Source organism: Kosakonia beeri, assembly GCF_054165705.1.
Window position 1 is genome coordinate 4,024,729 of the sequence record NZ_CM135106.1, and the last position, 57,671, is coordinate 4,082,399.

Annotated in this window: 51 protein-coding genes (2 of these 51 only partly in view); 24 read left to right on the top strand and 27 right to left on the bottom strand. The window is 54.0% G+C overall.

Features of this window, described 5'->3' with window-relative positions; genetic code table 11:
- Positions 1–1,919: the 5' portion of an ATP-dependent helicase HrpB gene (gene hrpB, locus ACUY4S_RS19060; protein WP_458021826.1), read on the bottom strand. Its footprint begins 511 nt before the window's first position; 1,919 of the gene's 2,430 nt are visible here — the first part of the coding sequence; it begins with the start codon at positions 1,917–1,919; the stop codon falls past the left edge of the window.
- A 72-nt stretch (positions 1,920–1,991) separates the two neighbouring features.
- Between hrpB and thpR the strand changes: the two genes are divergently transcribed.
- From thpR to panD, 9 genes are all read left to right on the top strand, one after another.
- Positions 1,992–2,522: an RNA 2',3'-cyclic phosphodiesterase gene (thpR, locus tag ACUY4S_RS19065; RefSeq protein ID WP_312687361.1), complete on the top strand. Its 531-nt coding sequence runs from the start codon at positions 1,992–1,994 to the stop codon at positions 2,520–2,522.
- A 15-nt stretch (positions 2,523–2,537) separates the two neighbouring features.
- The gene (gene sfsA / locus ACUY4S_RS19070; protein WP_312687359.1) at positions 2,538–3,242 is read left to right on the top strand and encodes a DNA/RNA nuclease SfsA; all 705 of its coding nucleotides are present in this window, start codon (positions 2,538–2,540) and stop codon (positions 3,240–3,242) included.
- A 174-nt stretch (positions 3,243–3,416) separates the two neighbouring features.
- Positions 3,417–3,872 carry an RNA polymerase-binding protein DksA gene (gene dksA, locus ACUY4S_RS19075; protein WP_007373199.1) on the top strand — a complete coding sequence of 152 codons (456 nt, stop codon included), beginning with the start codon at positions 3,417–3,419 and terminating at the stop codon, positions 3,870–3,872.
- An 87-nt stretch (positions 3,873–3,959) separates the two neighbouring features.
- Positions 3,960–4,856 carry a tRNA glutamyl-Q(34) synthetase GluQRS gene (gene gluQRS / locus ACUY4S_RS19080; protein WP_312687357.1) on the top strand — a complete coding sequence of 299 codons (897 nt, stop codon included), beginning with the start codon at positions 3,960–3,962 and terminating at the stop codon, positions 4,854–4,856.
- A gap of 56 nt (positions 4,857–4,912) precedes the next feature.
- A complete protein-coding gene (pcnB, locus tag ACUY4S_RS19085; protein WP_312687475.1) occupies positions 4,913–6,310 on the top strand; it encodes a polynucleotide adenylyltransferase PcnB in 1,398 nt (465 codons plus the stop codon).
- Positions 6,307–6,786 carry a 2-amino-4-hydroxy-6-hydroxymethyldihydropteridine diphosphokinase gene (gene folK, locus ACUY4S_RS19090; RefSeq protein WP_458021825.1) on the top strand — a complete coding sequence of 160 codons (480 nt, stop codon included), beginning with the start codon at positions 6,307–6,309 and terminating at the stop codon, positions 6,784–6,786. The genes pcnB and folK overlap by 4 nt, the downstream gene beginning before the upstream one ends.
- A 109-nt stretch (positions 6,787–6,895) precedes the next feature.
- Positions 6,896–7,687: a 3-methyl-2-oxobutanoate hydroxymethyltransferase gene (gene panB / locus ACUY4S_RS19095; RefSeq protein WP_312687352.1), complete on the top strand. Its 792-nt coding sequence runs from the start codon at positions 6,896–6,898 to the stop codon at positions 7,685–7,687.
- Between the two features lie 11 nt (positions 7,688–7,698).
- Entirely contained in the window at positions 7,699–8,562 is an 864-nt protein-coding gene (gene panC / locus ACUY4S_RS19100; protein WP_312687350.1) for a pantoate--beta-alanine ligase, read from the top strand.
- Positions 8,563–8,664: 102 nt separating this feature from the next.
- The gene (gene panD / locus ACUY4S_RS19105) at positions 8,665–9,045 is read left to right on the top strand and encodes an aspartate 1-decarboxylase (protein WP_312687348.1); all 381 of its coding nucleotides are present in this window, start codon (positions 8,665–8,667) and stop codon (positions 9,043–9,045) included.
- Positions 9,046–9,049: 4 nt separating this feature from the next.
- Here panD and ACUY4S_RS19110 read toward each other — a convergent pair whose 3' ends face one another.
- The 3 genes from ACUY4S_RS19110 to ACUY4S_RS19120 all read right to left on the bottom strand — a co-directional run bounded on the left by ACUY4S_RS19110 (position 9,050) and on the right by ACUY4S_RS19120 (position 12,124).
- A complete protein-coding gene (locus ACUY4S_RS19110; protein WP_312687345.1) occupies positions 9,050–10,297 on the bottom strand; it encodes a polysaccharide deacetylase family protein in 1,248 nt (415 codons plus the stop codon).
- Positions 10,298–10,430: 133 nt separating this feature from the next.
- The gene (locus ACUY4S_RS19115; RefSeq protein WP_312687343.1) at positions 10,431–11,201 is read right to left on the bottom strand and encodes an ABC transporter permease; all 771 of its coding nucleotides are present in this window, start codon (positions 11,199–11,201) and stop codon (positions 10,431–10,433) included.
- Positions 11,198–12,124, bottom strand: coding sequence for an ABC transporter ATP-binding protein (locus ACUY4S_RS19120; protein ID WP_312687341.1), 927 nt, complete (start codon positions 12,122–12,124; stop codon positions 11,198–11,200). The genes ACUY4S_RS19115 and ACUY4S_RS19120 overlap by 4 nt, the downstream gene beginning before the upstream one ends.
- Before the next feature lie 107 nt (positions 12,125–12,231).
- Here ACUY4S_RS19120 and can point away from each other — a divergent pair, with 107 nt between their 5' ends.
- The gene (gene can, locus ACUY4S_RS19125) at positions 12,232–12,894 is read left to right on the top strand and encodes a carbonate dehydratase (RefSeq protein WP_312687339.1); all 663 of its coding nucleotides are present in this window, start codon (positions 12,232–12,234) and stop codon (positions 12,892–12,894) included.
- A gap of 27 nt (positions 12,895–12,921) precedes the next feature.
- Here the strand turns inward: can and hpt are convergent, their stop codons facing one another.
- A complete protein-coding gene (gene hpt / locus ACUY4S_RS19130) occupies positions 12,922–13,458 on the bottom strand; it encodes a hypoxanthine phosphoribosyltransferase (protein ID WP_312687337.1) in 537 nt (178 codons plus the stop codon).
- 206 nt (positions 13,459–13,664) lie between these two features.
- Here hpt and ACUY4S_RS19135 point away from each other — a divergent pair, with 206 nt between their 5' ends.
- Positions 13,665–16,055 (top strand): glucose/quinate/shikimate family membrane-bound PQQ-dependent dehydrogenase, encoded by a 2,391-nt coding sequence (locus ACUY4S_RS19135; protein WP_458021824.1) that lies wholly within the window; start codon positions 13,665–13,667, stop codon positions 16,053–16,055.
- Positions 16,056–16,096: 41 nt separating this feature from the next.
- Here the strand turns inward: ACUY4S_RS19135 and cueO are convergent, their stop codons facing one another.
- On the bottom strand, positions 16,097–17,677 hold the full coding sequence (gene cueO, locus ACUY4S_RS19140; protein WP_312687335.1) for a multicopper oxidase CueO: 1,581 nt from the start codon (positions 17,675–17,677) through the stop codon (positions 16,097–16,099).
- Between the two features lie 144 nt (positions 17,678–17,821).
- On the opposite strand from cueO, the gene ACUY4S_RS19145 reads away from it, so the two are divergent.
- The 3 genes from ACUY4S_RS19145 (at position 17,822) to speD (ending at position 19,984) form a co-directional block, all read left to right on the top strand.
- Positions 17,822–18,169, top strand: a complete 348-nt coding sequence (locus ACUY4S_RS19145) for a YacC family pilotin-like protein (protein WP_312687333.1) — start codon at positions 17,822–17,824, stop codon at positions 18,167–18,169.
- Between the two features lie 148 nt (positions 18,170–18,317).
- Positions 18,318–19,175 (top strand): polyamine aminopropyltransferase, encoded by an 858-nt coding sequence (gene speE / locus ACUY4S_RS19150; RefSeq protein ID WP_312687330.1) that lies wholly within the window; start codon positions 18,318–18,320, stop codon positions 19,173–19,175.
- A gap of 14 nt (positions 19,176–19,189) precedes the next feature.
- The gene (gene speD, locus ACUY4S_RS19155) at positions 19,190–19,984 is read left to right on the top strand and encodes an adenosylmethionine decarboxylase (RefSeq protein WP_312687328.1); all 795 of its coding nucleotides are present in this window, start codon (positions 19,190–19,192) and stop codon (positions 19,982–19,984) included.
- 28 nt (positions 19,985–20,012) lie between these two features.
- Here the strand turns inward: speD and yacL are convergent, their stop codons facing one another.
- The 7 genes from yacL to pdhR all read right to left on the bottom strand — a co-directional run bounded on the left by yacL (position 20,013) and on the right by pdhR (position 32,248).
- Positions 20,013–20,375, bottom strand: coding sequence for a protein YacL (gene yacL / locus ACUY4S_RS19160; RefSeq protein ID WP_312687326.1), 363 nt, complete (start codon positions 20,373–20,375; stop codon positions 20,013–20,015).
- Positions 20,376–20,644: 269 nt separating this feature from the next.
- Positions 20,645–23,242 (bottom strand): bifunctional aconitate hydratase 2/2-methylisocitrate dehydratase, encoded by a 2,598-nt coding sequence (gene acnB / locus ACUY4S_RS19165; protein WP_312687324.1) that lies wholly within the window; start codon positions 23,240–23,242, stop codon positions 20,645–20,647.
- 267 nt (positions 23,243–23,509) lie between these two features.
- Positions 23,510–24,937, bottom strand: coding sequence for a hypothetical protein (locus tag ACUY4S_RS19170; protein ID WP_458021823.1), 1,428 nt, complete (start codon positions 24,935–24,937; stop codon positions 23,510–23,512).
- Positions 24,938–25,095: 158 nt separating this feature from the next.
- Positions 25,096–26,520 (bottom strand): dihydrolipoyl dehydrogenase, encoded by a 1,425-nt coding sequence (gene lpdA / locus ACUY4S_RS19175; RefSeq protein WP_312687473.1) that lies wholly within the window; start codon positions 26,518–26,520, stop codon positions 25,096–25,098.
- Between the two features lie 203 nt (positions 26,521–26,723).
- The gene (aceF, locus tag ACUY4S_RS19180) at positions 26,724–28,631 is read right to left on the bottom strand and encodes a pyruvate dehydrogenase complex dihydrolipoyllysine-residue acetyltransferase (RefSeq protein ID WP_458021822.1); all 1,908 of its coding nucleotides are present in this window, start codon (positions 28,629–28,631) and stop codon (positions 26,724–26,726) included.
- A gap of 14 nt (positions 28,632–28,645) precedes the next feature.
- Positions 28,646–31,309: a pyruvate dehydrogenase (acetyl-transferring), homodimeric type gene (gene aceE, locus ACUY4S_RS19185; protein ID WP_312687318.1), complete on the bottom strand. Its 2,664-nt coding sequence runs from the start codon at positions 31,307–31,309 to the stop codon at positions 28,646–28,648.
- Between the two features lie 174 nt (positions 31,310–31,483).
- Positions 31,484–32,248, bottom strand: a complete 765-nt coding sequence (pdhR, locus tag ACUY4S_RS19190; RefSeq protein WP_312687316.1) for a pyruvate dehydrogenase complex transcriptional repressor PdhR — start codon at positions 32,246–32,248, stop codon at positions 31,484–31,486.
- A gap of 534 nt (positions 32,249–32,782) precedes the next feature.
- Between pdhR and aroP the strand changes: the two genes are divergently transcribed.
- From aroP to ACUY4S_RS19205, 3 genes are all read left to right on the top strand, one after another.
- Positions 32,783–34,156, top strand: coding sequence for an aromatic amino acid transporter AroP (gene aroP, locus ACUY4S_RS19195; protein ID WP_312687314.1), 1,374 nt, complete (start codon positions 32,783–32,785; stop codon positions 34,154–34,156).
- A 170-nt stretch (positions 34,157–34,326) separates the two neighbouring features.
- Positions 34,327–35,730, top strand: coding sequence for a glycoside-pentoside-hexuronide (GPH):cation symporter (locus ACUY4S_RS19200; protein WP_458021821.1), 1,404 nt, complete (start codon positions 34,327–34,329; stop codon positions 35,728–35,730).
- Positions 35,730–36,680, top strand: coding sequence for a glycoside hydrolase family 43 protein (locus ACUY4S_RS19205; protein WP_312687311.1), 951 nt, complete (start codon positions 35,730–35,732; stop codon positions 36,678–36,680). Before ACUY4S_RS19200 ends, ACUY4S_RS19205 begins: the two co-directional genes overlap by 1 nt.
- A gap of 16 nt (positions 36,681–36,696) precedes the next feature.
- Here ACUY4S_RS19205 and ampE read toward each other — a convergent pair whose 3' ends face one another.
- Both ampE and ampD read right to left on the bottom strand, forming a co-directional pair.
- Positions 36,697–37,551 carry a beta-lactamase regulator AmpE gene (gene ampE / locus ACUY4S_RS19210; protein ID WP_312687309.1) on the bottom strand — a complete coding sequence of 285 codons (855 nt, stop codon included), beginning with the start codon at positions 37,549–37,551 and terminating at the stop codon, positions 36,697–36,699.
- Positions 37,548–38,111 (bottom strand): 1,6-anhydro-N-acetylmuramyl-L-alanine amidase AmpD, encoded by a 564-nt coding sequence (ampD, locus tag ACUY4S_RS19215; protein ID WP_458021820.1) that lies wholly within the window; start codon positions 38,109–38,111, stop codon positions 37,548–37,550. Before ampD ends, ampE begins: the two co-directional genes overlap by 4 nt.
- Before the next feature lie 130 nt (positions 38,112–38,241).
- On the opposite strand from ampD, the gene nadC reads away from it, so the two are divergent.
- The 4 genes from nadC (at position 38,242) to hofC (ending at position 42,338) form a co-directional block, all read left to right on the top strand.
- Complete coding sequence (gene nadC, locus ACUY4S_RS19220) at positions 38,242–39,135, top strand: carboxylating nicotinate-nucleotide diphosphorylase (protein WP_458021819.1); 894 nt, start codon at positions 38,242–38,244, stop codon at positions 39,133–39,135.
- A gap of 178 nt (positions 39,136–39,313) precedes the next feature.
- Complete coding sequence (gene ppdD, locus ACUY4S_RS19225; protein ID WP_312687304.1) at positions 39,314–39,751, top strand: prepilin peptidase-dependent pilin; 438 nt, start codon at positions 39,314–39,316, stop codon at positions 39,749–39,751.
- A gap of 9 nt (positions 39,752–39,760) precedes the next feature.
- The gene (gene gspE / locus ACUY4S_RS19230; RefSeq protein ID WP_312687302.1) at positions 39,761–41,146 is read left to right on the top strand and encodes a type II secretion system protein GspE; all 1,386 of its coding nucleotides are present in this window, start codon (positions 39,761–39,763) and stop codon (positions 41,144–41,146) included.
- Positions 41,136–42,338 carry a protein transport protein HofC gene (hofC, locus tag ACUY4S_RS19235; protein WP_458021818.1) on the top strand — a complete coding sequence of 401 codons (1,203 nt, stop codon included), beginning with the start codon at positions 41,136–41,138 and terminating at the stop codon, positions 42,336–42,338. Before gspE ends, hofC begins: the two co-directional genes overlap by 11 nt.
- Before the next feature lie 28 nt (positions 42,339–42,366).
- On the opposite strand, the gene ACUY4S_RS19240 is transcribed toward hofC, so the two are convergent.
- Positions 42,367–43,410 carry a GMP reductase gene (locus tag ACUY4S_RS19240; RefSeq protein ID WP_312687299.1) on the bottom strand — a complete coding sequence of 348 codons (1,044 nt, stop codon included), beginning with the start codon at positions 43,408–43,410 and terminating at the stop codon, positions 42,367–42,369.
- A 321-nt stretch (positions 43,411–43,731) separates the two neighbouring features.
- Here ACUY4S_RS19240 and coaE point away from each other — a divergent pair, with 321 nt between their 5' ends.
- From coaE to yacG, 3 genes are read left to right on the top strand one after another with little or no spacing between them, the layout of a single operon-like run.
- Positions 43,732–44,352: a dephospho-CoA kinase gene (coaE, locus tag ACUY4S_RS19245; RefSeq protein ID WP_458021846.1), complete on the top strand. Its 621-nt coding sequence runs from the start codon at positions 43,732–43,734 to the stop codon at positions 44,350–44,352.
- A complete protein-coding gene (gene zapD, locus ACUY4S_RS19250; RefSeq protein WP_312687295.1) occupies positions 44,352–45,095 on the top strand; it encodes a cell division protein ZapD in 744 nt (247 codons plus the stop codon). The genes coaE and zapD overlap by 1 nt, the downstream gene beginning before the upstream one ends.
- 9 nt (positions 45,096–45,104) lie before the next feature.
- Positions 45,105–45,299: a DNA gyrase inhibitor YacG gene (gene yacG / locus ACUY4S_RS19255; protein WP_312687293.1), complete on the top strand. Its 195-nt coding sequence runs from the start codon at positions 45,105–45,107 to the stop codon at positions 45,297–45,299.
- Between the two features lie 42 nt (positions 45,300–45,341).
- Here yacG and mutT read toward each other — a convergent pair whose 3' ends face one another.
- From mutT to ftsW, 11 genes are all read right to left on the bottom strand, one after another.
- The gene (gene mutT, locus ACUY4S_RS19260; RefSeq protein WP_458021817.1) at positions 45,342–45,731 is read right to left on the bottom strand and encodes an 8-oxo-dGTP diphosphatase MutT; all 390 of its coding nucleotides are present in this window, start codon (positions 45,729–45,731) and stop codon (positions 45,342–45,344) included.
- A 59-nt stretch (positions 45,732–45,790) separates the two neighbouring features.
- Complete coding sequence (secA, locus tag ACUY4S_RS19265; protein WP_312687290.1) at positions 45,791–48,496, bottom strand: preprotein translocase subunit SecA; 2,706 nt, start codon at positions 48,494–48,496, stop codon at positions 45,791–45,793.
- Positions 48,497–48,554: 58 nt separating this feature from the next.
- The gene (secM, locus tag ACUY4S_RS19270; protein WP_312687289.1) at positions 48,555–49,061 is read right to left on the bottom strand and encodes a secA translation cis-regulator SecM; all 507 of its coding nucleotides are present in this window, start codon (positions 49,059–49,061) and stop codon (positions 48,555–48,557) included.
- Between the two features lie 269 nt (positions 49,062–49,330).
- Positions 49,331–50,248 (bottom strand): UDP-3-O-acyl-N-acetylglucosamine deacetylase, encoded by a 918-nt coding sequence (gene lpxC, locus ACUY4S_RS19275; protein ID WP_263098053.1) that lies wholly within the window; start codon positions 50,246–50,248, stop codon positions 49,331–49,333.
- A gap of 100 nt (positions 50,249–50,348) precedes the next feature.
- Complete coding sequence (gene ftsZ, locus ACUY4S_RS19280; RefSeq protein WP_312687285.1) at positions 50,349–51,497, bottom strand: cell division protein FtsZ; 1,149 nt, start codon at positions 51,495–51,497, stop codon at positions 50,349–50,351.
- Positions 51,498–51,614: 117 nt separating this feature from the next.
- Positions 51,615–52,871, bottom strand: coding sequence for a cell division protein FtsA (gene ftsA / locus ACUY4S_RS19285; RefSeq protein WP_312687283.1), 1,257 nt, complete (start codon positions 52,869–52,871; stop codon positions 51,615–51,617).
- Positions 52,868–53,719 (bottom strand): cell division protein FtsQ, encoded by an 852-nt coding sequence (ftsQ, locus tag ACUY4S_RS19290; RefSeq protein ID WP_458021816.1) that lies wholly within the window; start codon positions 53,717–53,719, stop codon positions 52,868–52,870. The genes ftsA and ftsQ overlap by 4 nt, the downstream gene beginning before the upstream one ends.
- A gap of 1 nt (position 53,720) precedes the next feature.
- Complete coding sequence (locus ACUY4S_RS19295; RefSeq protein ID WP_458021815.1) at positions 53,721–54,641, bottom strand: D-alanine--D-alanine ligase; 921 nt, start codon at positions 54,639–54,641, stop codon at positions 53,721–53,723.
- Entirely contained in the window at positions 54,634–56,106 is a 1,473-nt protein-coding gene (murC, locus tag ACUY4S_RS19300) for a UDP-N-acetylmuramate--L-alanine ligase (protein ID WP_312687277.1), read from the bottom strand. The genes ACUY4S_RS19295 and murC overlap by 8 nt, the downstream gene beginning before the upstream one ends.
- Before the next feature lie 57 nt (positions 56,107–56,163).
- Entirely contained in the window at positions 56,164–57,231 is a 1,068-nt protein-coding gene (murG, locus tag ACUY4S_RS19305) for an undecaprenyldiphospho-muramoylpentapeptide beta-N-acetylglucosaminyltransferase (protein WP_458021814.1), read from the bottom strand.
- A protein-coding gene (ftsW, locus tag ACUY4S_RS19310) for a cell division protein FtsW (protein ID WP_312687274.1) crosses the window boundary here: on the bottom strand, positions 57,228–57,671 show its 3' portion. 801 nt of this gene lie beyond the right edge of the window; 444 of the gene's 1,245 nt are visible here — the last part of the coding sequence; the start codon falls outside the window, past its right edge — the gene reads right to left on this strand; it ends in the stop codon at positions 57,228–57,230. Before ftsW ends, murG begins: the two co-directional genes overlap by 4 nt.

Sequence of the window (57,671 nt, forward strand, 5' to 3'; positions counted from 1 at the left end):
GCACAGTGTAACCGCAAACGCAGCTGTTCCGCTTCTGGCGTCCAGTTCAGCACAAGTAGCCCTTTGTCACGAATGCCATTGAGCATCGCCTGATGTAACTCGTCTTCTGACGGTTTTGCCAGCGGCTGCACTTTTACCGTTAGCTGGCCAATCTGGCTGCGGCGCCAGGCTTTTAACGTGCCTTGTGCCTCGTCCCACTCAACGGTGTCCGACTGCTGTAACAACTGCGGGCACTCATCGATCAGCGCATCAATCTCCAGCGGCAACGCCAGCAAAATACGTGCGTCCGGCGATTGACTTCCCTGCAATAACAGCGGGGCGATCAGCCACTCGTGGCGGCTTAGCGCATCATCGGCATCCAGCGTAGCCCCCATCCCGTTCGCGAGTTGATAACGCCCTTCCTGGCCCCGCCTGCGGGCAATACGATCGGCAAACGCACGCGCCAGAAGCCTGGCCAGCGCACGGTTGTCCGGCTCGCCGGTGGTGCTTTTCAAACGACGCGCAAGCTGGCGGGCGCGCTGCTGCCAGTTCGCTTGATGGCGGGAAAAAGCGAAACGTAAATCACTGTTTCCGGCGCGCGGCGGCTCTTCAAGAATGGCCACCAGCTTCGCTGCTGTCGCAATCTCATCATCACTCCGGGCGCAAGCCAGCATCGCTGCAAGACGGGGATCGGTGCCCAGCGCCGCCATTTTGCGGCCAAACGCCGTTAAACGTTCTGCCTCCTGCGCCTGTAACTGCCCCAGGAGTTTGCGCGCCGCTGCCATGTTGACTGCCGGGGGCTGATCCAGCCAGCGCAACTGGGCAGGATCCTGGCATCCCCACTGTAATAATTCCATCAACAGCCCGGATAAATCGCTATGCAGGATTTCGGGGCTGCTTTGCGCGGCGGCCCGTTCGGCTTGCTCTTTCCCCAGCAAGTGCAAGCAGATCCCGGGTTCAAGTCGGCCCGCACGACCCGCGCGCTGCGTCATTGACGCGACACTGATTCGCTGGGTAATAAGGCGGGTTAAACCGCTACGCGCATCAAAACGGGCTACCCGCTCAAGGGCGCTATCGACCACCAGACGGATCCCTTCGATAGTAAGGCTGGTTTCGGCAATATTGGTCGCCAGCACCACTTTTCTTTGCCCCGCCGAGGGCGGCAGTATCGCTTTACGCTGCTCATGTAACGGCAGCGCGCCATAGAGCGGGCAGAGCATGACATCGCTTCCCACCCGGGAAACCAGTTGCTCCTGTACCCGCTGGATTTCACCCACGCCGGGCAGAAACAACAGCAACGAACCTGCTTCGTTGCGCAGTAATTCCGCCGCCATTTGTGCCACGGCTTCGTCAAAACGCAACTGTACGGGCAGCGCCTGGTAGCGCTGCTCAACCGGGTACGCTCGCCCCTGCGAAACGATCACTGGCGCGTCCGGCAACAGAGCCTGTAAGCGTTCGTTATCCAGGGTTGCTGACATCACCAGCAGTTTGAGATCGTCCCGCAGCCCTTGCTGCACATCCAGCAACAATGCCAGCGCAAGATCGGCCTGCAAGCTGCGCTCATGAAACTCATCCAGGATCACCAGTCCCACGCCAGCCAGTTCAGGATCCTGCTGGATCAGACGGGTGAGAATGCCTTCGGTCACCACTTCCAGACGGGTCTGTGGCCCAACACAGGTTTCGGCGCGCATACGGTAGCCGACGGTCTCGCCGGGTTTCTCGTTAAGCTGTTCCGCGAGACGCTGCGCCACGTTGCGTGCTGCCAGCCGACGAGGCTCCAGCAGAAGGATACGCCCTTCAATATTCCCCTGTTGCAGCAACTGCAGCGGTAGCCATGTGGATTTTCCGGCTCCGGTAGGCGCGCTCAGCAATACCTGGGGAGCGCTTTGCAGCGCAGAGAGAATGTCGGGCAAAACGGCGGCGACCGGCAATAAGGACACAAAAGCTCCAGAGGGTTAACATACGATGGCGCAGTAGTATACCATCGCCGCAAACCATTACCGAGTGACGCTATGTCTGAAGCCAAACGGCTGTTTTTTGCCATCGAACTGCCTGCCGATATCCAGTCGCAGATTGTAACCTGGCGCGCGCAGCACTTTTTGCCGGAGGCAGGCAGGCCGATCGCGGCCGCCAACCTGCACCTGACGCTGGCTTTTCTTGGCGAGATCAGCCGCGCAAAGCAGCAAGCGCTGGAAACGCTTGCCGCACGCATTCGCCAGCCGGGGTTTACGCTCACGCTGGACGATGCCGGGCAGTGGCTGCGCTCGCGTGTGGTATGGATCGGTACGCGCCAGACGCCGCGAGGTTTGCTGCAGCTGGCGGATATGTTGCGCGCGCAGGCCGCACGCAACGGTTGCTACCAAAGCCCACAGCCGTTTCACCCGCACATTACGCTACTGCGCGATGCCAGCCATGCCGTCTCCCTTCCTCCGCCGGGCTTTCGTTGGTCATTTCCGGTGAATGAATTTGTGCTGTATGAATCGCAATTTATTAACGGACGCACCCGCTACACGCCGCTTAATCGCTGGTCATTAAAAACATAACAATAAGGATTTCCGATGCTGTTTTTTCCACCGCTTAAATCCGCCACGCTGATTCAACGCTATAAACGATTCCTTGCCGATGTCATGACGCCGCAAGGCGAAACGCTGACGCTTCACTGCCCAAATACTGGCGCAATGACCGGTTGCGCGACGCCCGGTGATACGGTGTGGTATTCCACTTCAGAAAATCCTAAACGCAAATATGCGCATACCTGGGAATTGACTCAAACCCAAAAAGGCGCATTTATTTGTGTCAATACGTTGCGAGCAAATACGCTGGCCAAAGAAGCAATACTCGGCGGAATAGTACCGGAACTGGCTGGCTACAGCGTGCTGAAAAGCGAAGTTAAATATGGTGCGGAACGTAGCAGAATTGATTTCCTGTTACAGGCGGATGATCGCCCCAACTGCTATATTGAAGTGAAATCGGTCACGCTCGCCGAGCAGCAAGCAGGTTATTTCCCGGATGCGGTCACGCTCCGTGGTCAGAAGCATCTGCGGGAATTAATGAGCGTGGCGGCAAACGGCGATCGCGCTGTAATCCTGTTTGCCGTCTTGCATTCATCCGTTGAACATTTTTCTCCAGCGCGCCATATTGATGAGGAATACGCACGTTTATTGAATGACGCACAACGTCAGGGGGTCGAAATTCTCGCTTATAAAGCGGAACTTTCTGCCGATAACATCACTCTGAGTTTGCCGGTGCCTTTCACCGTATAGAGGCAAGCGTTTGACTATTAAATGTTCTGGTCGCGTGCGCAAATACGCTTTTCTTCACAGGGTTGTCAAGTGTTAGGTATAGAAATTTGCCATCCTGAAAAGCATCTGCTATTTATAGCGGCCTGATTTTTCCCCCAACACGGGGATCGATAGTGCGTGTTAAGGAGAAGCAACATGCAAGAAGGGCAAAACCGTAAAACATCGTCCCTGAGTATTCTCGCCATCGCTGGGGTGGAGCCGTATCAAGAGAAACCGGGCGAAGAGTATATGAACGAAGCCCAGCTGGCGCACTTCAAGCGTATTCTTGAAGCATGGCGTAATCAACTCAGGGATGAAGTCGATCGCACCGTCACACATATGCAAGACGAAGCTGCAAACTTCCCTGATCCGGTTGATCGTGCCGCTCAGGAAGAAGAGTTCAGCCTCGAACTGCGTAACCGTGATCGCGAGCGCAAGTTGATCAAAAAGATCGAGAAGACGCTGAAAAAAGTGGAAGACGAAGATTTCGGCTTCTGCGAATCCTGCGGCGTGGAAATTGGTATCCGCCGTCTGGAAGCGCGTCCGACTGCCGATCTGTGCATCGACTGCAAAACGCTGGCGGAAATCCGCGAAAAACAGATGGCGGGTTGATAACCCGTTATCACTGATAGCGCGCCGCGCAAGGGCGGCTGCGCCTTATACGGCGGGATTTATTCCCGCCCTATATTTCCTGTCGATATGCCTGAATCACACTATATTGGGCGCTTTGCGCCGTCTCCATCCGGTGAACTGCATTTCGGTTCGCTGATTGCCGCTCTCGGCAGCTATCTGCAAGCGCGCGCCGCACAAGGCGTCTGGCTTGTCCGCATTGAAGATATCGATCCTCCCCGCGAAGTGCCCGGCGCGGCCAACACCATTCTTCGCCAGCTTGAGCACTACGGCCTGCACTGGGACGGTGACGTACTGTGGCAATCGCAACGCCACGATGCCTACCGCGAGGCGCTTGCCGCCTTGCAGCGCAAAGGATTAAGTTATTTCTGCACCTGTACGCGTGCACGGATCCAGAGTGTCGGAGGCATCTACGATGGTTATTGCCGTACCCGACACAACGGGCCAGAAAACGCCGCCGTGCGGCTGGTGCAGCAACATCCCGTGCTGCACTTTGAGGATAAATTGCGCGGGCGCATTACTGCCGATGAAAAACTGGCGCGCGAAGACTTTATTATTCATCGCCGTGACGGGTTGTTTGCTTACAATCTGGCGGTGGTGGTCGATGATCATTTTCAGGGCGTGAGCGAAATCGTCCGCGGCGCCGATCTGATTGAACCGACCGTGCGGCAAATTTCGCTTTATCAGCAGCTTGGCTGGCAGGTGCCGGGGTACATTCATTTACCGCTGGCGCTCAACGAGCAAGGGAATAAACTCTCCAAGCAAAACCATGCCCCAGCCTTGCCTGGGGGCGATCCGCGTCCCATAATAATCAGGGCTTTACAATTCCTGAACCAGGATGTAACAAAAGAATGGCAGGATCTCAGCATTGATGCCTTGCTGAAAAAGGCAGTGGCCAATTGGACGCTTTCCCGCGTTCCGGGAACAGCGGTTGCGAATACGGCATTCTCAAATGCCTCGCGCTGAGCTATGATTAGCCGCTATTTTTTTGTCCTGACGTTTGACACTTACCGAGGTGTACTATTTTTACCCGAGTCGCTAATTTTTGCCGCAAGGTGCTGAGCCGCGAAGAGAGCATGGTCGTTGAGGCTATGGCCCAACCACAGATGACGGTTATTCCGCGTGAGCAGCACGCTATTTCCCGCAAAGATATCAGTGAAAATGCGCTCAAGGTGCTCTATCGTCTGAATAAAGCGGGCTACGACGCTTACCTGGTAGGCGGCGGCGTGCGTGACTTATTGCTGGGCAAAAAACCAAAAGATTTTGACGTCACCACCAACGCCACGCCGGATCAGGTGCGCAAACTGTTCCGCAACTGCCGTCTGGTTGGTCGCCGTTTCCGCCTGGCGCATGTCATGTTCGGGCCGGAAATCATTGAAGTCGCCACCTTCCGTGGGCACCACGACGATCAACAAACCGATCGCACCATCTCCCAACGCGGGCAGAACGGAATGTTGCTGCGCGATAATATCTTCGGCTCCATTGAAGAAGATGCCCAGCGCCGTGACTTCACCATCAACAGCCTTTATTACAGCGTCGCCGACTTTACCGTGCGCGATTACGTGGGCGGCATGCGCGATCTGGAAGAAGGCGTCATTCGCCTGATCGGCAACCCGGAAACCCGCTACCGCGAAGATCCGGTACGCATGCTGCGCGCCGTGCGTTTCGCGGCCAAGCTGGGAATGCGTATCAGCGATGAAACCGCCGAGCCTATCCCGCGTCTTGCAACGTTAATTAACGATGTTCCGCCGGCTCGTCTGTTCGAAGAGTCGCTGAAATTGCTGCAGGCAGGCTACGGTTACGATACCTGCCAGTTACTGCGTGAATATGGTCTGTTCCAGCCCCTGTTCCCGACCATCACCCGTTATTTCACCGAAAACGGTGATAGCCCGATGGAACGCATTATTGAGCAGGTGCTGAAAAACACCGATAACCGCATCCACAATGATATGCGCGTTAACCCGGCGTTCCTGTTTGCCGCGATGTTCTGGTATCCGCTGTTGGAGAATGCGCAGCGTATCGCTCAGGAAGGCGGGCTGGCCTATTACGACGCCTTCGCGCTGGCAATGAATGATGTGCTGGATGAGGCCTGCCGTTCGCTGGCGATCCCTAAACGTATCACCACGTTGATCCGGGATATCTGGCAGCTGCAGTTGCGGATGTCGCGTCGCCAGGGCAAGCGAGCCTGGAAACTGATGGAACATCCGAAATTCCGCGCCGCCTATGATCTAATGGCGCTCCGCGCCGATGCGGAACGCAACGGCGAATTACAGCGACTGGTGAAATGGTGGGGTGAATTCCAGGTTTCTGCGCCTCCCACCCAAAAAGATATGCTGGATAACCTGGGCGATGAACCGGCCGAACGCCGTCGTCACCGTCGTCCACGCAAACGTGCGCCGCGCCGTGAGGGCAGTGCATGACCCTTGCGTATATCGCGCTGGGCAGCAATCTGGCTTCACCGCTTGATCAGGTGAATGCCGCGATCGTCGCGATTGGAGAGATCCCGCAGAGTCATATTGTGGCGGTCTCTTCGTTATACCGTACTCCCCCACTCGGCCCGCCGGATCAACCGGACTACCTCAACGCGGCTGTCGCGCTGGAAACCGAACTCGCGCCAGAAGCGCTCCTCGACCACACACAACGTATTGAGTTACAGCAGGGCCGCGTGCGCAAAGCTGAACGCTGGGGGCCGCGCACGCTCGATCTCGATATTATGCTGCTTGGCGAGTTATCACTCAATACGGCGCGCCTGACAGTGCCACATTACGACATGAAAAACCGGGGCTTTATGCTGTGGCCGTTATTTGAAATCGCCCCAGATCTGCACTTCCCGGACGGCGCCTCCTTGCAGGCGATCCTGACGCAACTCAACGCGCCAAAACCCGACGTCTGGTAATACCCGCCATTCTTTCCACCCGCGTCTCACGGGTTGTCTAAAATCATTGCCCGCCTGAGTGGTGCTGTTAAAATGCGCCAGAATTCGTTCTGGACTATCAGGAAACGCTATGAAACCGACCACCCTCTCCTGGCTACACAAGTGCAAGCAGGAAAAGAAACGCTTCGCCACCATCACCGCTTACGACTACAGCTTCGCGAAACTGTTCGCTGAAGAAGGCATTAATGTACTGCTGGTGGGCGACTCGCTGGGAATGACGGTGCAAGGTCATGATTCCACCCTTCCGGTTACGGTGGCGGATATTGCCTACCATACTCAGGCAGTGCGCCGCGGTGCGCCGGCCTGCCTGTTACTCGCCGACCTGCCGTTTATGGCTTATGCCACGCCAGAGCAGGCGTTCGAAAATTCCGCCGTTGTCATGCGCGCAGGCGCTAATATGGTCAAAATTGAAGGCGGCGCCTGGCTGGTGCCGACGGTAAAAATGCTCACTGAGCGCGCCGTTCCGGTGTGCGGTCATTTAGGCTTAACGCCACAATCGGTGAACATTTTCGGCGGCTATAAAGTACAGGGACGCGGCGATGCGGCTCAGGTCCTGTTTGATGATGCGCTGGCGCTGGAAGCCGCAGGCGCGCAATTGCTGGTACTGGAGTGTGTACCAGTTGAGCTGGCGCAGCGTATTACCGAAGCGCTGAGCATTCCGGTGATCGGCATTGGCGCAGGTAACGTCACCGATGGTCAGATTCTGGTAATGCATGACGCCTTTGGCATTACCGGCGGGCATATTCCCAAATTTGCGAAAAATTTCCTGAATGAAGCAGGCGACATGCGCGCCGCCGTTAGGCAGTATGTTGCTGACGTCGAGTCCGGCGCTTACCCGGGCGAAGAACACAGTTTCCATTAAGGAGTCCTGTTGTGTTGATTATTGAAACCCTCCCGCTGCTCCGTCAGCATATCCGCAGACTGCGCCAGGAAGGTAAACGCATTGCGCTGGTGCCCACCATGGGTAACCTGCACGATGGCCACATGAAACTGGTTGATGAAGCCAAAGCCCGCGCCGACGCGGTAGTGGTCAGTATTTTTGTCAACCCGATGCAGTTTGACCGCCCGGATGATCTGGCACGCTACCCGCGCACCTTGCAGGAAGACTGCGAAAAGCTTAACAAACGCAAAGTGGACTTCGTCTTTGCGCCCGCCCCGGCGGATATCTACCCGCAGGGTACCGATACGCAAACCTATGTGGATGTTCCGGGTATCTCTACCATGCTGGAAGGCGCAAGCCGTCCGGGCCATTTCCGTGGCGTGTCGACCATTGTCAGCAAGCTGTTTAACCTGGTGCAGCCAGACATCGCCTGTTTTGGTGAAAAGGATTACCAGCAGCTGCAACTGATCCGCAAAATGGTTGCTGATATGGGCTACGACATTGAAATTGTCGGCGTTCCTACGGTGCGTGCAAAAGATGGCCTGGCGCTGAGTTCGCGTAACGGCTATCTCACCGCAGAACAGCGCAAAATCGCCCCGGCATTGAGCAAAGTGATGAACGCTATCGCCGGGAAACTGCTGGCAGGCGAGCGCAACGAAGAAGAACTGGTAGCGATTGCGGAACAGGAAATTAACGATGCCGGTTTACGGGCGGATGATATTCAAATCCGCGATGCCGACACGTTACTGGCGCTGTCAGAGAGCAGCCAGCGCGCCGTGATTTTGATGGCGGCATGGCTCGGCCAGGCGCGCCTTATTGACAATAAAGTGGTTGAACTCCCCCGTCTTGCGGGGTAAATAGATGGGCAATATGCCGCGCGATAAGTGTGGCGTTACCGTACGGGGGATTAGCAGGGAGCGGCTCCCCTTTTACAGGTTAATTATCACGGGATTTAACTTATGATTCGCACAATGCTGCAAGGCAAGCTCCACCGCGTCAAAGTGACTCAGGCCGACCTGCATTACGAAGGCTCCTGCGCCATTGACCAGGATTTCCTTGAGGCGGCTGGTATTCTGGAATACGAAGCCATTGATATTTATAACGTGACCAACGGTAAACGTTTCTCCACCTACGCGATTGCCGGTGAGCGCGGTTCAAAAATCATTTCGGTCAACGGTGCAGCAGCGCATTGCGCTGACGTTGGCGATATCCTGATTATCGCCAGCTATGTCACTATGCCGGATGAAGCTGCCCGTAACTGGCAGCCGAAAGTGGCCTATTTTGATGGTGACAATGAAATGAAACGCACGGCCAAAGCCGTGCCGGTTCAGGTTGCCTGATGCCCTACCCCTGCGGCTGGTTACTGATCAGCCGCGACATCACTTCCAGCGAGTCCGTTCTTAACACATAGAGTCGCTTCAGTAAGAAGGGATTATCTCCCGGTTTCACCTTTCCGCGTACCGTGGTCACGGCCAGATGGAACCCCGCGTCATTCGCCGCTTTTACCGCTTTATCGTCATACACGCCGAACGGATATGCCAGATAGAGTACATGCGGATTAAACTGCGCCAGCGCGCGGCGCGAGCGTTTAAAGTCGAACAAAATATTGTGGTAGTTGCGGCTGAGCAGAATCGGATGCATCGTCGTTTCGTCAACACGGTGCAGGAAATGCGTATGCGACTGCACATCGAATACGTCACGGATACTGTTCAGTTCCGAAACGCTCATAAACTGCAGTGATTTGGGATCCCACGGCTGCGGCTTCAGCTTAATACGCGACGAGATGATAAAAGCTGTGGCTTTAAAACCATACTGCCGCAGTATGGGCCAGGCATAGCGGCTGACTGACTTCAGGCCATCATCAAAGGTGATCACCACCGACCGTGCGGGCAGATTCATGCGGTTGCGCACATAGCCTTCCAGCTGATACATCGACAAGGTGGTATAGCCCTGGTCGCGCAGCCAGGCCATCTGGTTAGTAAATGCGCGCACCGAAGTCGTGGTTGAAGTGTGCCGAAAACGGGTGTTTTCTTCATCGCGCAGAATATGGTGATACGTCAGCACCGGGATGCCGTTATCTTCCTGCGCGTCCAGGCTGCTCACCCACGCCAGACGGTTGCCAATGCGGATCTGAAACCAGGTCTGATTGAGACGATCTTTCAATTTATCGATAATCGGATAGCGCAGATTTTCCACCAGCGTACCAAACCGCTCGCTGGTGATATCCGGCGCGTTGTAGAGCGGAGTGGGTTGCCACGTAATGAGATTCTGGTTACTCAACGGCTTGTTCAAATCACCGAGGCTGTCTTCCACACGCTGGTTACCCGAAACGCTTTCCAGATGGCCTTTATCGATAAATCCGCTGCCAAAGCCAAAGCGGAATGCATAGTAATCTTCCGCACCTGGCACCACGGCGATAATTTGCCCGGCACGAATATGCCCGACAGTAATCACTTTATCCCCCACCTGCGCCCAGATATCGGCATCTTCAGTGGTTTGCATATAACGCGCGGGAATGCGTTGCTCACTGATAATGCTGGCAGTAGCGCCGCAGCTTATCAGCAAAAGCAGAATGGCAATAAAACGAGACATGAGACGGACCGGGTTAAGAGACTGCGCTAAGTGTAACAAAATTTGACTGAACGAATGACCGTGAAAAGTACAAAAAATGGTCTAACTCGGCGGATTGGCTCTCCTGCCGTGAGGAGAGCCAGCCCGACACAGCTTAGCTGCGCAATCCGCGACCGCGTTGGATCAGATACCAGCACAGCACATAGAAGGCGATGATAAACACCACCAGCACGCCGACGGTAGTAAACAGCGGAACATCCGTAATGCCAAGGAAGCCAAAGCGGAAACCGCTGATCATATAGACAATCGGGTTCAGGTGCGAAAGCGCCTGCCAGAAGGGCGGTAACAGCGTTAACGAATAGAAGACACCCCCGAGGTAAGTCAGCGGTGTCAGTACAAAAGTGGGGATCAGGCTGATGTCATCAAAGGTTTTGGCAAACACCGCATTCAACAAACCAGCGAGGGAAAACAGCACCGCTGTCAGCAGTAACGTCAGCCCGACAAACAACCATGAATGCACCTGAAACGGCACAAAAAATAGCGAAACCGCCGTAACCAGCACACCGACACAAACGCCGCGCGCCACGCCACCGCCGACATAGCCGGCAATAATTACGTGCGTAGGCACCGGGGCAACCAGCAACTCTTCAATGTTGCGCTGAAATTTGGCGCTAAAGAACGAGGAGGCCACGTTGGCATAAGCGTTAGTAATCACCGCCATCATGATCAGGCCCGGCACAATAAACTGCATATAAGTGAAGCCATGCATTTCGCCAATGCGCGAACCAATCAGGTTGCCGAAAATAATAAAGTACAGCGTCATGGTGATCACTGGCGGCACCAGCGTTTGCACCCAGATACGCATAAAGCGCTGGATCTCTTTATGCCAGATACTTTTCAGCGCCACCCAAAAAAGTTGCATCATGCGCGTTCTCCTTCTTTTTCATGCACCAGCGTGACGAACAGCTCTTCCAGACGGTTGGCTTTATTACGCATGCTCAATACCTGTACACCCTGGGCACTCAGCTGACTGAAAACACTATTAACCCCCTGCTCGCGCAAAACTTCCACTTCAAGGGTTGCGGTGTCTACCAGCCGATATTGATACCCTTCCAGTTTCGGCAGCGGGCTTTTCGGCGCCAAATCAAGAATAAACGTCTCTGATTTCAACTTCGAAAGCAGCGCTTTCATGGAGGTATTTTCAATCAGTTCACCGCGCTGGATGATGCCAATGTTGCGGCACAGCATCTCGGCTTCTTCCAGGTAGTGGGTGGTCAGAATAATGGTGGTGCCTTTATCGTTCAGATCTTTCAAAAAGCCCCACATTGAGCGGCGTAACTCAATGTCTACGCCCGCAGTTGGCTCATCGAGGATCAGCAGCTTCGGCTCATGCATCAGCGCGCGGGCAATCATCAAACGGCGCTTCATGCCACCGGATAACATGCGCGCACGTTCGTTGCGTTTTTCCCACAGATCGAGCTGATTCAGGTATTTTTCACTGCGTACCAGCGCATCTTTACGATCGACGCCGTAGTAACCCGCCTGGTTAACCACAATCTGTTGTACGGTTTCAAACGGGTTAAAATTGAATTCCTGCGGCACCAGCCCCAGTTGGCGCTTGGCGTTTACCACGTCTTTTTCCAGGTCGTAGCCAAAGACGTTAACGCGCCCGGACGATTTATTTACCAGCGAGCTGATAATGCCGATGGTGGTCGATTTTCCTGCGCCATTCGGCCCGAGAAGGGCATAGAAATCCCCCGCTTCTACTTGTAAATCAATACCCCGCAGCGCCTGGACGCCGCCCGGATAGGTTTTTTTAAGCTGCTCAAGCTCCAGTGCAATGGTCATGAATTATCACTTACCTGTTTTCTTACACTCGATGTGTGGTTTAAAAAGAGTTGGAGTTGACCTATATTAGCGCAACGCACTTATTTGGTTACAGGTCGTTAACTTCCATGAAAGACATAGATACACTCATCAGCAACAATGCACTATGGTCAAAAATGCTGGTGGAAGAAGATCCCGGATTTTTCGAAACACTGGCGCAAGCACAGAAGCCGCGCTTTCTCTGGATTGGATGCTCTGACTCCCGCGTTCCTGCTGAACGCCTGACCGGCCTTGAGCCTGGTGAACTGTTTGTTCACCGCAATGTTGCCAACCTGGTTATCCATACCGATCTCAACTGCCTTTCCGTTGTTCAGTACGCTGTCGATGTGCTGGAAGTTGAACACATCATCATTTGCGGCCACTACGGCTGCGGCGGTGTGCAGGCGGCGGTGGAAAACCCGGAACTGGGGCTTATCAACAACTGGCTGCTGCACATTCGCGATATCTGGTTTAAACATAGCTCGCTGCTCGGCGCAATGCCTGAAGAACGCCGTCTCGATACGCTGTGCGAACTGAACGTGATGGAACAGGTGTACAACCTGGGTCACTCCACGATCATGCAATCTGCCTGGAAACGCGGTCAGAAAGTGACCATTCACGGCTGGGCCTACGGTATACACGATGGCCTGCTGCGTGACCTGGATGTGACGGCCACCAACCGCGAAACACTGGAGCAACGTTACCGCAAAGGGATCTGCAACCTCAGCCAAAAGCACATCAACCACAAATAACAATCGGGGCCATCGGCCCCGATTTTTTTATTCGTCCAGCATCACAACCTTGCCGACATAAGGCAAATGGCGATAGCGCTGGGCATAATCAATGCCGTAACCCACCACAAACTCATCCGGAATCGAAAAACCGACAAACTCGACAGGCACGTCCACTTCGCGGCGGGAAGGTTTATCGAGCAAAGTGCAGATCGCCAGTGATTTCGGCGCACGCAGGCTGAGGATTTCGCGCACTTTAGACAGCGTATTACCGGAATCGATAATGTCTTCAACAATCAGCACGTCTTTGCCACGAATGTCTTCATCCAGATCTTTGAGGATTTTCACGTCACGGGTGGTAGACATACCGCTGCCGTAGCTGGAAGCGGTCATAAAATCGACTTCGTGCGACACCTGCACTTCACGGCACAGGTCGGCCATAAACATAAACGATCCGCGCAGCAGACCCACCAGCACCATTTCGCTACCGCTATTTTTGTAACGCTCAGTGATTTGACGACCCAGCTCAGCAATACGCGCTTTGATCTCCGCTTCCGGGATCATCACTTCAACAGTGTGTTTCATTTTTAACTAACCATATGATTTAAATGATAAATCATTCAATACCGACAACCATTGCCGATCATTGAAACGCAAGGTGCGCAGTATACCAGCAAAACAATCTCTGCGGGTTATTCCCCCACAAAGCTCATTTTGTGATGACGGTCACACTTGTTAACTCCTATAATTACTTGCTATCAAAATATTAACAAACCGATGGATGTCTTTTTATGGCGGAAACAAAAAATCAACAACCCCGGCTCCTGGTGACGCTGACAGCGTTATTTGCGGCCTTCTGTGGGTTATATCTTCTCATTGGCGGCGTCTGGCTGGTCGCGATTGGCGGTTCCTGGTATTACCCGATCGCCGGCCTGGTGATGCTGGGCGTAACGTGGCAACTCTGGAAACGGAAACGTGCCGCGCTCTGGCTGTACGCAGCCTTACTGCTGGTCACGATGTTATGGGGCGTGTGGGAAGTCGGCTTCGACTTCTGGGCACTCACGCCGCGTAGCGACATTCTGGTCTTCTTCGGTATCTGGCTGATCCTGCCGTTTGTCTGGCGTCGGTTGAGTGTTCCTGCCAATGGCGCGGTCGCGGCATTAGTGGTGGCGCTGTTGATAAGCGGCGGTATCCTCACCTGGGCCGGTTTCAATGACCCGCAGGAGATCCATGGCACACTGAGCGCCGATAGCACGCCCGCACAGCCGATTTCCCCGGTGGCAGACAGCGACTGGCCTGCTTATGGTCGTAACCAGGAAGGCCAACGCTATTCGCCGTTGAAACAGATTAATGCCGGAAACGTGCACAACCTGAAAGAGGCCTGGGTGTTCCGTACCGGTGACGTGAAGCTGCCGAATGATCCGGGCGAACTCACCAACGAAGTGACGCCGATTAAAGTGGGCGACACGCTTTTCCTGTGTACGGCGCACCAGCGTCTGTTCGCGCTGGATGCCGCCACCGGTAAAGAGAAATGGCACTTTGATCCGCAACTCAATTCCAACCCGTCGTTCCAGCATGTGACATGCCGTGGTGTCTCTTACCACGAAGCCCGTGCCGATAACGCCAGCCCGGATGTGGTAGCCGATTGCCCGCGCCGCATTATCCTGCCGGTAAACGATGGCCGCCTGTTTGCCGTTAATGCCGACAATGGCCAGCTGTGCGAAACATTTGCCAATAAAGGCATTCTCAATCTGCAAACCAATATGCCGGATACAACGCCGGGTCTGTATGAACCGACCTCTCCGCCTATCATCACCGATAAAACGATTGTGATTGCCGGCTCGGTAACGGATAACTTCTCTACCCGTGAAACGTCCGGCGTGATCCGCGGCTTCGACGTGAATACCGGTAAACTGCTGTGGGCTTTTGATCCAGGCGCGAAAGATCCAAACGCGATCCCGTCTGACCAGCATACCTTTACCTTTAACTCGCCCAACTCCTGGGCACCTGCGGCCTATGACGCGAAGCTGGATTTAGTCTATTTGCCGATGGGCGTGACGACGCCGGATATCTGGGGCGGTAAACGCACACCGGATCAGGAACGTTATGCCAGCTCGATCGTCGCGCTGAATGCAACAACCGGTAAACTGGCATGGAGCTACCAGACGGTACACCACGATCTGTGGGATATGGATATGCCGTCGCAGCCGACCCTGGCGGACATTACCGTTAATGGCAAAACCGTTCCGGTAATCTATGCCCCGGCAAAAACGGGTAACATTTTCGTGCTGGATCGCACGAACGGTAAGCTGGTGGTTCCGGCACCGGAAAAACCGGTTCCGCAGGGCGCAGCGAAAGGCGATTATGTCACGCCGACTCAACCGTTCTCTGATTTGAGCTTCCGTCCGAAGAAAAACCTCAGCGGCGCGGACATGTGGGGCGCCACTATGTTCGATCAGTTGGTGTGCCGCGTAATGTTTCATCAGCTGCGCTATGAAGGCATTTTCACCCCACCGTCTGAACAAGGTACGCTGGTGTTCCCGGGCAATCTGGGCATGTTCGAATGGGGTGGTATCTCCGTTGATCCAAACCGTCAGGTGGCGATTGCTAACCCAATGGCGCTGCCGTTTGTGTCGAAACTGATCCCACGCGGTCCGGGTAACCCGATGGAGCCACCGAAAGATGCGAAAGGCACAGGCACAGAATCCGGTATTCAGCCGCAGTATGGCGTGCCTTTTGGCGTGACGCTGAACCCGTTCCTGTCGCCGTTTGGTCTGCCATGTAAGCAACCGGCCTGGGGTTATATCTCCGCATTGGATCTGAAAACCAATCAGGTAGTGTGGAAAAAACGTATTGGTACACCGCAGGACAGCATGCCGTTCCCGATGCCGGTTCCAGTGCCGTTCAATATGGGTATGCCGATGCTGGGCGGCCCGATTTCGACAGCCGGCAACGTCCTGTTTATTGCCGCGACCGCAGATAACTACCTGCGCGCTTACGATATGAGCAACGGTGAGAAACTGTGGCAGGGTCGGTTGCCCGCAGGCGGCCAGGCAACGCCGATGACCTATGAAGTGAATGGCAAGCAGTATGTGGTCATTTCCGCAGGCGGTCACGGTTCGTTCGGTACCAAAATGGGCGACTACATTGTGGCCTATGCACTGCCGGATGACGCGAAGTAATCACCTTATTCCCCTCTCCCAAACGGGAGAGGGGAATGTCTTTATACCGTAAATCCGAGCATCATCCCGCTGTCTTCATGCTCCAGCAAATGACAATGCGCCATGTAGGCATACTCTTTCGGCGCATCATGCTGGAAGCGTACTAACACTTCGCTGCGCGCCCCAGACACATTGACCGTATCTTTCCAGCCCGCGCGATGCGTCGCAGGCGGTTTACCGTTTTCCGAAAGTATACGGAACTGTGTGCCGTGAATATGAAACGGATGCAGCATCATGTCACCTTCGCCGGAGATCACCCAGCGCTCATACTGCCCTTTTTGCGCGGCAAATTGTGGGCTCGCCATATCAAACGCTTTGCCGTTGATACGGTTGGCATTGTGGAAATCAAAACCGCTGCCGTGGTTCATTTGCCCGTGCCCCCCTTGTCCATGATTCATTGGCATATTCGCCATCTGATCATGGTTCATCTCGCCATGATGCATCGCCATTCCAGCCATGGCTTTCTCGCCATACTTCTGTTGCAACGCCTGCATACCCATCATGTCAAGCATCGGATCCATCGACAGTTGTAAAGTACGCTGTGTTAATCCATTCAGCGCTGGCAGGCCCGGCAGCGACACCAGTTTATCTGGCAGGGTACCGGACGCCGTCACCTGCAGCGGCTGAATGCGCACCACGGGGTGCGGTTGATCGAAGGGTGCGACAGTCATGCCCATCTGTTGCACGGGCAGGGTCATCAGATCAAACGGCTTACCGTCACTCAAATCCACCAGCACTTCAAAGCGTTCGCCCATCAACACGGGCAGCTCTGTCACTTTTACCGGCTCACTTAACAACCCGCCGTCGCTGGCGATCACGTACAACGGACGGCGATCGCTGGCCGCAAAATTCAGTGAACGGGCGTTACAACCATTGAGTAAGCGCAGACGTAACCAGCCACGCGGCGCCGAATGCTGAGGATAGATCGCCCCATTCGCCAGTAAAGTATCGCCGAACCAGCCAACCGCCGCACTCATCACATCCAGTTGGTAATCAATTTGCCCCTGCGGAGTAAACTTTTTGTCCTGCACAATAACGGGCACATCATCAATACCCCACTGCTGAGGCAGGCGAAGCTGGCGCAGTGTGTCGTCTTCGATCAGTACCAGACCAGCAAGCCCCATCGCGACCTGACGGCCCGTTTTACCGTGTTGATGCGGGTGGAACCAGCAGGTGGCGGCTTGCTGGGTTGGAGTAAACGTGACCGAGCGCTTGCCCCCGGGTTTGATCACCCCTTGCGGCCCGCCATCGACTTCGCCAGCGACCTCCACGCCGTGCCAGTGCACCGTGGTTTCTTCCGCCAGCGTGTTATGAATATCAACGGTAACGTTCTGCCCCTGGCGCAACTGGATAGCAGGCCCAAGCAGTGCGCCGTTATAGCCCCAGGTGGTGGCTGCGTTACCGCCAAACTGAGTTTGCCCCGCCTGAACAGTCAATCGAATCCGGCTTTGTGCATCGGCGCTGAGTAACGGCGGGACCGGCAACGCCGGGCGTTCAGCGGCCAGCAGCGTTCGGCTCCACAGCGGCAGCGCGCTTATTACGCCCAGGGCCGCAGAATATTTTAAAAAATCACGACGTTGCATAAGTATTTCCTTATCGATTGCAGGCGATAGATTGAGCTTAAACCCTCCCCCTGGCGGAAGGTCAAGAAAACGGGCAATAATAAATATCGTCGCCTTATGCGGACTGTGCTAACGTTTAATTTCCGTTACACCGTGGTAGAAATAATGAAGACGTTTTTCAGAACAGTAATTATTGGCAGCTTACTGGCTGTCTCCGCTAACAGTTACGCGCTGAGTGAATCCGAAGCTGAAGACATGGCCGATCTGACAGCCGTGTTCGTATTTCTGAAAAACGACTGCGGTTACAACAACTTACCTAACGGGCAGATCCGCCGCGCACTGGTCTTTTTTGCCCAGCAAAACCAGTGGGATCTTAGCAACTATGATGCCTGGGATATGAAATCACTGGGCGAAGATAGTTACCGCGACCTGAGCGGCATTGGTATTCCTACCGCCAAAAAATGTAAAGCCCTCGCGCGCGACTCATTAAGTCTTCTTGCCTACGTGAAATAATCCCTGAATACGTTGCGTTCGACGTCAATACCGGGCTTACAGCGCAATGTATTACGGAATAATGATTAAATTCTGACCGTGCATGCCGGGCCAGAGTTGGCTATTATGTTGCGCTCGTTTTTTGCGGGTGTTAACAAAGGAGCAAGCCATGGCCGACAACACGATGTGGCACGAGACGCTGCATGACCACTTTGGTCAGTATTTTGCCGTTGATAAAGTGCTGTACCACGAAAAAACCGACCATCAGGATCTGGTCATCTTTGAGAACGCCGCTTTTGGCCGCGTAATGGCGCTGGATGGCGTGGTGCAAACCACCGAACGCGACGAATTTATCTATCACGAGATGATGACCCACGTTCCGCTGCTGGCTCACGGCCATGCTAAACACGTGCTGATCATTGGCGGCGGTGACGGCGCCATGCTGCGTGAAGTCACCCGCCATAAAAACATTGAAACCATCACTATGGTGGAAATCGACGCGGGCGTAGTTTCGTTCTGCCGTCAGTACTTGCCGAAGCACAACGCGGGCGCTTATGACGATCCACGTTTTCAGTTGGTGATCGACGACGGCGTCAATTTTGTGAACCACACCCAGCAAACCTTCGACGTGATCATTTCCGATTGTACCGATCCTGTCGGTCCAGGAGAGAGCCTGTTCACCTCTGAATTCTATGAAGGCTGTAAGCGCTGTCTTAACCCCGGCGGCATTTTTGTGGCGCAAAATGGTGTGAGTTTTCTTCAACAGGATGAAGCCGTGGGCAGCCACCGCAAGCTGAGCCACTACTTTGGCGATGTCAGCTTCTATCAGGCCGCCGTACCAACCTATTATGGCGGCATTATGACTTTCGCCTGGGCAACCGATAATGACGTGCTGCGTCACCTCTCAACGGAGATCATTGCCGCCCGCTTCCACAGCGCCGCGCTGACCTGCCGTTACTACAACCCGGCGATCCATACCGCGGCTTTTGCCCTGCCGCAATATCTGCAAGACGCCCTGTCCTTCTAAGGAGGTGATAAAAATTGAAAAAGCTGAAACTGCATGGCTTTAACAACCTGACGAAAAGCCTGAGTTTTTGTATTTACGATATCTGCTACGCCAAAACCGCCGAAGAGCGTGATGGCTACATTGCCTATATTGATGAACTCTATAACGCCAATCGCCTGACGGAGATCCTGACGGAAACCTGCAATATCATCGGCGCAAATATCCTGAACATTGCCCGTCAGGATTACGAGCCGCAGGGCGCGAGCGTCACTATCCTGGTGAGCGAAGAACCCGTGGATCCGCAACTTATCGACAAAACGGAACATCCTGGCCCACTGCCAGAAGCCGTCGTCGCGCATCTCGATAAAAGCCATATTTGCGTGCATACCTATCCTGAGAGCCATCCGGAGGGCGGCTTGTGCACCTTCCGTGCCGATATTGAAGTGTCTACCTGCGGTGTTATCTCGCCACTCAACGCGCTGAATTACCTGATCCACCAGCTTGAGTCGGATATCGTCACGGTCGATTACCGTGTGCGCGGCTTCACCCGTGACGTCAACGGCATGAAGCACTTCATCGATCATGAGATCAATTCGATTCAGAACTTTATGTCAGAGGATATGAAGTCGCTGTACGACATGGTGGATGTGAATGTGTACCAGGAAAATATCTTCCATACCAAGATGTTGCTTAAAGAGTTCGACCTTAAGCACTATATGTTCCACACCAGACCGGAAGACTTAACTGCGGAAGAACGCAAAGAGATCACTCAGGCGCTCTGGAAAGAGATGCGCGAAATCTATTACGGCCGGAATATCCCCACCGTATAACGCGGACGGAGCACGGAGGCTCCGTCATCTAGCGCTGTTTAAGAAACGCCCGGTACGCAGCCACAACCTGCAGAAAATCTTCCACGCCGCACAGCGACAGACTCTCTTCATCGTAATAGCTCATTCCCTCTTCGATTTCGTCACCGGAAAACTCCAGCTGGTTAGCGCGTATCATGACTTCTTCGCCATCCATCCACAGCGTGTATTCATGGCCGGCACGCTGCCATGAGCGCTCGCTGCCTTTTACCGCTTTTGCGGCCTGCTCCACTTCGTCAAGCAACGCCAGGTTCTCTTTCACTTCTTCATTGAACCAATGCCCGACGACTTCGTGGCCCATCGACATTCGTACTTTGACGATGCCGGTGATATCACGCAAAAATTCGTAATCCATAATCGCTTCCTCTTGCTGGCTTAAAAACCGCCTGTGCTGTAATTATCGCAGCACAATACAAGAAAAACAGCGCGTCCGCCGGAAGCCGCAAAAAATATCCCCGCCTGAGTCGCCTGTTCGCGCAGAAATTACCCGCCGGGCAACATCCCGCCATGTACGGCATCAGAATACGGTCAAAAAAGGGACACATGAGAAGCGTCTCTAAGTACAGCGAACTAATACAGCGAAGAGAGAATAAAAAAAGCCACCCCGAAAGGTGGCTTAGAGGATTAGACCGCGGTCTGGAAAATCACGCCGTCGGCTTTATCGGTGTACTGCTGTAACTGATCGAAGTTCAGGTAGCGGTAAGTATCCAGCGCCGTTTTATCGACCTGCGACATAAAGGTGAGATACTCTTCCGGCGTTGGCAGTTTGCCAATCAGCGCGGCAACCGCCGCCAGCTCCGCAGAGGCCAGATAGACGTTCGCACCCGTACCTAAACGGTTCGGGAAGTTACGGGTCGAAGTGGACACTACGGTCGCACCGTCCGCCACACGCGCCTGGTTACCCATACACAGGGAACAACCCGGGATCTCAATACGCGCACCGCTCTTACCGAACACGCTGTAATAGCCTTCTTCCGTCAACTGCGCGGCATCCATACGGGTCGGCGGCGCAACCCACAGGCGGGTCGGCAACTGGCCTTTATGGCTATCCAGAAGTTTACCTGCCGCCCGGAAGTGACCAATGTTGGTCATACAGGAGCCGATAAAGACCTCATCGATGCTGGCGCCTTGCACATCAGAGAGCAAACGCGCATCGTCCGGATCGTTCGGCGCGCAGAGGATCGGCTCTTTGATTTCAGCCAGATCGATATCGATCACAGCCGCGTATTCTGCATCGGCGTCAGCTTCCAGCAATTGCGGATCGGCCAGCCATTTTTCCATGCCCTGAACGCGGCGCTCCAGCGTACGGCGATCGCCGTAACCTTCGGAGATCATCCACTTCAGCAACACGATGTTCGAGCTGAGGTACTCGATGATCGGTTCTTTGTTCAGCTTGATGGTGCAACCTGCAGCGGAACGCTCTGCAGAGGCATCTGTTAACTCAAACGCCTGCTCGACTTTCAGATCCGGCAGACCTTCGATTTCCAGAATGCGGCCAGAGAAAATGTTTTTCTTCCCTTTCTTCTCAACGGTCAGCAGGCCCTGTTTGATGGCATACAACGGAATGGCATGCACCAGATCGCGCAGGGTAATACCCGGCTGCATTTTGCCTTTAAAGCGCACCAGCACCGATTCCGGCATATCCAGCGGCATTACGCCCGTCGCAGCAGCAAACGCGACCAGACCGGAACCTGCCGGGAAGGAGATGCCAATTGGGAAGCGGGTATGCGAGTCACCACCGGTACCCACGGTATCCGGCAGCAGCATGCGGTTCAGCCAGGAGTGGATAACGCCATCGCCCGGACGCAGGGAAACCCCGCCACGGTTCATAATAAAGTCCGGCAGCGTGTGGTGCGTGGTCACATCAACTGGCTTCGGATAGGCCGCCGTGTGGCAGAAAGACTGCATTACCAGGTCAGAAGAGAAGCCCAGGCACGCCAGGTCTTTCAGTTCATCACGGGTCATTGGGCCGGTGGTGTCCTGAGAACCTACAGACGTCATTTTCGGTTCGCAGTAAGCGCCAGGACGGATACCGTCCACGCCACAAGCGCGACCGACCATTTTCTGCGCCAGCGAGTAACCACGGTTGCTTTCTGCTACGTCTTTCGCCTGACGGAACACATCGCTGTGCGGCAGACCGAGCGCTTCGCGCGCTTTGGTCGTCAGCCCACGACCGATGATCAGCGGAATACGGCCACCGGCACGCACTTCGTCGATCAGGACATCAGTTTTCAGCTCGAAATTCGCCAGCAGTTCGCCGGTTTCGTGGTTGCGGACTTCGCCTTTGAACGGATAAACATCAATCACGTCGCCCATGTTCAGGCTGTTAACATCCACTTCGATTGGCAGCGCACCCGCATCTTCCATTGTGTTAAAGAAGATGGGCGCAATTTTACCGCCGAGCACCAGACCGCCGCCGCGCTTGTTCGGCACGTTCGGAATGTCATCGCCCATAAACCACAGCACAGAGTTGGTCGCGGATTTACGCGAAGAACCGGTACCGACCACATCACCGACGTAAGCCAGCGGAAAGCCTTTTTTCGCCAGTGCTTCAATTTGTTTAATTGGACCAATCACACCCGGCTGATCCGGTTCGATACCTTCACGCGCGTTTTTCAGCATTGCCAGTGCGTGCAGCGGGATATCCGGGCGGGACCATGCATCCGGTGCCGGAGAGAGGTCATCCGTGTTGGTTTCACCGGTGACTTTGAACACTGTGACAGTGATTTTGTCGGCCAGCGCCGGGCGGCTCAGGAACCACTCAGCATCAGCCCAGGACTGCATCACCTGCTTCGCGTAAGCGTTGCCTGCTTTCGCTTTCTCTTCCACATCATAGAAGTTATCAAACATCAGCAGAGTATGTGACAGCGCTTTAGCGGCAATGGGCGCGAGCTTGTCATTATCCAGTGCGTCGATCAGCGGATGAATGTTATAGCCACCCTGCATGGTGCCCAGCAATTCGATGGCTTTTTCAGGCGTAACCAGTGGGGAGGTCGCTTCGCCTTTGGCGATAGCAGCAAGGAAACCCGCTTTTACGTAGGCGGCTTCATCAACGCCCGGCGGGACACGGTTGGTCAGCAGATCAATCAGGAATTCTTCTTCGCCAGCAGGCGGGCTTTTCAGCAGCTCGACAAGGCCTGCCATTTGGGTTGCATCTAATGGTTTTGGCGCAATCCCCTCAGCGGCACGTTCAGCTACGTGCTTACGGTATTCTTCTAGCACGACGGTTCTCCTCGCTCTCATTGTCATAATGCGGCAGGCGTTTCTCTTCACGCTCCTGTGAGACAGCAGTTTGTAGGGTAAATCCGCGAACCGCGTCGGGCAGCATAGCAGGATTTCCGGGGGGTGTTAATCTGTTTACAAAAAAGCAACATAAAAAATTAGCTGAATCGTTAAAGGCGGAATAATGCAGGTGGGAGAAGGGTTTTAGGGAAGAGATTCCTCGCCGGGAAAAACCAGAAACGGCCCCTCAGGGCCGTTTTGGTGACGCTATTGCGCCGCCGCTCGCAGCAGGGAAACGACGTTATTACGCGTGTACTGTTCCGGGTCCACGGTTTGATCAACCATTTCGCCCATCACGTATTTTTTCGTGGTGTGGCGGTTATTAACCTGCTCGTGTTGACCTACGCTCGCCAGTTGCCCACGACCTGTGTAATTGAGCGTGGTGCTACTCTCTTCGTCATTTTCCAGCAGGTGATAATAGTAGTTCTGCGACGACTTCATGGCGTTCAACGCCAACGGAATAGACGGATCTAATGCTTCATGCCAGGCGGCACTAAGATGGCTTCGCGCTGTCTGCTTCACGGTTTTTGAACCGTCATTCGCCACGGACTCTTCAGTGGTCTGCGAAGCCTGGTACGCGAAACGTTCTTTCTCGTCCTGCCGCGACGGATTAATGGATTCCTCCGTTTGCGTCAGCGTCAGGGAGAAGTCATTCAGCCCGCTCAGCCGCGATTTGCCGTTATCCCCTACGCGAATATCCGCCACACCCACTTTTAATGATTCATCGTTGGCCGCTGTGGTATTCAGCGCGCGGAACACCGACTTCAACGCCGCCATTTGCTCGCGATCGCCATGCCCCGCGATACGTGCTTTATCAAACTTCTCATCATACGCATTCAGCGCACTTTGCTGCTGGGCATAATTACCGGACAACGCCGAATGAGAAACATCGCTGCTCATCTTCAGCGAGAAGTCGCGATCTTCATAGGCGACCCAGCGCTCTTTGCTGTCTGCATGAAAATTGAGCGATTGCTGAGAATCGTTGCCAATACGGGCATCCGTTTTCAGATCCACAGACTTAAGCACGCTACTGTCGAATTGCGTTAAGCCGGTTATGTCCAGCTCTGGCGACTCAGCGCCCAGTCCGTTTAACGTTTTCTGAAATGCAGCCCCGAGGTTGGCAATCGCATCGGCTTCATCATCGTTCAGACTGTTGCCCTCGGTTTTGACCTCTACCGCCATGCCATCTTCTTGCTGGGTCATGGTCAGGTGCACAGTCGAGCCCGACTGGGTGACGATATCCAGCGTGACCGCAGACGCTTTGCCGCCGTTGCTGTTCATCGCTAAGCCAGTCAGCGCCTGGGTGAAATCGGCACGATCTTCTTTCAGGTTACCCAGCAGCGCACTGCCAAGATTGCCCAATGCCGATACCGAGCCGCTGCCCATGGCAGACTGCATTAGCTGTTGGATAGCCGGGTTATTTTGCGGGGATACGCTGGCGCTGATTTTTTTCGGCGACAGGCTGTAAACGGCGGCGATTTCTGACGTCTGGCTACCAAATATCACTTTTGCCGATGCCGCGGAACCCGCAGAAGCGCTGTTGCTTTTAGCCGCTCGCGCCGGGGTATTCACTGTTACAGTGGGAGTCACTCGCGCCGCGGTGGAAAGCGACGACAGGTTGAGGCCGTTGATCATGACGATAAAACTCCTTCTCTCGCCGGGAATGGTCGACAGCAGGTAATATCGGCAAAATGGCGGAAATATTGAGCCCCTGGCAGAGGGAATCACTGGCAGATCACGAAAACGAGGCAAAAAAAACGCCTCCGAAGAGGCGTTTCAGCGAAAAGAAAAATTTATTTTTTCTTCGCTTTCGGGTTCGGCAGGTCAGTAATGCTTCCTTCGAACACTTCCGCCGCCAGACCGACAGATTCGTGCAGTGTCGGGTGAGCGTGGATAGTCAGAGCGATATCTTCAGCATCGCAACCCATTTCGATAGCCAGCCCGATTTCACCCAACAGCTCGCCGCCATTGGTGCCGACAATCGCGCCACCAATGACACGGTGCGTCTCTTTGTCGAAAATCAGTTTGGTCATACCGTCTGCGCAATCAGAAGCGATAGCACGGCCAGAAGCAGCCCACGGGAAGGTGGCAGTTTCATAGCTGATGCCTTTCTCTTTCGCTTCTTTCTCGGTCAGGCCAACCCATGCCACTTCTGGCTCGGTGTAAGCGATAGACGGGATCACTTTCGGATCGAAGTAGTGTTTCTTACCGGCGATAACTTCAGCGGCCACGTGGCCTTCATGCACGCCTTTATGCGCCAGCATTGGCTGACCGACGATATCGCCGATAGCGAAGATGTGCGGCACGTTGGTGCGCAGCTGTTTATCAACGCGGATAAAGCCACGGTCGTCCACTTCGACACCGGCTTTGCCTGCATCAAGATTTTTACCGTTCGGCACACGGCCGATAGCCACCAGCACGGCGTCGTAACGCTGTGGTTCGGCAGGGGCTTTTTTACCTTCCATGGAAACGTAAATACCGTCTTCTTTCGCTTCAACGGCAGTCACTTTGGTTTCCAGCATCAGGTTGAATTTCTTGCTGATGCGTTTGGTAAAGACTTTAACGATGTCTTTGTCAGCAGCCGGGATAACCTGGTCGAACATTTCAACCACGTCAATATCTGAACCCAGCGCATGGTACACGGTACCCATTTCCAGACCGATGATACCGCCACCCATAACCAGCAGGCGCTTCGGCACTTCTTTCAGTTCCAGCGCATCGGTGGAGTCCCACACGCGCGGATCTTCATGCGGAATGAATGGCAGTTCGATTGGACGGGAGCCCGCCGCGATAATCGCGTTGTCGAAGTTGATCACGGTTTTACCGTTTTCGCCTTCCACTTCCAGGGTGTTAGCCCCGGTGAATTTACCCAGACCGTTAACCACTTTCACTTTACGGCCTTTCGCCATACCAGCCAGACCACCGGTCAGCTGCGTGATCACTTTTTCTTTCCAGGTACGAATTTTGTCGATATCGGTTTTCGGCTCGCCGAAGACGATACCGTGTTCAGCCAGCGCTTTGGCTTCTTCGATAACTTTCGCTACGTGCAGCAGCGCTTTAGAAGGGATACAACCCACGTTCAGACAAACACCACCGAGGGTGTTGTAACGTTCAACGATGACGGTTTCCAGACCTAAATCAGCGCAACGGAAGGCAGCAGAGTAACCTGCCGGGCCTGCCCCAAGTACCACGACCTGAGTTTTGATTTCAGTACTCATCATGACCTCTTATTGATTTCCGGCGGTCAGGGGTACTTCATGTCGCCCTTCATCCACCGGGACGTTCTATCCGCCCGCAGTTTACAAAAATGTTAACAATTTTGAAACAACAAACGGCAAACGATTTGTCCTTTGCCCCTGATAACCCCAAAAGCAGTATGAGATTAGCAGAAAAAAGCCGGCCGTCAGGCCGGCTTTCTCGATTACATCACCAGACGGCGGATGTCAGACAACATGTTGTTGATGATGGTAATAAAGCGCGCACCATCGGCCCCGTCAATCACACGGTGGTCGAAGGAGAGCGAAATCGGCATCATCAGACGCGGTACGAACTCTTTACCGTTCCAGACCGGCTCCATCGCAGACTTGGAGACACCCAGGATAGCCACTTCCGGCGCGTTAACAATCGGCGCAAAGTGGGTGGTACCCAGGCCGCCGATGCTGGAGATGGTGAAGCACCCGCCCTGCATTTCGCCAGCGGTCAGTTTACCGTCACGCGCTTTCTTAGAGATCACCGTCAGTTCGCGGGACAACTCGGTCACGCTCTTCTTGTTCACGTCTTTAAAGACCGGAACAACCAGACCGTTCGGCGTATCAACCGCCACACCGATGTTGATGTATTTCTTCAGCGTCAGTTTCTGACCATCTTCAGACAGAGAACTGTTGAAGCGCGGCATCTGCTCCAGCGCGGCTGCAACGGCTTTCATGATGAAGACAACCGGGGTAAATTTCACATCCAGTTTGCGCTTCTCAGCTTCGGCGTTCTGCTGTTTACGGAACGCTTCCAGATCGGTGATATCAGTTTTGTCGAAGTGAGTAACGTGCGGGATCATGACCCAGTTACGGCTCAGGTTAGCACCAGAGATTTTCTGGATACGGCCCAGTTCCACTTCTTCGATTTCGCCAAACTTGCTGAAGTCCACTTTCGGCCACGGCAGCAGACCCGGCAGAGAGCCGCCTGTTGCGCCAGCAGCAGGTGCAGATTCAGCACGTTTCACCGCGTCTTTCACATAAGCCTGAACGTCTTCGCGCAGGATACGACCTTTACGGCCCGTTCCTTTCACTTTTGCCAGGTTAACACCGAACTCGCGCGCCAAGCGCCGGATCAGCGGTGTCGCGTGGACGTAAGCGTCGTTTTCTGCGAAGTCAGATTTACCGTCTGCTTTAGCCGGAGCCGCAGCCGGTTTTTCCGCCTGAGCAGCCGGGGCCGGAGCAGCAGCGGCAGCAGGTGCAGCAGCCGGAGCTGCGGCAGGCGCTGCGCCTTCCACTTCAAATACCATGATCAGCGAGCCGGTGGAGACTTTGTCGCCCACGTTGACTTTCAGCTCTTTCACAGTACCGGCGAACGGTGCCGGAACTTCCATTGACGCTTTGTCGCCTTCAACGGTGATCAGGGACTGTTCAGCGGAGACTTTGTCACCCACTTTTACCAGCACTTCGGTCACTTCAACTTCGTCGCCACCGATGTCCGGTACATTCACTTCTTTCGGGCCAGACGCTGCTGCCGGTGCGCTTGCCGCAGCCGGAGCGGCCGCTTGTGCCGGTGCTGCAGCGGCAGCCGGTGCGGCGCCAGCAACCTCGAAGATCATGATCAGCGAACCGGTGGAAACTTTGTCGCCGGTGTTGATTTTGATCTCTTTCACGGTGCCTGCAAACGGCGCCGGGACTTCCATAGAGGCTTTGTCGCCTTCGACGGTGATCAGTGACTGCTCAGCAGTCACGGTATCGCCGACTTTGACCAGGATCTCGGTGACTTCAACTTCGTCGCCGCCGATATCCGGGACATTAACTTCTTTGGCTGCTGCAGCGGCCGGTGCTGCTGCAGGCGCGGCTTCTTTCTTCTCTTCTGCCGGAGCAGGTGCAGCGGCTGCTGCACCTTCGGCGGAATCGAAAATCATGATCAGTTTGCCCGTCTCGGTTTTGTCGCCAACAGAGACTTTGATCTCTTTAACAACGCCAGCCTGCGGAGACGGAACTTCCATAGAGGCTTTGTCGCCTTCTACGGTGATCAGCGACTGTTCAGCTTCAACTTTGTCGCCTACTTTGACCAGGATCTCGGTGATTTCAACTTCATCAGCCCCGATGTCCGGTACATTGATTTCGATAGCCATTATTTCTTTACCTCTTATGCCAGACGCGGGTTAACTTTATCTGCATCGATGTTGAACTTGGTGATTGCTTCCGCCACCACTTTCTTGTCGATTTCGCCACGTTTAGCCAGTTCGCCCAGCGCTGCAACAACCACGTAAGAAGCATCAACTTCGAAGTGGTGACGCAGGTTTTCACGGCTGTCGGAACGACCGAAGCCATCCGTACCCAGTACACGGTAATCATCAGCCGGTACATAAGTACGAACCTGCTCAGCGAACAGTTTCATATAGTCAGTGGATGCCACAGCCGGTGCGTCGTTCATCACCTGAGCGATGTACGGTACACGCGGGGTTTCCAGCGGATGCAGCATGTTCCAGCGCTCACAATCCTGGCCATCACGTGCCAGTTCAGTGAAGGAAGTCACGCTGTACACGTCAGAACCCACGCCGTAATCTTTCGCCAGGATCTGCGCAGCTTCACGAACGTGACGCAGGATAGAACCTGAGCCCAGCAGCTGAACTTTACCTTTGCTACCGGCAACGGTTTCGAGTTTATAGATACCTTTACGGATACCTTCCTCAGCACCTTCCGGCATGGCCGGCATGTGGTAGTTTTCGTTCAGCGTGGTGATGTAGTAGTAAACGTTCTCTTGTTTCTCACCGTACATACGCTCCAGGCCGTCGTGCATGATCACAGCCACTTCGTATGCGTAAGACGGGTCATAAGAGATACAGTTCGGGATGGTCAGCGACTGAATATGGCTGTGGCCATCTTCGTGCTGCAGACCTTCGCCGTTCAGCGTTGTACGACCAGAAGTACCGCCAACCAGGAAGCCACGAGCCTGCTGGTCGCCTGCCTGCCAGCACAGATCGCCGATACGCTGGAAACCGAACATGGAGTAGTAAATGTAGAACGGGATCATCGGCAGGTTGTTGGTGCTGTAAGAGGTCGCAGCCGCCAGCCAGGATGCGCCGGCACCCAGTTCGTTGATCCCTTCCTGCAGGATCTGGCCTTTTTCGTCTTCTTTGTAGTAAGCAACCTGCTCACGGTCCTGCGGGGTGTACTGCTGACCGTTCGGGCTGTAAATACCAATCTGACGGAACAGACCTTCCATACCGAAAGTACGCGCTTCATCGGCGATGATCGGAACCAGACGATCTTTGATCGACTTGTTCTTCAGCATTACGTTCAGGGCACGAACGAAAGCGATAGTGGTGGAGATCTCTTTATTCTGCTCTTCCAGCAACTGGGAGAAGTCAGACAGCGCAGGCAGTTCCAGCTTCTCGGTGAAGTTCGGCTGACGAGAAGGCAGATAGCCTTTCAGCGCCTGGCGACGTTCGTGCAGGTACTTGTGCTCTTCTGAACCTTCCGGGAAGGTGATGTAAGAGAGTTTTTCTACCTGCTCGTCGGTCACCGGAACATTGAAGCGGTCGCGGATATAACGCACGCCGTCCATGTTCATTTTCTTCACCTGGTGAGCGATGTTTTTACCTTCTGCGGTATCACCCATGCCGTAACCTTTGATGGTATGGGCCAGGATTACAGTCGCTTTACCTTTGGTTTCACGTGCTTTTTTCAGTGCAGCGTAGATTTTCTTCGGATCGTGGCCGCCACGGTTCAGGGACCAGATTTGCTCATCAGTCCAGTCTGCAACCAGCGCTGCGGTTTCCGGGTATTTACCGAAGAAGTGTTCGCGAACGTACGCGCCATCTTTGGATTTAAAGGTCTGGTAGTCGCCGTCAACGGTTTCGTTCATCAGCTGGATCAGTTTACCGCTGGTATCTTTACGCAGCAGCTCGTCCCAACGAGAACCCCACATCACCTTGATCACGTTCCAGCCAGCACCGCTAAAGATGCCTTCCAGTTCGTTGATGATTTTGCCGTTACCGGTGACCGGGCCATCAAGACGCTGCAGGTTACAGTTGATGATGAAGCACAGGTTGTCCAGTTTTTCACGGGTCGCGATGGTGATGGCGCCTTTGGATTCCGGCTCATCCATCTCACCGTCGCCGAGGAAAGCGTAAACGGTTTGTTCAGACGTATCTTTCAGGCCGCGATGTTCCAGATATTTCAGGAATTTCGCCTGATAGATCGCACCAATCGGGCCCAGACCCATGGATACGGTCGGGAACTGCCAGAATTCCGGCATCAGTTTCGGGTGCGGGTAAGAAGAGAGGCCTTTACCGTGAACTTCCTGGCGGAAGTTGTTCATCTGCTCTTCAGTCAGACGTCCTTCCAGGAACGCACGGGCGTAGATGCCCGGAGAGATATGGCCCTGGAAGTACACCAGGTCGCCGCCGTCTTTCTCGTTACGGGCACGGAAGAAGTGGTTGAAGCACACTTCGTAAACAGTTGCAGAAGACTGGAAGGAAGCCATGTGGCCGCCCAGCTCGAGGTCTTTTTTGGACGCGCGCAGAACCGTCATGATTGCGTTCCAGCGGATAGCTGAACGAATACGACGTTCCAGTTCCAGATTGCCCGGGTATTCCGGTTCATCTTCAACGGCAATAGTGTTTACATAGTTGCTCGCCCCTGTGCCAGCTGCCACTTTCACACCGCCTTTGCGGGCTTCTGAAAGGAGCTGGTCAATCAGATACTGAGCGCGCTCAACACCTTCTTCACGGATGACCGATTCGATCGCCTGTAGCCAGTCGCGAGTTTCGATCGGATCCACGTCATTTTGTAAACGTTCTGACATGGGGGGTATTCCTTATCTATCTAATACGTTGATTTGTCTGGAACCTGTCCCATTGCATTCTCATTATTACAGGACAACAAAAGTGCAATAAGACAGGTTCTGCGTTTAGTTGCCGCGCTCTAAAGGTCGGCGCTGGTGTTACAACTCTTCCGGTGCAAACTGCACCAGAAAATCTTAATTCTTTCTCTGTTCCAGCCGGCGGAGCGAACGTTCACGACGGCTCTGCTCACGGCTGCGATCCAACAAAATCTCTTCGATAAATGCCAGGTGACGGTGCGATGCTTCTCGCGCCTCTTCCGGCTGACCGGCCATGATCGCTGCGAAAATGCTGGCGCGATGATTGCTAACCAGCGGCAGCATTTCGCGGCGCGCGTACAGCAATTCAAAGTTCTGACGAACGTTCTGTGCCAGCATCGGCTCCATGCAGCGTAGCAGATGTAGCAGAACAACATTATGTGCCGCTTCGGTTACGGCAATTTGATACTGCACGACAGCGTCGGACTCCGCGTCCAGATCCCCTGACTGCTGAGCCAGCTCAATAGCCCGATGCAGTTCGCCAATACGAACCTTGTCTTCGTCGGTGCTACGGAGCGCAGCGTAATAGGCGGCAATGCCTTCCAGCGCGTGGCGGGTTTCAAGCAGGTCAAACTGGGATTCTGGATGGTCGGTCAGGAGTTCTACCAGCGGATCGCTGAAGCTCTGCCACAGGCTGCTTTGGACAAAGGTCCCGCCCCCCTGGCGACGGAGAAGCAGCCCTTTTGCTTCGAGACGTTGAATGGCCTCGCGCAGTGAAGGACGAGAAACGTCGAACTGTTTGGCCAGCTCACGCTCTGGAGGCAGTTTTTCACCGGGGCGTAATGTCCCCTCAAGAATCAAAAACTCCAGTTGCTGCTCAATCACATCGGATAGTTTTGGCTGGCGGATTTTGCTGTAGGCCATTGTTCCCTGTCTCTACCATTCGCCCGGAGTAAATTGGTCTTACCAATTTCATGTTCGTGACGCTAAAGTAACAAAGTATTCACCTTCTGTCCATACAGGTTTTGATTGAAATCAGTAAACCACGCACATTTTAACAATGTTACAGAAATGACGTTTCAAAGATGTAACCTTGCACAAATGACCTATTTACCACGAAAGAGGCAGTTTTAACTTTCCTGAAACGACAAATAAGGCATATGAACCGATTCAGTCGGTGAATATTTGAATTTAAATTCATCAAAAATGAATAAATATTAATTTTCAGTATGGGCAGGGGGTAAAGGGGTTACTGACAAACGGTTTCTTTTTCATCAGGTCGTCATCACACCTTCATAAAGCAGATGCATTCCCGCGCACTTACCACTATTCTGAGCCCTATGAAAGAGATGAGTGAAAAATCACATCAGCCTTTCGTAAACCAATAAATACAAAAAACGGAATTTATTCCTTACACGCAAACGACAGCGTACATATAACAACCACACACGAGGTTTCATGATGGAAGGTCAACAGCATGGCGATCAGCTAAGGCGCGGCCTTAAGAACCGCCATATTCAGCTTATTGCGCTGGGTGGAGCTATCGGGACTGGCCTATTTCTGGGCAGCGCGTCAGTCATTCAATCCGCCGGCCCTGGCATTATTCTGGGTTATGCCATTGCAGGCTTTATTGCATTTTTGATTATGCGTCAGTTGGGCGAAATGGTAGTGGAAGAGCCGGTCGCGGGTTCATTCAGCCACTTTGCCTACAAATATTGGGGTAGCTTTGCTGGCTTTGCTTCCGGCTGGAACTACTGGGTTCTGTATGTACTGGTCGCGATGGCGGAACTGACCGCTGTCGGCAAATACATCCAGTTTTGGTGGCCAGAGATCCCAACGTGGGCTTCTGCTGCCGCCTTCTTTGTCATCATTAATGCCATCAACCTGACCAACGTCAAAGTGTTTGGCGAGATGGAATTCTGGTTCGCCATTATCAAAGTGGTGGCCGTGGTGGCAATGATCCTGTTCGGCGGCTGGCTGCTGTTTAGCGGCAACGCTGGCCCGCAGGCGACAGTGCGTAACCTTTGGGAACAAGGCGGCTTCCTGCCGCACGGCTTTTCCGGGCTGGTAATGATGATGGCCATCATTATGTTCTCTTTTGGCGGCCTGGAGCTGGTTGGCATTACCGCCGCTGAAGCCGACAACCCGGAGCAAAGCATTCCGAAAGCCACCAATCAGGTTATCTACCGCATCCTGATCTTCTATGTGGGTTCACTGGCTATTCTGCTTTCGTTGCTGCCATGGACACGCGTTACCGCCGACACCAGTCCGTTTGTTCTGATTTTCCACGAACTGGGCGATACGCTGGTGGCAAACGCGCTGAACATCGTGGTGCTGACCGCCGCGTTGTCGGTCTACAACAGCTGCGTTTACTGCAATAGCCGTATGCTGTTCGGCCTCGCGCAGCAGGGTAATGCGCCAAAAGCGCTGCTCTCGGTGGACAAGCGCGGCGTACCGGTGAATACCATTCTGGTTTCTGCGGTCGTTACAGCGCTGTGCGTGCTGATCAACTACCTGGCACCGGAGTCCGCATTTGGCTTGCTGATGGCGCTGGTGGTTTCTGCGCTGGTGATTAACTGGGCGATGATCAGCCTGGCGCATATGCGCTTCCGCCGTGCTAAGCAGTTGCAGGGGGTCACACCGCGATTCCCGGCGCTGCTCTACCCGTTAGGTAACTGGATCTGCCTGGTGTTTATGGCCGCTGTGCTGGTGATTATGCTGATGACGCCAGGTATGGCGATCTCCGTATATCTGATCCCCGTCTGGATTGCTATCCTCGGCGTTGGCTATGCGCTTAAGCAGAAAAATGCAAAAGCCGTAAAAGCTAATTAATCCTTATTCTGCGCCCCTCTCCCGCCAGGGAGAGGATTGTTATCACAATGTTACCTTCCTCACACTTCCTTTTACATAGCCATTTTGTCCATCTCTGCGGCCTGATCCTGCTACGCAAAGAAAAATTTACAGGTGAATAATTCTTCCATATCTCAAATGGGGAACCGGCAATGGGCAACAAACTGTCTGTTAAAGAAAAGATTGGCTACGGCATGGGCGATGCCGGATGTAATATTATTTTCGGCGCCATCATGTTGTTTGTGAACTATTTCTATACTGATATCTTCGGCCTCGCCCCGGCGCTGGTCGGGGTATTACTGCTGTCGATTCGCGTTATTGATGCGGTGACCGACCCGTTAATGGGGGCTCTCGCCGACCGAACACAAAGCAAGTATGGGCGTTTCCGTCCGTGGCTGTTGTGGATAGCCCTGCCCTATGCTGTGTTCAGCGTACTGATGTTCACCACTCCGGACTGGACCTACAACAGCAAGGTGATTTATGCCTTTATCACCTACTTCCTGCTGTCGCTGACTTATACCGCCATCAATATTCCTTACTGCTCGCTGGGCGGCGTGATCACCAACGATCCGAAGGAACGTGTGGCCTGCCAGTCTTACCGCTTCGTGATGGTCGGGATTGCCACCCTGCTACTCTCATTAACCCTGCTGCCGATGGCGGAATGGTTCGGCGGCGCCGACAAAGCCAAAGGCTACCAGCTGGCGATGACCGTGCTGGCATTTATTGGCATGTGTATGTTTCTGTTCTGTTTTGCCACCGTTCGCGAGCGCGTTCACCCGGCCGTGCCAACCAACGATGACCTGAAAAAAGACTTTAAAGATGTGTGGAAAAACGACCAGTGGGTGCGCATTCTGCTGCTGACGCTATCAAACGTCTGCCCCGGTTTTATTCGCATGGCGGCAACCATGTATTACGTGACCTGGGTAATGGGAGAAAGCACCCACTTTGCGACGCTGTTTATCAGTCTTGGCGTAGTTGGCATGATGATCGGCAGTATGCTGGCCAAAGTACTGACCGACCGCTGGTGCAAACTTAAAGTCTTTTTCTGGACCAATATCGCGCTGGCTATTTTCTCCTGCGCGTTCTACTTCTTTGATCCACTCGCCACGATGCTGATTGTGGTGCTCTACTTTTTACTCAACATTCTGCACCAGATCCCTTCTCCGCTGCACTGGTCGCTGATGGCAGACGTCGATGATTATGGCGAGTGGAAAACTGGCAAACGCATTACCGGCATCAGTTTCTCTGGCAATCTGTTCTTCCTCAAAGTCGGGCTGGCTGTCGCCGGGGCAATGGTCGGCTTCCTGCTTTCCTGGTATGGGTACGATGCGGGGGCCAAACAACAAAGCGCGACGGCGATCAATGGCATTATGCTGCTGTTTACCGTCATTCCGGGTGTTGGTTACCTGATTACCGCAGGCGTTGTACGCCTGCTGAAAGTCGACCGCGACCTGATGAAACAGATCCAGGCGGACCTGGAGAAACGCCGCGTGAATTACCACGAACTGACCGGAAGTCAGCAAGTCCCCGCTGGCGACAACGTAAGGAAAGCATAATGAGCCACTGGCCAAATCCGTTTATTGAACAGCGCGCAGATCCGTTTATTCTGCGCCATGAGGGAATGTACTACTTTGTGGCATCAGTCCCGGAATATGACCGACTTGAGATCCGTCGCGCCAGCACGCTGGAAGGGCTCCGTCAGGCCGAAGGCGTGGTTGTGTGGCGCAAACCGACGAGCGGCCCGATGAGCGAACTCATCTGGGCGCCAGAGCTGCATCATATTGATGGCAAATGGTATCTTTATTTCGCCGCTGCCGGGACAAAAGCGCTGGATGCGCTGAATATGTTCCAGCACCGTATGTTTGTGCTCGAATGCGCAGATAGCGATCCACTGAATGGGCATTGGGTGGCGCGCGGCCAGGTGAAAACGCCTTTCGACACCTTTGCGCTGGATGCCACAACCTTTGTCCATCAAGGGAAACGCTGGTACTTGTGGGCGCAAAAAGCGCCGGACATCGCCGGGAATTCCAACCTCTATCTCGCAGAAATGGAAAACCCATGGACGTTAAAAGGCCATCCTGTACTGCTCAGCAAGCCCGAGTTTGACTGGGAGTGTCGCGGCTTTTTAGTCAATGAAGGGCCTGCGGTGCTGTTCCACGGTGACAAGCTGTTTATTAGCTATTCCGCCAGCGCCACAGATGAAAACTACTGCATGGGCTTGTTATGGATTGACAGGTCAGCGGATCCACAGATCGCCGCCAACTGGCACAAAGCACCACAGCCGGTGTTTAAAACCAGCTATGAAAATCGCCAGTATGGCCCTGGTCACAATAGCTTTACGCAAACGCCGGAAGGGGAAGATGTGCTGGTGTATCACGCGCGCAATTACACGGAAATTGAAGGGGATCCGCTGTACGATCCTAACCGTCATACCCGCCTGAAAACGGTACACTGGCAGCAAGATGGGATGCCTGATTTTGGTACCCCACCTGCGGATCATCCGTAACGCGACGGCACGCGGGTTAAATCAGCGTGCCGTAAATAGTCAGCAGCGCCACCACTACCACCAGCACCAGTGAGGTTTTCTTCGCCATCGACACGGCGGCTTTGGGGGTTTCGACTTTATCCATATGCGGTTCGCGCGCCAGTGAGAACTGCGCAAGGCGCGTCAGCACCTGGTACTGTGAGGTATAGCGATCGCCAAGCGAAGCAAACCAGGCGGGCAGCGCCTTTTCGCCATGCCCGACCAATGCGTAAACCACGCCCGCCAGCCGCACCGGGATCCAGTCCAGCACATGCAGGATCGCATCGATCCCGGACTGCTGGCGCTCATTCGGCGTTTGATAGCGCGCCAGCCATGACTGCCAGGCACGTAAAAACGCATAGCCCGCGAGCAGCACTGGCCCCCACGACGCACCAACAATAAACCAGAACAGCGGGGCAAGATAAAAACGAAAGTTAATCCATACCAGCGCGTTTTGCAGTTCGCGCAAAAACTCACGCTCATCGCAGCCCGGCGGTACACCGTGGATCAGCGTCAGCTCATTGGCCATTGCATTATGGGCATGACTATCATTGCGCGCCGCCGCTTTCAGATAGGCGTGATAGTGCAAACGGACTTTGCCTGCACCAATGCATAACAGCCCCAACAGGATCCACACCACCAGCAACGGCACATTAAAAAATAGCCCCAACAGCGCACGCAGGATCAGAAACGTCACCAGCATGACCAGCGCTGTCATCAAAACCGTTCTGATCATCGAATAGTGCTTAACCCGCCGGAATACCACTTCCAGACGGTGATCCAGTTGCCAATGCTCTCCCAGTTTAAACAGCCGCTCTGCCGCCAGTACCAGCAGCATGGTGAATAACGTCATGGCATCTCCTTTTCTGACAAACCGGCGACCTGCGCGCGAAACCGTGCCCAGTCAAAAGCAGGGCCCGGGTCAGTCTTGCGCACAGGGGCTATATCGCTATGCCCGGTCATATTGTCGGCAATCGACGGGTAAAGCTCAATCAGCGTTCGGGTTACGGCCGCCAGTTGCTGGTATTGCGCATCGGTGTAGGGCTGATGGTCCGTGCCTTCGAGTTCGATACCAATCGAGAAATCATTACAGCGCTCCCGTCCCAGATAAGAAGATACACCCGCATGCCAGGCACGTTTATCAAAAGGCACATACTGCACAATCTCGCCATCGCGGCGGATCAGGCAGTGTGCGGAAACACGCAGATGAACAATCTCAGCAAAAAAGGGATGGGCGGTCGCATCCAGCGTGCCGGTGAATAAGGCATCTATCCACGGGCCACCAAATTCCCCGGGTGGCAAGCTGATATTATGTACCACCAGTAGTGAAGGCTGTTCATCGTCCGGGCGGCAATCGAAATGTGGAGACGGCACCTGCCGCGCTTCCACCAGCCAGCCCTTGCGTAACTGCATAAGGAACTCCTTATAGAGGATGGTGCTGAAACACGCTTCAGAGTAGCATGTTCAGGCGGTGTCCTGTAATGGCCTCCCTGCACAAGACATTGCCTAACTTTGTGATTCGTTGCCTTTTTTGGAGTTTATCATGCCGCCTCGCCGCTATAACCCCGACCTTCGACGTGACGCACTGCTCAAACGTATCGAACTGGATATCCCTGCCGCTGTCGCCCAGGCGCTGCGCGAAGATCTGGGGGGAGACGTCGATGCGAATAACGATATTACCGCTCAATTGTTACCGCCGGGGAATCGCTCGCACGCGGTGATCATCACCCGTGAAGCAGGTGTATTCTGCGGCAAGCGTTGGGTCGAAGAGGTCTTCATCCAGCTGGCGGGCAGCGATGTGACCCTGACATGGCACGTGGCAGATGGGGATGTCATCAGGGCCGATCAGCCTTTATTCGAACTGGAAGGACCGTCACGCGTGCTGCTGACCGGCGAAAGAACAGCGTTAAATTTTGTACAAACCCTGTCAGGTGTCGCCAGCGAAGTGCGTCGTTATGTGGAACGACTGAACGGAACGAAAACGCAACTGCTGGATACGCGAAAAACATTACCTGGGCTGCGCACGGCGTTGAAATATGCCGTATTGTGCGGCGGCGGCGCCAACCATCGCCTTGGTCTCTCTGACGCCTTTTTAATTAAAGAAAACCACATTATCGCGGCGGGATCGGTACGCCAGGCGGTGGAAAAAGCTTTTTGGTTACATCCGGACGTGCCGGTAGAAGTCGAAGTAGAAACGCTGGATGAACTCGACGATGCTCTCAAAGCCGGGGCCGATATCATCATGCTGGACAACTTCACCCCAGAACAAATGCGTGAAGCCGTGAAACGCACCAACGGTGAAGCACGGCTGGAAGTCTCCGGCAATGTGACGCTGGAAACCCTGCGTGAATATGCCGAAACCGGCGTTGATTATGTCTCCGTCGGCGCTCTGACAAAACATGTCCGCGCGCTCGATTTGTCGATGCGTTTTCGCTAACCCACCTGCTCACTGAACGGGCCGCTGGCCCGTTTTTTTGCGTACCTCCTCGCAAACTTTTTGTTCTCTCTTGCTACATCAGTAGCAAGTCTGGAAACCCTCTTCCTTAAACCAATTTTCCCTCTCGCAGTCCCCCTCAGGCACTGACACAGTAACGGCTCACTACAAGGAGCCAAAGATGAATAAACAACAGGGATTTACCCTCATTGAGTTGATGGTCGTGATCGGCATTATTGCCATTCTGAGCGCCGTTGGGATCCCCGCCTATCAGAACTACCTGCGCAAAGCCGCGCTGACCGATCTCTTGCAGACCTACGTGCCCTATCGTACTGCCGTGGAGTTATGTGCATTGGATCGCGGCGGTATTGAGAGCTGTGATGCAGGTAGCAATGGTATTCCTCTCCCGATCAGCACGCGTTATGTAGCGGCGATGAGCGTCGCCAAAGGCGTGGTCTCGCTGACCGGGCAAGAGAGCCTGAAAGGGCTGAGTATTGTAATGACGCCACAATGGAGTGATACCGAAGGTCTTAAAAGCTGGACGCGCAACTGCAACACCAATAGCGATAGCGCCTTGCAGCAAGCTTGTGAAGATGTTTTCCGTACCGGACGCCCTTAAGGAGACGCAATGAAAAAGGATAAACTGGTCGCACTGTGCCAGCGGCATAATGCCGCACTGCTAAACAATGAAGATGAAGTACTCACCATCGCGGTAGTCGATACCCCTGCCCCTGAACTGATGGAATCACTCAGTTTCGCGGTACAAAAGCGCGTTGATATCCGTTGCTGGACACAGGATCAAATGGACAAACACCGGCAAATGACGGTGCAGAGACCTCTCCCCTCCCATACAGAGGAGAGTGTGACTATCGCAAAGGTGCTGGATCAAACGCTGAAGCTGGCGCAGGTATTACGGGCGTCAGACATCCATTTCGAGCCGGGTGAAACCCAGTATGTTATCCGGTTACGTGTTGATGGCGTTTTACATGCGATCTCTCCCCTTCCCTGTGATTACGCGCCCACGATAACCGCAAGGCTGAAAGTACTTGGCAACCTTGATATTGCGGAACGACGTCTGCCACAGGATGGGCAATTCAGCATTGAGCTTGACGGTCACGCCATCTCATTTCGTATCGCAACGTTACCCTGTCGGCATGGCGAAAAAGTGGTTCTGCGTCTGCTGCATCAGGTCAATCAGGCACTGGAAGTGACAGCACTCGGTATGACAGACGCCCAGCTGGCGCTATTTACCGCGGCGCTGTCGCAACCTCAGGGGTTACTCCTGGTGACCGGTCCAACCGGCAGCGGTAAAACCGTTACGCTCTACAGTGCGTTACAGCGGCGCAACAAACCCGAAGTCAATATTTGCAGTGTGGAAGATCCGATAGAAATCCCCCTGGAGGGGCTCAATCAAACGCAGATTAATCCGCGAACCGGGCTGACGTTTCAAAGTGTGCTGCGCGCCCTGCTACGCCAGGATCCGGATATCATCATGGTCGGGGAAATTCGTGATGGCGAAACGGCAGAAATTGCCATCAAAGCGTCGCAAACCGGGCACCTGGTGTTGTCGACACTGCATACCAACTCCACCAGCGAAGCGCTGGTACGCATTGAGCAGATGGGCGTCGCCCGTTGGATGATCTCGTCGGCATTATTGCTGGTGGTTGCCCAGCGTCTGGTACGTAAACTCTGCCCACATTGCCGTAAACTGACTCACGAAAACAACCAACTGCCGGGGGATCTGTGGCCGCGTCCGCTACCTCGGTGGCGAGCGGAAGGGTGCGAACAGTGTTATCACGGCTTCTATGGGCGGGTTGCCCTGTTCGAAGTGTTTGCTGTCACACCTGAACTTCGCCACGCCATCGCCAGCGGTAAGCAAGTGAGTGAAATTGAACAATGCGCCCGTGAAGGGGGTATGTCTACCCTCTTCCAGCACGGCTGCATGGCGGTAGAAAAAGGGCTAACGACGCTTGAAGAGCTGGTGCGCATACTGGGTCTGCCCCATGGCGACTAGGCAGTTATGGCAGTGGAACGGGATCGACAGCACCGGTGCATTACAGCATGGCGCTATGTGGTGTGAGGATCGCAACGCTGCACTACAACGGCTGAATCAGCAACAGATCCATCCTTTAACGCTGAAGCGCAGCCCTGTAAGGCGGTCGCTCTGGCGGGCAGAACAGGCTTGTACACTCTTGCGCCAGCTTGCCACCTTACTGCAGGCAGGGCTGACCTTGTCTGCCAGTTTGCAGCTGCTGGCGCAGCAACATCCCGCCAGGCAATGGCGGGCATTGTTGCAGCATCTTGCGCAGACGCTGGAACAAGGCGAAAGCTTTTCTGCCGCGCTACGGGAGTGGCCAGACGTTTTCCCGCCACTCTGGCTGGCGATGATCCAGACAGGCGAACTGACAGGAAAGCTCGATGAATGCTGTTTTAAACTGGCCATCCAGCAGCAAGCTCAGCGGGAACTGGCGCAAAAAGTAAAAAAAGCGCTGCGCTATCCGCTGATCATTCTTTCACTGACCGCAGCCATCGTGCTGGCGATGGTTTACCTGGTGCTGCCGCAGTTCTCTGCTATCTACCAGACGTTCAATACGCCACTGCCAGCGCTCACCCGTGGCGTAATTGCTGGCGCGGCACTTCTGCAACAAGGTGCCGTGCCATTAATGATCATTGGGCTAATGATGGCCGGAGCCATGACGATGATGCGCCGCCATACCGGCTGGCGGCGCACGCAACAACGCTGGTTGTTACGTTGTCCGCAGATGGGGCGGTTGATTCGCGGGCAGCGGCTGAGCCAGATTTTCACTGTGCTCTCGCTGACGCAGCGCGCGGGAATCACCTTTTTACAAGGTCTGGAAAGCGTAAAAGAGACCATGATTTGCCCGTACTGGCAGGAGGTGCTGCACCAGGCGCACCAGCAAATTACGCAGGGATCATCAATATCGTCAGCGCTGGCCGGGAGCGGAGAATTCACCTCACTGTGTGTTCAGCTGATTCACACCGGCGAAATTTCGGGTACGCTGGATGTGATGCTGGAAAATCTGGCGCAGCACCATAGCGAACAGACTCAGCATCAGGCCGATGGGCTTGCTGCGGTGCTGGAACCGTTGTTGCTTGTCGTTACCGGGCTGATCATTGGCGTGCTGGTGGTAGCGATGTATCTGCCCATCTTCCATCTGGGAGATGCGATGGGCAGTACAGGGTAGAGGCGCAAGGGCTGTGCCAGCTGTTGCCTTACAGGCTGTTGAACACGCGGTTCTCTTGTTCCTGAACGCGAATAAAGGTCGTGCGTTTGGTCAGTTCTTTCAGACGAGAAGCCCCCACATAGGTGCATGCGGAACGTAAACCGCCAAGGATATCGCGGGCGGTATTTTCCACCGGGCCACGCAACGTAAGCTTAACAGTTTTTCCTTCTGCGGCGCGGTAACCAGCAACACCGCCAACATGGCGATTCATCGCAGATTCTGAGCTCATACCGTAGAAAAGCATGAATTTTTCACCGTTTTCTTCTACAACAGTTCCGCCGCTCTCTTCGTGCCCTGCCAGCATACCGCCTAGCATCACGAAATCTGCACCACCGCCAAAGGCTTTCGCCACGTCGCCAGGGACTGTGCAACCACCATCGCTGACGATTTGACCGCCAAGACCATGCGCAGCATCGGCACACTCAATCACCGCGGAGAGTTGCGGGTAACCTACACCGGTTTTCACACGCGTGGTGCATACAGAACCTGGGCCAATACCGACTTTAACGATGTCAGCTCCAGACAGAATCAGCTCTTCGCACATTTCGCCAGTGACGACATTGCCTGCACAAATGGTTTTGTCTGGCCAGGCTTCACGTGCTTTGGCGACGAACTGCACGAAATGCTCAGAATAACCATTCGCCACATCAATGCAGACAAAGTTCAGCGACGGGTGTAAGGCCAGGATACGCTTTGTCTTCTCGAAATCAGCATCTGACGTGCCAGTAGACACCATAACATGACGGATCACGTCTGCAGATTCACGCTGAATAAACCCCTGCCAGTCTTCAACTGAATAGTGTTTATGCACCGCAGTGAGGATGTCGAATGAGGCCAACGCTTTCGCCATGGCAAACGTGCCAACGGTATCCATATTGGCGGCAATAACCGGTACGCCAGACCAGTTCAATCCTGAATGTTTGAAGGTAAATTCGCGTTCCAGCTCAACATCGGAACGGCTTTTAAGGGTGGAACGTTTTGGGCGGATAAGAACGTCTTTGAAACCTAACTTCAGATCTTCTTCAATACGCATGTGCGGATTCCTGGGGTTAATGGCGAAAGGACAAACTCACAACTCCAGTGACGCTATCATACGCGCTAATAAGACCCGTGCAAGACTGCGAAATTCTCTTTTTTTACGCTACAATCCTATAAATTTACCTGGTGGACAGGCGCGTTCAGGCAAATGAGCTGAAATGCTGACTGATTAAATGACAACCCACTGATTAAATTAGTAAATATATTTAACGATTTGCGATTTTCTTTATTCAGAAGAGCAGTAAATGATTATCTTGTTGGCAGGAAAAAGATCGCAGATTGTGATGTGCGACAGACTATTTTGGGATTAAGCGTTATGGGGTATACGGTCGCGTTAACCGGCGGCATTGGCAGTGGTAAAAGTACCGTCGCAGATGCCTTCTCCGCACTTGGTGTTGATGTTGTCGACGCGGATATTATTGCCCGCCAGGTTGTGGAACCCGGATCGCCTGCATTACGCGCTATTGCCAGGCATTTTGGCACTGAAATGATCCTTGCGGACGGTTCACTTAATCGCCGTTTATTACGTGAGCGCATCTTTGCTTCTCCTGCAGATAAAACCTGGCTTAACGGGTTACTCCACCCGCTTATTCATCAGCTGACGCAGCAACAAATTGCGCAAGCCTCATCGCCTTATGTGCTGTGGGTTGTGCCACTGCTGGTGGAGAACCAGCTTTATCACAAAGCCGATCGGGTTTTAGTTATTGATGTCTCTGAAGAGACACAGATTTCACGCACCATGCAGCGTGATGGCGTCAGCCGTGAACATGCTGAAAATATTCTCGCGGCCCAGGCCACACGTGAAGCGCGGCTTGCCGTCGCGGATGATGTTATTGACAATAATGGCGCACCAGATGCAATTGCCTCGGATGTTGCCCGCCTGCACGCCGCGTATCTTAAGAACGCCCTGCAGGCCGTATCACAGGAAAAACCGTAATGCACACCCACATTCTTTTTGAACATCCGCTTAACGAAAAGATGCGTACCTGGTTGCGCGTCGAGTTTTTACTGCAGCAACTCTCGGTTAATCTGCCGCTGAGCACCCATGCTGATGCATTGCACTTTTTCCGCAACGTGGGCGATTTACTGGACGTATTCGAACGGGGCGATACCCGAACGGAACTGCTCAAAGAGCTGGAGCGCCAGCAGCGTAAACTGCGCGCATGGAGCGATGTACCCGGCGTTGATCAGAGCCGGATTGAAGCCATTCGTCAGCAATTAAAAGAGAGCGGGGCCGTACTGATGAATGCACCGCGCATCGGTCAGTTGCTGCGGGAAGATCGTCTTATTGGTCTGGTACGCCAGCGTCTGAGCATTCCTGGTGGATGCTGCAGCTTCGATCTGCCCACACTGCATGTCTGGTTGCACCTGCCGCAGGCACAGCGGGATGCACAAATCGCGATCTGGCTGGACAGTTTATTGCCACTGCAGCAGACCCTGTCGCTGATCCTTGATTTAATTCGTAATGCTGCACCCTTCCGCCGTCAGACCAGTCTGAATGGTTTTTACCAGGATAATGGTGACGACGCCGATTTACTGCGTCTGCAATTACAACTGGACGATCGGTTATACCCGCAAATTTCCGGCCATAAGAGCCGTTTTGCCATTCGCTTTATGCCGCTGGATAGCGAAAATGGCGTAGTGCCAGAGCGACTCGATTTTGAACTGGCCTGCTGTTAAGGAGTAAAGATGTCTGAAGAAATCACCGTTAACTGCCCCACCTGCGGCAAACGGGTCGTCTGGGCAGAAAAGAGCACGTTTCGCCCGTTCTGCTCTAAACGTTGCCAGCTTATTGACCTGGGCGAATGGGCGGCTGAAGAAAAGCGCATTCCAAGCGCTGGCGACTTGTCGGACAGCGACGACTGGAGTGAAGAACAGCCTTGATCTGGCTTGCCTGCCGGCACATTACCCGGCAGGTTAATGGCATCACTCTGATAATAGGCGGGTAATTACGGGCTCGTTGGCTGGCGGGAATTTAGCCGCATCGAGCGCGCTTTGTGCAACCCAATTGCCCGGCTGCCCCTCTTTCCCCCACGGTTCCCCATCCCAGCGCTCGACCAGCCAGAACCACAGCGTGATATGGCGATCCGGAAATTGATATTCCAGCTTATCGAACAATGTCGCCTCATGCGGGGTAATGCCCACTTCTTCCTGTAGCTCGCGGACCATCGCCTGTTCTGGGTTTTCTCCGGCTTCAATTTTACCCCCAGGAAATTCCCATTTATTCGCCATGTGCGCATCAGCGGCACGCTGGGTAATAAAGATTTCCCCTTGTGGGTTGCGAATAATCCCCACTGCGATGTTTAAAATTTTCATATTGCAGACTCCATAAAAAAGGCGCAGAAGTCTGCGCCTTTTTATTTTTTATCAATGCGTTACGCCAGACGGCCGTGGCACTGTTTGTATTTTTTACCGGAACCGCACGGGCACGGGTCGTTACGTCCTACCTTGCGCTCGCCAGTCTGCGCTGCCAGTGCGGCCGCCGCTTCTGCTTCGTCGTTCTGGTGACTCAGTTGCTGCATCTGCGCCAGACGCTCAGCTTCCTGACGACGCTGTAGCTCCATTGCTTCCACTTCTTCCGGCATGCGCACCTGTACTTTGCTCAGGGTACTGATCACTTCATATTTCAGGGATTCCAGCATCGCAGCGAACATAGCAAAGGATTCGCGTTTGTACTCCTGCTTCGGATCTTTTTGCGCGTAGCCGCGCAGATGAATGCCCTGACGCAGGTAATCCATCGCAGCCAGGTGCTCCTTCCACAGAGAATCAAGCGTTTGCAGCATCACGCCTTTTTCGAAGTGGCGCATCATCTCAGCACCCACCACCTCTTCTTTACGCTGGTAGGTTTCGATAGCGCTTTGCAGAATACGCTCGCGCAGCGTCTCTTCATGCAGATCCGGCTCTTTATCCAGCCATTCAGCAATAGGCAGATCCAGATCGAAGTCGTTTTTCAGACGTTCCTGCAGACCCGGAATATCCCACATCTCTTCCAGCGACTGCGGCGGAATGTGACCATCAATAGTGGCTTTAAATACATCTTCCCGGATGCTGGCGATCGTCTCGCTTACATCGGTCACGTCCAGCAATTCGTTACGCTGAGTATAGATGGCACGGCGCTGGTCGTTTGCCACATCATCATATTCCAGCAACTGCTTACGAATATCGAAGTTACGGCTTTCAACTTTACGCTGTGCGTTGGCAATCGCTTTGGTCACCCACGGGTGTTCAATTGCTTCACCCGGTTTCATCCCCAGTTTACGCATCATGCCAGAGACACGATCGGAGGCGAAAATACGCATCAGCGCATCTTCCATTGAGAGATAGAAACGGGAAGAACCTGCATCGCCCTGACGGCCGGAACGACCACGCAGCTGGTTATCGATACGACGCGATTCATGACGTTCAGTACCGATAATGTGCAGACCGCCAGAAGCCAGCACGGCATCATGACGCACCTGCCACTCGGCTTTTACCTTCGCGATTTGCTCTGCAGTTGGTTCTTCCAATTCGGCCAGTTCTGCCTGCCAGCTGCCGCCCAGTACGATATCGGTACCACGACCTGCCATGTTGGTGGCAATGGTAACGGCACCTGGATAGCCCGCCTGCGCCACAATATCCGCCTCTTTGGCGTGGAACTTGGCGTTCAATACGTTGTGCTTGATGCCCGCTTTGGTCAACTCATGGGAAACCACTTCGGACTTCTCAATAGAGATGGTACCAACCAGAACCGGCTGACCATTTTGGGTGCGTTCCTTAATGTCTTCGATGATGGCCTGGATTTTTTCCGCTTCGGTCATATAGACCAAATCCGCCATATCTTTACGGATCATCGGACGGTTAGTCGGCACAACGACCGTATCGAGTTTGTAGATAGAGCTGAACTCAAACGCTTCGGTATCCGCTGTACCGGTCATACCGGCCAGTTTTTCGTACAGACGGAAGTAGTTCTGGAAAGTAATGGACGCCAGCGTCTGGTTTTCGTTCTGGATATCCACACCTTCTTTCGCTTCAACCGCCTGGTGCAGACCATCTGACCAGCGACGTCCCTGCATGGTACGCCCGGTATGCTCATCGACGATAATGACTTCACCATCTTTAACAATGTAGTCAACATCGCGGGTAAAAAGCGCGTGAGCCCGCAGCGCGGCGGTGACGTGGTGCATCAGCATAATATTCGCCGGAGAGTAGAGCGACTCGCCCTCTTCCATGATGCCTTCTTTCACCAACAGCTCTTCAATCAGCACCAGGCCACGCTCAGTCAGGGTCACCTGACGCGCTTTTTCGTCCACGGAGAAATGGCCTTCGCCCTGGAAGGTGTCGGAATCTTCTTTTTCCTGGCGAACCAGATACGGAATGATTTTGTTAACTTTTTTGTAAAGTTCAGAGCTGTCTTCTGCCGGACCCGAAATGATCAACGGCGTACGCGCTTCATCAATGAGGATGGAGTCGACTTCATCCACCAACGCATAGTGCAGTTTACGCTGTACACGCTCTTCAGGGCTGAACGCCATGTTATCGCGCAGGTAATCAAAGCCGTATTCGTTGTTTGTGCCGTAGGTGATATCGGCAGCATAGGCTTCACGTTTGGCGACAGCAGGCATATTAGGCAGGTTAATGCCCACGCTCATGCCGAGGAATTCAAAAAGCGGACGGTTGTTCTCGGCATCACGCTGAGCCAGATAGTCGTTGACGGTAACGACGTGCACACCTTTGCCACTCAGGGCATTAAGATAAGCAGGCAGGGTTGCCGTCAGGGTTTTACCTTCACCGGTACGCATCTCTGCAATACAGCGCTCGTTAAGGACCATACCGCCCAGCAACTGCACGTCGAAGTGGCGCATGCCAAACACACGTTTACTGGCTTCACGCACAACCGCAAAGGCTTCCGGGATCAGGCTTTCAACGGTATCGCCTTTTTCCAGGCGCGCACGGAACTCTGCGGTTTTGGCTTTCAGCTCATCATCGCTGAGCTTTTCCATTTCAGGTTCCATGGCATTGATTTGTGCCACGACTTTGCGCATACGGCGCAGTGTACGATCGTTACGACTACCGAAGACTTTAGTTAATAATTTGATAAGCATAATAAAAATCTCAAACGCTCCACGCCGTGGAGCTAAAAAAATGAATTAGGGTATTTTTTTAGCTGAGGCGAAGAGGACCGGCGCGAATGCCCTGCACCTGACTTAACCAGGTGGAGATAGAGAACGCAGCATCAGGCGCGGCGGACGTTTGAACGGCCAGACGAACAATGGCTGGCGGCTTGCCTTCCTGGTCCAGTAACGCACTGAGCGTATCCAGTAAAGCGAGATGGTGTGCCTGAATTGGCAAAGCTTCTTCGGTTGCCACCGGCAGCGCTTGCGGTGCCATAGCGAACGAAAGATGGCGAATGACGGTGCGGATGGCATGTTGATGCCAGTAATCGACAGTAAAATTAGGGCGTCGGTTCGCTTCCAGTAATGCAAGACTGGTGAAATTGACCGAGCCTGCATTGTCGTGATTACGGCTACTCTCGCGTGGGGTTTGTGCTGGTTCAGCGCTGTTGGCAAGCGCGGGCAGGCCGAGACTCGCCGCGACCATCCCTAATAAGAGATGCGGCCAGAAATAACGTCTGCCAAATTGTCTCCAGCGCGTCAGAATTCCGCTCACTTACTCCACCCAAAAATAACGCTTGTCGAATTGACTTCTGTTTGTGTCATTTTGCGCACGAATCTTACCACTAAAGCGGCCTCCGCCACAGCAGTATTCCGGCATTTTAGAGGATAAAAACGGTCAGGAATGCAGCGTTCGCACAGCCAGAATGCTGTTATGAATCAAGGAAGCACAAAGAGAGGATTTACAAACGTGCAAATAAAAACGACTGGCTTCCCTGACCGGAGAGAGTGCCAGGTTAACCAGTCGCTTTTGTGGTTAAGGCGTTACGCCAGAACCATAGACGGTGCTTTAAACGCCAACGGCAATTCGGCTTCGTCTTCGAAGGTCACATATTCCCAGGCTTCCTGTTTTGCCAGAACAGCCTGCAACAATTTGTTGTTCAGTGCGTGACCGGATTTATACGCGGTAAACGCACCAATAATGTTGTGACCACACATGAACAAGTCGCCAATAGCATCCAGCATTTTGTGGCGAACAAATTCATCTTCGAAACGTAAACCGTCTTCGTTCAATACGCGATAATCGTCAACTACGATGGCACAATCGAAGCTACCGCCCAGGCACAATCCACGGGACTGGAGGTATTCGATATCACGCATGAAACCGAAGGTACGCGCACGGCTAATCTGGCGCATAAATGCGTCGGCAGAAAAGTTCATCGCGTAACGTTGTGTGCTGGCATCAATCGCCGGGTGATTGAAGTCGATAGTAAAATCGAGAGAGAAACCGTTATGCGGTTTAAACTCTGCCCACTTATCGCCATCTTCAACACGAACGGTATTTTTGATACGCACAAATTTTTTGGCGCTGTTAAGTTCTTCGATTCCTGCATCTAGCAGCAAGTAAACGAACGGCGCAGCACTGCCATCCATAATCGGAATTTCCGGCGCATCGACTTCAACAACAATGTTGTCGATACCCAGCCCCGCCAAAGCAGCATTCAGATGCTCGACGGTGGAAATCCGCACGTCATGCTCGTTGACCAGACAAGTACAGAGCATAGTATCACGCACAGATTTAGCATCAGCCGGAAAGTCAACCGGTGGATTTAAGTCAGTGCGACGATAGATGACCCCGGTATTTGCCGGCGCAGGGCGCAACGTCAGGGTGACTTTTTTGCCGGTATGCAAACCGACGCCAGTCGCCTGAACGATACGTTTAAGAGTCCTTTGTTTGATCATCGTATAATCTCGCCTAATTACCAATCCAACCAAATTGTATAACACAATCGGTGGGCCAGTTTAGCACAAAGAGCGAAGAAGCCCAACTTCCAGCAAATTCTTAATCCGCCTGCTTACGCAGGAACGCAGGAATATCCAGATAGTCCGGTTCTTTCGTGGTCTGCGGCGTATTGTCGTTGACCACTTTTGCCGGTTTCTGTTCCTGCTGCATCGGCGGCATACCATGCTGCTGATAACGATCCATCACTGGCTGCTGCGCCTGTTTGTTGGTCACCAGCGTAATTTCTGGACGTTTGTCCATACCGATACCGGTTGCAACAACAGTAACACGCAGTTCGTCGTTCATGTCCGGATCGAGAGAAGTACCAATCACCACCGTCGCGTTATCAGAAGCGAACGCACGAATAGTATTACCTACAGTTTCGAACTCATCCAGACGTAAGTCAAAGCCAGCCGTGATGTTAACCAGCACGCCGCGCGCGCCAGACAGGTCGATATCTTCCAGTAATGGGCTGGAGATCGCCATTTCTGCGGCTTCTTCAGCACGGTCTTCACCGCTGGCAACGCCTGAGCCCATCATTGCGTAGCCCATTTCGGACATTACTGTACGAACGTCTGCAAAGTCGACGTTCATCAGACCCGGGCGCGTAATCAGCTCAGCGATACCCTGCACAGCGCCTTTCAGTACGTCATTTGCCGCACCGAATGCATCCAGCAGAGAAATACCACGGCCTAATACTTTCAGCAGTTTGTCGTTCGGAATAGTGATCAGCGAGTCCACATGCTTGGACAGCTCAGTAATCCCCTGCTCCGCAAACGCCATGCGCTTCTTGCCTTCAAAGTTAAAAGGCTTGGTGACCACCGCAACGGTCAGAATACCCAGATCTTTAGCAACTTCAGCCACCACAGGCGCAGCACCAGTACCGGTACCGCCACCCATGCCCGCAGCGATAAAGACCATATCAGCGCCTTCGAGCGCAGCGCGCAGGGCTTCACGATCCTCTTCTGCTGCGTTACGGCCAACCTCAGGGTTTGCGCCAGCGCCCAGACCTTTTGTGATACCACCACCGATCTGGATGGTCTGACCTACCGCCGTTTTACGCAACGCCTGCGCGTCGGTATTCACCGCGAAGAATTCAACCCCTTCGATGCGTTCACGCACCATATGCTCTACGGCGTTACCGCCGCCGCCACCGACGCCGATGACTTTAATCACCGCGTCGTTGGTTAATTCCATTGGTTCAAACATGATCTCTCTCCGTCGTTACGCTTTTTCTTTTAAGCTACCTCTTGCGACGTATCTTAAAAGGATAGGCGTATGTGCCTGTCGCCTGAGACCGTTAATTTTCGGCGGTCTCTGAAAAAATTAAAACTCTTTTCGCAGCCAGCTATTGATTCGTTTTAACCACGAACCGACTGACGCTCGTTTTTCCACTTCTGCTTCACCACTTAAATGGGTTTCTTTCCCGTAGTGCAGCAACCCCACCGCCGTAGAGTAATACGGCTCCTGGGCATAATCCGTTAAGCCGGTAATATTGAGCGGCGCACCAATACGCACCTGCGTATGGAACACGCGTTGGGCGCAGGCCGCCAGGCCTTCAATTTGCGCTGCCCCACCGGTCAATACAATCCCCGCCGCCAGATGATGTTTCACGCCTTGCTGACGGAGTTGCTCCTGCAACTGCAAAATTTCGTCGTTCACCAGATTGAGCAACTCGGTGTAGCGCGGCTCAATCACATCGGCCAGCGTCTGGCGCTGCAAGCTACGCGGCGGACGACCGCCCACGCTCGGCACTTCCACGCTTTCGTCTTTGCCGACCAGCGAGCCCAGCGCGCAACCATGGCGAACTTTAATCGCTTCGGCGTCGCTTGGTGGCGTACCGAAGGCGTAAGCGATGTCACTGGTCACCACATTCCCCGCATACGGGATCACTTTGGTGTGGCGCAACGCACCGCCTGTGTAGACAGCCATGTCCATTGTACCACCGCCGACGTCGACAACGCAGACCCCTAACTCACGTTCATCTTCCGTCAGCACGGAATAACTGGACGCCAGTCCGGCGAAAATAAGTTGGTCAACTTTCAATCCACATCGTTCAACCGCTTTGACGATGTTTTTCGCCATATCGTTATGGCAGGTAATCAGATGCACTTTCGCCTGCATACGCACGCCAGACAACCCAACCGGGTTTTTGATCCCTTCCTGGTAGTCAATGGCATACTCTTGCGGGATCACGTGCAGCACACGGTGCTCATCACGTACCCGCACCGACTTCGCGGTATGCACGACGTTCTCAACGTCTTCCTGGGTGACTTCCTCTTCGGAAATCGGCACCATGCCAATCTCATTCTGGCAACTAATATGTTTCCCCGACAGCGCAAGGTAGACCGAGGAGATCTGGCAATCGGCCATCAGTTCGGCCTGATCGATGGCGCGCTGTACGCACTTAACCACCGATTCCAAATCGTTCACGCCCCCTTTGTCCATCCCGCGGGACGGGCAACTGCCCACGCCAATGATATTCACGATGCCATCGGGCAGAACTTCCCCTACTAAAGCGGCGACCTTCGCGGTGCCAATCTCCAGTCCAACTACCAGTTTTCTGTCCGTCGCCTTGATCATTGTTGCTCTGCCTGTGCCTGATTCTGTTGTGCCTGTGTTTGCTGCTGATTCGGTTCCTGAACAGGGGCTGCCGCTTTCCAGCCAACCGCCGCACCTGAGTCATAGCGTAAATCCACGTAGCTAATCTCTTTGCCATCGGTCTGCGCTTGTTGCTGCAGAACGGGATAAAGTTCCACAAAGCGCGCCAGGCGTTTCATCGTATCGCCGCGGCCCAGATTGAGCTTAATGTCATTACTCAGCGTTAACTGCCATGAACGCCGAGCGGTCATAGCCGCCTCTTTCAACGTGAACTTATCCTTTGCCAGCACCTGCCCCATATCGCGATAGCCTTGCAACACTTCGCTCTCGCTGCCTTCTGGCCCGTACAGCATGGGTAAAATCTGCTTACTGGTTCGTTCGGCCGGCACACTGAAGGAATTACCGTCAACATCAACCATGTGCTGATCATTCCACCGCGCAATCGGCACATATTCAACCAGATGAATCTTCAATTCGTCCGGCCACTGTTTTCTGACGCTGGCCTGCTTAATCCAGGGCAGACGCTCAATCTGGCTTTGAATGATGTTAACGTCCTGCGTCATAAAGGTGCCAGGCGCGCCCAACGCCAGTATCGACTGGCGAATATCGTCGTTACGCGTGTAGTGACGATCGCCAGTTACCACCAGTTTCGACAATGGTAAACGCTGTGCATCATCCATCCAGCCCAACACCACCCAGCCGCTAACAAACACGGTGCACAGCACCGCCAGCAGGAACACAATCCCTGCAAGACGCGTTCCATTATTCCGCCGGGAGGCTGTGATTGCTTCCTCCTCGCGGTTTCGCGTGTTCAGCGCAGCCTGAGACATATCACTCCGCCAGTTCCAGAATGCGTACAACAAGTTGCGAGAAGCTCAACCCCGCCTGCCGGGCCGCCATCGGCACCAGGCTGTGACTCGTCATGCCGGGAGACGTGTTCGCTTCCAACAAATAAAACTGACCATCGCTGTCCAGCATCGCATCAATTCGGCCCCAACCACGACAGCCAAGAACATGCCATGCTTTCAGCACCAGAGACTGTAATGCGGCTTCACGTTCAGCTTCCAGACCAGAAGGGCAGAAATATTGCGTCTCATCAGAGAGATACTTTGCTTCATAATCATAGAAGATTCCCGCCGGTTGAATACGGATCGACGGTAAAATTTCATTTCCGAGCAGCGCCACGGTAAATTCAGGCCCACTCAGCCATTTTTCGATCAGAACTTCATCATCATGTTGAAAGGCAAGCGCTAATGCAGCGTGCAGATCATCATTTTTGTCGACCTTCGACATTCCAACGCTGGAGCCTTCACGGCTGGGCTTGACAATAACGGGTAACCCCAGATCATCAATGCGCTGAATAACATCATTTTTCAGGCCTAATTCGAACTCGCTACGCGTCACGCCAACAGAAGGCGCAACCGGTAAGCCTGCGCCCTGCCACAGTAACTTGCTACGCAGCTTATCCATTGAGATGGCTGATGCCATTACGCCACTGCCGGTATAGGCGACACCGGTCAGTTCCAGTAACCCTTGCAATGTCCCGTCTTCGCCGCCGCGACCATGCAAAGCAATAAACGCCTTGCTAAAGCCCATCTCTTTGAGGCGCGTAACATCTACGTCGCGCGGATCAATGCCATGCGCATCCACCCCGCCCTCACGCAAGCCGCTTATCACAGCAGCGCCGGAGTCGAGCGAAACCTCGCGTTCAGCAGACGTTCCGCCAAACAGAACCGCGACTTTCTCAGCCATTGGTCTCCTCCGCGGTCTGTGGCTTCAATTTACACTCCGCCAGGCTGCGCGCGATCTTACCGATGTTGCCTGCCCCCTGGATCAGGATCAGATCATTACCGGTCAGCACGGGTGCCAGCATCGCCGCAACCTGCGTTGGATCTGACGCCAGAATCGGGTCAATCTTGCCGCGACTGCGGATAGTGCGGCACAACGAACGGCTATCCGCACCCGGAATCGCCGTTTCACCAGCCGGGTAAACTTCCAGCATCAGTAAGGCATCAACTTGTGTCAGTACATTGGCAAAATCGTCGTACAGATCGCGAGTACGGGTGTAACGGTGCGGCTGAAACACCATGACCAGATTTTTATCCGGCCAGCCTGCGCGCGCCGCTTTAATGGTGGCATCCACTTCTGTCGGGTGGTGACCGTAATCATCAACCAGCATCGCAGTACCTGCTTTGCCGTTCACCGCTTCCAACGGATACTCGCCCAGGAAATCGAAACGACGGCCGGTTCCCTGGAAGCTCTCCAGCGCACGCAGGATAGCCTCATCTTCAATGCCTTCTTCCGTGGCAACCGCTACTGCGGCGGCGGCATTCAGGGCGTTATGGCGTCCTGGCGCATTCAGCGTGACGCGCAGTTCCGGTTTATCCTGGCGCACCAGCGTAAAGTGACCCTGAGGCCCAATCTGGCGGTAGTTTTCTACCCGCACATCGGCATCATCGCTAAAGCCGTAGGTTGTCGTCTGGCGGCCGACACGCGGCAGTAACTCGCGGATCACCGGGTCATCAACGCACATTACCGCACGGCCATAGAACGGCAGGTTATGCAAGAAGTTGATGAACGTCGTTTTTAAATTTTCGAAGTCGCCCTGGTAGGTATCCATATGGTCAGCTTCGATATTAGTAACAATGGCCACCATCGGTTGCAAATGCAGGAAAGAGGCGTCGCTCTCATCGGCTTCGGCAATCAAATAGCGGCTATGTCCGAGGCGCGCATGCACGCCGGCGGCTTTAACCAGCCCGCCATTGACGAAGGTCGGATCCAGCCCGGCTTCGGCGTAAATACTTGCCACCATCGCAGTGGTGGTGGTTTTACCGTGTGTACCGGCAATGGCGATACCGTGACGAAAACGCATCAACTCGGCCAGCATTTCTGCACGGCGGATCACCGGGATACGCGCCTCATGCGCCGCGACAATCTCCGGATTATCGGCAGAGATCGCGCTGGAGACCACGACAACACTGGCATCGCTTACATTTTCCGGGCGATGGTTGAAATAAATCGTGGCGCCAAGCGACGTCAATTGCTGCGTAACCGGGTTCGGCGCCAGATCGGAACCGCTGATCTGGTAGCCTTCGTTGGCCAGGACTTCGGCAATACCGCCCATGCCGGCACCGCCAATGCCAACGAAGTGAATGTGCCGGACGCGACGCATCTCGGGCACGATTGAACGCAGTTTCGCCAGTTCTTGTGTATTCATTCTCTAAACGCCATCGAGTACTTCAATTTCGCGCGACGCAACAGGCGTCGCCAGTATTTATGCCTGAGCTGCCAGGCTCACTTCATGCGCCACCCGTTCGGTGGCATCGGGAATGGCCGCCGCGCGCGCGCGTTCCGCCATATCCAGTAATGCTTCACGATCCCAGCCCGCCAGCACCGTTGCCACTGCGTCAGCAGTAAACTGTGGCTGCTCCAGGATCTTTGCTGCGCCCGCCTTTTCCAACGGCAGCGCATTCCAGTACTGCTGCCGATCTTTATGCTGGAAAGGCACGAACAACGCCGGTAAACCCGCGGCAGCGATTTCACTGACCGTCAACGCGCCGGAGCGGCAAACAACCACATCCGCCCACGCATAGGCTTGTGCCATATCGTCAATAAACTCAGTAACTTTATGGTGAGTCTCACCACTAGCCGCGTAAGCCTGTTCCACTTCCTGCTGCGCGCCCTTACCGCTCTGATGCCAGATGGTTACCGACGCGCCCAGTTTGGCCGCCACCTGCGGCATGGTCTGGTTTAGTACACGTGCCCCTTGTGAGCCGCCAACAACCAGCACGCGCACCGGGCCATCGCGACCGGGTAAGCGTTGTTGTGGCAAAGGCAGCGCCAGCACATCCACCCGCACCGGGTTGCCCACTACTTCCGCTTTCGGGAATGCGCCGGGAAAAGCCTGCATCACAGTAGTGGCAATTTTTGCCAGCCATTTATTGGTCAAGCCGGCGATACCATTTTGCTCATGCAAAACCACCGGAATGCCAAGCGACCACGCCGCAAGGCCGCCAGGGCCAGAAACATAACCGCCCATTCCCAGCACCACATCCGGTTTAAAGCGCTGCATAATCGCTCGCGCCTGGCGCCAGGCGTTAAAAATGCGCACCGGTGCCAACAGTTGCGCCTTGATCCCCTTGCCACGCAGGCCAGAGATGCGAATAAAATCGATCTCAATACCGTGTTTCGGCACCAGGTCGGCTTCCATGCGATCGGCGGTTCCGAGCCAGCGCACTTGCCAGCCCTGATCCATCAAATGGTGCGCAACAGCCAGTCCGGGGAATACATGTCCGCCGGTACCGCCTGCCATCACCATTAACCGCTTTGGTTGACCACTCATCGCAAACCCCGTGTAAACGCCTGGGCTTTTTCCAGACGCGTTTCATAATCTATTCGTAGCAACAGCGTAATCGCCATCGACATAATTAATAAGCTGGAGCCGCCGTAACTGATCAATGGCAGCGTCAGCCCTTTGGTTGGCAGCATGCCCGCAGCTGCACCTACGTTTACCAGTGCCTGGAAGCTAAACCAGATGCCAATTGAACAGGCGAGGAAACCGGAAAAACGTTGGTCGATTTCCAGCGCTTTACGCCCAATGGACATGGCGCGGAAAGCGACGAAGAATACCATTAAAAGTGCTAATACCACACCGATATAACCGAGTTCTTCCCCGATAATGGAGAAGATAAAGTCGGTGTGTGCTTCCGGCAGATACTCCAGTTTCTGTATCGAGTTACCCAGCCCTTGCCCCCACAACTCGCCGCGGCCAAATGCCATTAA

What these genes read in the sequence shown, in the direction of transcription:
- thpR (WP_312687361.1), top strand. Translation starts at nt 1,992, where the DNA reads ATGTCTGAAGCCAAACGGCTGTTTTTTGCCATCGAACTGCCTGCCGAT.
- sfsA (WP_312687359.1), top strand. Translation starts at nt 2,538, where the DNA reads ATGCTGTTTTTTCCACCGCTTAAATCCGCCACGCTGATTCAACGCTAT.
- dksA (WP_007373199.1), top strand. Translation starts at nt 3,417, where the DNA reads ATGCAAGAAGGGCAAAACCGTAAAACATCGTCCCTGAGTATTCTCGCC.
- gluQRS (WP_312687357.1), top strand. Translation starts at nt 3,960, where the DNA reads ATGCCTGAATCACACTATATTGGGCGCTTTGCGCCGTCTCCATCCGGT.
- folK (WP_458021825.1), top strand. Translation starts at nt 6,307, where the DNA reads ATGACCCTTGCGTATATCGCGCTGGGCAGCAATCTGGCTTCACCGCTT.
- panB (WP_312687352.1), top strand. Translation starts at nt 6,896, where the DNA reads ATGAAACCGACCACCCTCTCCTGGCTACACAAGTGCAAGCAGGAAAAG.
- panD (WP_312687348.1), top strand. Translation starts at nt 8,665, where the DNA reads ATGATTCGCACAATGCTGCAAGGCAAGCTCCACCGCGTCAAAGTGACT.
- ACUY4S_RS19110 (WP_312687345.1), bottom strand. Translation starts at nt 10,297, where the DNA reads ATGTCTCGTTTTATTGCCATTCTGCTTTTGCTGATAAGCTGCGGCGCT.
- ACUY4S_RS19115 (WP_312687343.1), bottom strand. Translation starts at nt 11,201, where the DNA reads ATGATGCAACTTTTTTGGGTGGCGCTGAAAAGTATCTGGCATAAAGAG.
- ACUY4S_RS19120 (WP_312687341.1), bottom strand. Translation starts at nt 12,124, where the DNA reads ATGACCATTGCACTGGAGCTTGAGCAGCTTAAAAAAACCTATCCGGGC.
- can (WP_312687339.1), top strand. Translation starts at nt 12,232, where the DNA reads ATGAAAGACATAGATACACTCATCAGCAACAATGCACTATGGTCAAAA.
- hpt (WP_312687337.1), bottom strand. Translation starts at nt 13,458, where the DNA reads ATGAAACACACTGTTGAAGTGATGATCCCGGAAGCGGAGATCAAAGCG.
- ACUY4S_RS19135 (WP_458021824.1), top strand. Translation starts at nt 13,665, where the DNA reads ATGGCGGAAACAAAAAATCAACAACCCCGGCTCCTGGTGACGCTGACA.
- cueO (WP_312687335.1), bottom strand. Translation starts at nt 17,677, where the DNA reads ATGCAACGTCGTGATTTTTTAAAATATTCTGCGGCCCTGGGCGTAATA.
- ACUY4S_RS19145 (WP_312687333.1), top strand. Translation starts at nt 17,822, where the DNA reads ATGAAGACGTTTTTCAGAACAGTAATTATTGGCAGCTTACTGGCTGTC.
- speE (WP_312687330.1), top strand. Translation starts at nt 18,318, where the DNA reads ATGGCCGACAACACGATGTGGCACGAGACGCTGCATGACCACTTTGGT.
- yacL (WP_312687326.1), bottom strand. Translation starts at nt 20,375, where the DNA reads ATGGATTACGAATTTTTGCGTGATATCACCGGCATCGTCAAAGTACGA.
- ACUY4S_RS19170 (WP_458021823.1), bottom strand. Translation starts at nt 24,937, where the DNA reads ATGATCAACGGCCTCAACCTGTCGTCGCTTTCCACCGCGGCGCGAGTG.
- lpdA (WP_312687473.1), bottom strand. Translation starts at nt 26,520, where the DNA reads ATGAGTACTGAAATCAAAACTCAGGTCGTGGTACTTGGGGCAGGCCCG.
- aceF (WP_458021822.1), bottom strand. Translation starts at nt 28,631, where the DNA reads ATGGCTATCGAAATCAATGTACCGGACATCGGGGCTGATGAAGTTGAA.
- aceE (WP_312687318.1), bottom strand. Translation starts at nt 31,309, where the DNA reads ATGTCAGAACGTTTACAAAATGACGTGGATCCGATCGAAACTCGCGAC.
- pdhR (WP_312687316.1), bottom strand. Translation starts at nt 32,248, where the DNA reads ATGGCCTACAGCAAAATCCGCCAGCCAAAACTATCCGATGTGATTGAG.
- aroP (WP_312687314.1), top strand. Translation starts at nt 32,783, where the DNA reads ATGATGGAAGGTCAACAGCATGGCGATCAGCTAAGGCGCGGCCTTAAG.
- ACUY4S_RS19200 (WP_458021821.1), top strand. Translation starts at nt 34,327, where the DNA reads ATGGGCAACAAACTGTCTGTTAAAGAAAAGATTGGCTACGGCATGGGC.
- ACUY4S_RS19205 (WP_312687311.1), top strand. Translation starts at nt 35,730, where the DNA reads ATGAGCCACTGGCCAAATCCGTTTATTGAACAGCGCGCAGATCCGTTT.
- ampE (WP_312687309.1), bottom strand. Translation starts at nt 37,551, where the DNA reads ATGACGTTATTCACCATGCTGCTGGTACTGGCGGCAGAGCGGCTGTTT.
- ampD (WP_458021820.1), bottom strand. Translation starts at nt 38,111, where the DNA reads ATGCAGTTACGCAAGGGCTGGCTGGTGGAAGCGCGGCAGGTGCCGTCT.
- nadC (WP_458021819.1), top strand. Translation starts at nt 38,242, where the DNA reads ATGCCGCCTCGCCGCTATAACCCCGACCTTCGACGTGACGCACTGCTC.
- ppdD (WP_312687304.1), top strand. Translation starts at nt 39,314, where the DNA reads ATGAATAAACAACAGGGATTTACCCTCATTGAGTTGATGGTCGTGATC.
- gspE (WP_312687302.1), top strand. Translation starts at nt 39,761, where the DNA reads ATGAAAAAGGATAAACTGGTCGCACTGTGCCAGCGGCATAATGCCGCA.
- hofC (WP_458021818.1), top strand. Translation starts at nt 41,136, where the DNA reads ATGGCGACTAGGCAGTTATGGCAGTGGAACGGGATCGACAGCACCGGT.
- ACUY4S_RS19240 (WP_312687299.1), bottom strand. Translation starts at nt 43,410, where the DNA reads ATGCGTATTGAAGAAGATCTGAAGTTAGGTTTCAAAGACGTTCTTATC.
- coaE (WP_458021846.1), top strand. Translation starts at nt 43,732, where the DNA reads ATGGGGTATACGGTCGCGTTAACCGGCGGCATTGGCAGTGGTAAAAGT.
- zapD (WP_312687295.1), top strand. Translation starts at nt 44,352, where the DNA reads ATGCACACCCACATTCTTTTTGAACATCCGCTTAACGAAAAGATGCGT.
- yacG (WP_312687293.1), top strand. Translation starts at nt 45,105, where the DNA reads ATGTCTGAAGAAATCACCGTTAACTGCCCCACCTGCGGCAAACGGGTC.
- mutT (WP_458021817.1), bottom strand. Translation starts at nt 45,731, where the DNA reads ATGAAAATTTTAAACATCGCAGTGGGGATTATTCGCAACCCACAAGGG.
- secA (WP_312687290.1), bottom strand. Translation starts at nt 48,496, where the DNA reads ATGCTTATCAAATTATTAACTAAAGTCTTCGGTAGTCGTAACGATCGT.
- lpxC (WP_263098053.1), bottom strand. Translation starts at nt 50,248, where the DNA reads ATGATCAAACAAAGGACTCTTAAACGTATCGTTCAGGCGACTGGCGTC.
- ftsZ (WP_312687285.1), bottom strand. Translation starts at nt 51,497, where the DNA reads ATGTTTGAACCAATGGAATTAACCAACGACGCGGTGATTAAAGTCATC.
- ftsA (WP_312687283.1), bottom strand. Translation starts at nt 52,871, where the DNA reads ATGATCAAGGCGACGGACAGAAAACTGGTAGTTGGACTGGAGATTGGC.
- ftsQ (WP_458021816.1), bottom strand. Translation starts at nt 53,719, where the DNA reads ATGTCTCAGGCTGCGCTGAACACGCGAAACCGCGAGGAGGAAGCAATC.
- ACUY4S_RS19295 (WP_458021815.1), bottom strand. Translation starts at nt 54,641, where the DNA reads ATGGCTGAGAAAGTCGCGGTTCTGTTTGGCGGAACGTCTGCTGAACGC.
- murC (WP_312687277.1), bottom strand. Translation starts at nt 56,106, where the DNA reads ATGAATACACAAGAACTGGCGAAACTGCGTTCAATCGTGCCCGAGATG.
- murG (WP_458021814.1), bottom strand. Translation starts at nt 57,231, where the DNA reads ATGAGTGGTCAACCAAAGCGGTTAATGGTGATGGCAGGCGGTACCGGC.